Source organism: Paenibacillus sp. S150 (assembly GCF_019352175.1).
Lineage (GTDB): Bacteria > Bacillota > Bacilli > Paenibacillales > Paenibacillaceae > Paenibacillus_AQ.
In genome coordinates this window covers 1-57,671 of record NZ_JACBYI010000020.1, presented here as the reverse complement: position 1 = coordinate 57,671, position 57,671 = coordinate 1, and the positions used below count along the sequence as shown (strand labels likewise).

General features: G+C 51.7%; 61 protein-coding genes (1 of these 61 running past the window's edge). 1 reads left to right on the top strand and 60 read right to left on the bottom strand.

Going from position 1 to position 57,671, the window contains the following annotated elements:
- The 54 genes from proS to HYD27_RS17910 form a co-directional block, all read right to left on the bottom strand.
- A protein-coding gene (gene proS, locus HYD27_RS18175; RefSeq protein ID WP_219217497.1) for a proline--tRNA ligase crosses the window boundary here: on the bottom strand, positions 1-802 show its 5' portion. 647 nt of this gene lie to the left of the window's left edge; the window shows 802 of its 1,449 coding nt (coding positions 1-802); the start codon lies at positions 800-802; the stop codon falls past the left edge of the window.
- A gap of 141 nt (positions 803-943) precedes the next feature.
- Positions 944-2,218 (bottom strand): RIP metalloprotease RseP, encoded by a 1,275-nt coding sequence (gene rseP / locus HYD27_RS18170; RefSeq protein ID WP_219217496.1) that lies wholly within the window; start codon positions 2,216-2,218, stop codon positions 944-946.
- 148 nt (positions 2,219-2,366) lie between these two features.
- Positions 2,367-3,506 (bottom strand): 1-deoxy-D-xylulose-5-phosphate reductoisomerase, encoded by a 1,140-nt coding sequence (locus HYD27_RS18165; protein ID WP_219217495.1) that lies wholly within the window; start codon positions 3,504-3,506, stop codon positions 2,367-2,369.
- A 21-nt stretch (positions 3,507-3,527) separates the two neighbouring features.
- Positions 3,528-4,331 carry a phosphatidate cytidylyltransferase gene (locus tag HYD27_RS18160; RefSeq protein ID WP_219217494.1) on the bottom strand — a complete coding sequence of 268 codons (804 nt, stop codon included), beginning with the start codon at positions 4,329-4,331 and terminating at the stop codon, positions 3,528-3,530.
- Between the two features lie 21 nt (positions 4,332-4,352).
- Positions 4,353-5,120 carry an undecaprenyl pyrophosphate synthase gene (locus HYD27_RS18155; protein WP_219217493.1) on the bottom strand — a complete coding sequence of 256 codons (768 nt, stop codon included), beginning with the start codon at positions 5,118-5,120 and terminating at the stop codon, positions 4,353-4,355.
- A gap of 78 nt (positions 5,121-5,198) precedes the next feature.
- Positions 5,199-5,753, bottom strand: a complete 555-nt coding sequence (frr, locus tag HYD27_RS18150) for a ribosome recycling factor (protein WP_219217492.1) — start codon at positions 5,751-5,753, stop codon at positions 5,199-5,201.
- Positions 5,753-6,481 (bottom strand): UMP kinase, encoded by a 729-nt coding sequence (gene pyrH / locus HYD27_RS18145; RefSeq protein WP_066362084.1) that lies wholly within the window; start codon positions 6,479-6,481, stop codon positions 5,753-5,755. Before pyrH ends, frr begins: the two co-directional genes overlap by 1 nt.
- Before the next feature lie 105 nt (positions 6,482-6,586).
- The gene (gene tsf / locus HYD27_RS18140) at positions 6,587-7,237 is read right to left on the bottom strand and encodes a translation elongation factor Ts (protein WP_219217490.1); all 651 of its coding nucleotides are present in this window, start codon (positions 7,235-7,237) and stop codon (positions 6,587-6,589) included.
- Positions 7,238-7,369: 132 nt separating this feature from the next.
- A complete protein-coding gene (rpsB, locus tag HYD27_RS18135; RefSeq protein ID WP_219217488.1) occupies positions 7,370-8,077 on the bottom strand; it encodes a 30S ribosomal protein S2 in 708 nt (235 codons plus the stop codon).
- A gap of 200 nt (positions 8,078-8,277) precedes the next feature.
- On the bottom strand, positions 8,278-8,910 hold the full coding sequence (locus HYD27_RS18130; protein WP_219217486.1) for a hypothetical protein: 633 nt from the start codon (positions 8,908-8,910) through the stop codon (positions 8,278-8,280).
- Complete coding sequence (locus tag HYD27_RS18125) at positions 8,907-9,479, bottom strand: hypothetical protein (protein WP_219217484.1); 573 nt, start codon at positions 9,477-9,479, stop codon at positions 8,907-8,909. The genes HYD27_RS18130 and HYD27_RS18125 overlap by 4 nt, the downstream gene beginning before the upstream one ends.
- A gap of 45 nt (positions 9,480-9,524) precedes the next feature.
- Positions 9,525-9,833: a hypothetical protein gene (locus HYD27_RS18120; RefSeq protein ID WP_219217481.1), complete on the bottom strand. Its 309-nt coding sequence runs from the start codon at positions 9,831-9,833 to the stop codon at positions 9,525-9,527.
- Positions 9,834-10,127: 294 nt separating this feature from the next.
- Positions 10,128-11,531 carry a flagellar assembly protein A gene (locus HYD27_RS18115; RefSeq protein WP_219217479.1) on the bottom strand — a complete coding sequence of 468 codons (1,404 nt, stop codon included), beginning with the start codon at positions 11,529-11,531 and terminating at the stop codon, positions 10,128-10,130.
- A gap of 30 nt (positions 11,532-11,561) precedes the next feature.
- Positions 11,562-12,350, bottom strand: a complete 789-nt coding sequence (locus tag HYD27_RS18110) for a FliA/WhiG family RNA polymerase sigma factor (protein WP_219217477.1) — start codon at positions 12,348-12,350, stop codon at positions 11,562-11,564.
- A 74-nt stretch (positions 12,351-12,424) separates the two neighbouring features.
- Complete coding sequence (locus HYD27_RS18105; RefSeq protein ID WP_219217476.1) at positions 12,425-12,841, bottom strand: hypothetical protein; 417 nt, start codon at positions 12,839-12,841, stop codon at positions 12,425-12,427.
- 2 nt (positions 12,842-12,843) lie between these two features.
- On the bottom strand, positions 12,844-13,341 hold the full coding sequence (locus HYD27_RS18100) for a chemotaxis protein CheD (RefSeq protein WP_219217475.1): 498 nt from the start codon (positions 13,339-13,341) through the stop codon (positions 12,844-12,846).
- The gene (locus HYD27_RS18095; protein ID WP_220101669.1) at positions 13,334-13,927 is read right to left on the bottom strand and encodes a chemotaxis protein CheC; all 594 of its coding nucleotides are present in this window, start codon (positions 13,925-13,927) and stop codon (positions 13,334-13,336) included. The genes HYD27_RS18100 and HYD27_RS18095 overlap by 8 nt, the downstream gene beginning before the upstream one ends.
- 36 nt (positions 13,928-13,963) lie before the next feature.
- Positions 13,964-14,425, bottom strand: a complete 462-nt coding sequence (locus HYD27_RS18090; protein ID WP_219217473.1) for a chemotaxis protein CheW — start codon at positions 14,423-14,425, stop codon at positions 13,964-13,966.
- A gap of 27 nt (positions 14,426-14,452) precedes the next feature.
- The gene (locus HYD27_RS18085; RefSeq protein WP_219217472.1) at positions 14,453-16,525 is read right to left on the bottom strand and encodes a chemotaxis protein CheA; all 2,073 of its coding nucleotides are present in this window, start codon (positions 16,523-16,525) and stop codon (positions 14,453-14,455) included.
- A 32-nt stretch (positions 16,526-16,557) separates the two neighbouring features.
- Positions 16,558-17,955, bottom strand: a complete 1,398-nt coding sequence (locus HYD27_RS18080; protein WP_219217470.1) for a protein-glutamate methylesterase/protein-glutamine glutaminase — start codon at positions 17,953-17,955, stop codon at positions 16,558-16,560.
- 36 nt (positions 17,956-17,991) lie between these two features.
- Positions 17,992-18,873 carry a MinD/ParA family protein gene (locus HYD27_RS18075; RefSeq protein WP_219217468.1) on the bottom strand — a complete coding sequence of 294 codons (882 nt, stop codon included), beginning with the start codon at positions 18,871-18,873 and terminating at the stop codon, positions 17,992-17,994.
- Positions 18,870-20,288: a flagellar biosynthesis GTPase FlhF gene (gene flhF / locus HYD27_RS18070; protein WP_219217466.1), complete on the bottom strand. Its 1,419-nt coding sequence runs from the start codon at positions 20,286-20,288 to the stop codon at positions 18,870-18,872. The genes HYD27_RS18075 and flhF overlap by 4 nt, the downstream gene beginning before the upstream one ends.
- Entirely contained in the window at positions 20,285-22,318 is a 2,034-nt protein-coding gene (flhA, locus tag HYD27_RS18065) for a flagellar biosynthesis protein FlhA (protein ID WP_219217464.1), read from the bottom strand. Before flhA ends, flhF begins: the two co-directional genes overlap by 4 nt.
- A 21-nt stretch (positions 22,319-22,339) precedes the next feature.
- Complete coding sequence (gene flhB, locus HYD27_RS18060) at positions 22,340-23,434, bottom strand: flagellar biosynthesis protein FlhB (protein WP_219217462.1); 1,095 nt, start codon at positions 23,432-23,434, stop codon at positions 22,340-22,342.
- A gap of 21 nt (positions 23,435-23,455) precedes the next feature.
- Positions 23,456-24,241, bottom strand: a complete 786-nt coding sequence (gene fliR / locus HYD27_RS18055) for a flagellar biosynthetic protein FliR (protein WP_219217577.1) — start codon at positions 24,239-24,241, stop codon at positions 23,456-23,458.
- 10 nt (positions 24,242-24,251) lie between these two features.
- Complete coding sequence (gene fliQ, locus HYD27_RS18050; protein WP_219217459.1) at positions 24,252-24,521, bottom strand: flagellar biosynthesis protein FliQ; 270 nt, start codon at positions 24,519-24,521, stop codon at positions 24,252-24,254.
- Between the two features lie 22 nt (positions 24,522-24,543).
- Complete coding sequence (gene fliP / locus HYD27_RS18045) at positions 24,544-25,308, bottom strand: flagellar type III secretion system pore protein FliP (protein ID WP_219217457.1); 765 nt, start codon at positions 25,306-25,308, stop codon at positions 24,544-24,546.
- Positions 25,305-25,832 (bottom strand): flagellar biosynthetic protein FliO, encoded by a 528-nt coding sequence (locus HYD27_RS18040; RefSeq protein WP_219217455.1) that lies wholly within the window; start codon positions 25,830-25,832, stop codon positions 25,305-25,307. Before HYD27_RS18040 ends, fliP begins: the two co-directional genes overlap by 4 nt.
- Before the next feature lie 9 nt (positions 25,833-25,841).
- Positions 25,842-26,207 carry a response regulator gene (locus HYD27_RS18035; RefSeq protein ID WP_019910416.1) on the bottom strand — a complete coding sequence of 122 codons (366 nt, stop codon included), beginning with the start codon at positions 26,205-26,207 and terminating at the stop codon, positions 25,842-25,844.
- A gap of 27 nt (positions 26,208-26,234) precedes the next feature.
- A complete protein-coding gene (fliY, locus tag HYD27_RS18030) occupies positions 26,235-27,530 on the bottom strand; it encodes a flagellar motor switch phosphatase FliY (protein ID WP_219217453.1) in 1,296 nt (431 codons plus the stop codon).
- Positions 27,520-28,518 carry a flagellar motor switch protein FliM gene (fliM, locus tag HYD27_RS18025; RefSeq protein ID WP_219217452.1) on the bottom strand — a complete coding sequence of 333 codons (999 nt, stop codon included), beginning with the start codon at positions 28,516-28,518 and terminating at the stop codon, positions 27,520-27,522. The genes fliY and fliM overlap by 11 nt, the downstream gene beginning before the upstream one ends.
- A gap of 39 nt (positions 28,519-28,557) precedes the next feature.
- Positions 28,558-29,025: a flagellar basal body-associated FliL family protein gene (locus tag HYD27_RS18020; RefSeq protein ID WP_219217449.1), complete on the bottom strand. Its 468-nt coding sequence runs from the start codon at positions 29,023-29,025 to the stop codon at positions 28,558-28,560.
- Positions 29,022-29,246 (bottom strand): flagellar FlbD family protein, encoded by a 225-nt coding sequence (locus HYD27_RS18015; RefSeq protein WP_219217447.1) that lies wholly within the window; start codon positions 29,244-29,246, stop codon positions 29,022-29,024. The genes HYD27_RS18020 and HYD27_RS18015 overlap by 4 nt, the downstream gene beginning before the upstream one ends.
- A 119-nt stretch (positions 29,247-29,365) precedes the next feature.
- Positions 29,366-30,184, bottom strand: coding sequence for a flagellar basal body rod protein FlgG (flgG, locus tag HYD27_RS18010; RefSeq protein WP_219217445.1), 819 nt, complete (start codon positions 30,182-30,184; stop codon positions 29,366-29,368).
- Positions 30,185-30,307: 123 nt separating this feature from the next.
- Positions 30,308-30,691 (bottom strand): TIGR02530 family flagellar biosynthesis protein, encoded by a 384-nt coding sequence (locus HYD27_RS18005; RefSeq protein WP_219217442.1) that lies wholly within the window; start codon positions 30,689-30,691, stop codon positions 30,308-30,310.
- Positions 30,688-31,167: a flagellar hook capping FlgD N-terminal domain-containing protein gene (locus HYD27_RS18000; RefSeq protein ID WP_219217440.1), complete on the bottom strand. Its 480-nt coding sequence runs from the start codon at positions 31,165-31,167 to the stop codon at positions 30,688-30,690. The genes HYD27_RS18005 and HYD27_RS18000 overlap by 4 nt, the downstream gene beginning before the upstream one ends.
- Positions 31,168-31,194: 27 nt before the next feature.
- Positions 31,195-32,682 carry a flagellar hook-length control protein FliK gene (locus HYD27_RS17995; RefSeq protein ID WP_219217437.1) on the bottom strand — a complete coding sequence of 496 codons (1,488 nt, stop codon included), beginning with the start codon at positions 32,680-32,682 and terminating at the stop codon, positions 31,195-31,197.
- Between the two features lie 22 nt (positions 32,683-32,704).
- A complete protein-coding gene (locus tag HYD27_RS17990) occupies positions 32,705-33,652 on the bottom strand; it encodes a MotE family protein (RefSeq protein WP_309242088.1) in 948 nt (315 codons plus the stop codon).
- 18 nt (positions 33,653-33,670) lie between these two features.
- Positions 33,671-34,114, bottom strand: coding sequence for a flagellar export protein FliJ (gene fliJ / locus HYD27_RS17985; protein ID WP_219217434.1), 444 nt, complete (start codon positions 34,112-34,114; stop codon positions 33,671-33,673).
- Between the two features lie 6 nt (positions 34,115-34,120).
- Positions 34,121-35,446 carry a flagellar protein export ATPase FliI gene (gene fliI, locus HYD27_RS17980; RefSeq protein WP_219217432.1) on the bottom strand — a complete coding sequence of 442 codons (1,326 nt, stop codon included), beginning with the start codon at positions 35,444-35,446 and terminating at the stop codon, positions 34,121-34,123.
- The gene (locus HYD27_RS17975) at positions 35,427-36,281 is read right to left on the bottom strand and encodes a FliH/SctL family protein (RefSeq protein ID WP_219217430.1); all 855 of its coding nucleotides are present in this window, start codon (positions 36,279-36,281) and stop codon (positions 35,427-35,429) included. The genes fliI and HYD27_RS17975 overlap by 20 nt, the downstream gene beginning before the upstream one ends.
- On the bottom strand, positions 36,274-37,290 hold the full coding sequence (gene fliG / locus HYD27_RS17970; protein WP_219217428.1) for a flagellar motor switch protein FliG: 1,017 nt from the start codon (positions 37,288-37,290) through the stop codon (positions 36,274-36,276). The genes HYD27_RS17975 and fliG overlap by 8 nt, the downstream gene beginning before the upstream one ends.
- Positions 37,291-37,294: 4 nt before the next feature.
- Complete coding sequence (gene fliF / locus HYD27_RS17965; RefSeq protein ID WP_219217426.1) at positions 37,295-38,881, bottom strand: flagellar basal-body MS-ring/collar protein FliF; 1,587 nt, start codon at positions 38,879-38,881, stop codon at positions 37,295-37,297.
- Positions 38,882-38,915: 34 nt separating this feature from the next.
- Entirely contained in the window at positions 38,916-39,224 is a 309-nt protein-coding gene (gene fliE, locus HYD27_RS17960; RefSeq protein WP_375373928.1) for a flagellar hook-basal body complex protein FliE, read from the bottom strand.
- Between the two features lie 27 nt (positions 39,225-39,251).
- Positions 39,252-39,701 (bottom strand): flagellar basal body rod protein FlgC, encoded by a 450-nt coding sequence (gene flgC / locus HYD27_RS17955; RefSeq protein ID WP_219217424.1) that lies wholly within the window; start codon positions 39,699-39,701, stop codon positions 39,252-39,254.
- A gap of 6 nt (positions 39,702-39,707) precedes the next feature.
- Positions 39,708-40,115, bottom strand: coding sequence for a flagellar basal body rod protein FlgB (gene flgB / locus HYD27_RS17950; RefSeq protein ID WP_219217422.1), 408 nt, complete (start codon positions 40,113-40,115; stop codon positions 39,708-39,710).
- 379 nt (positions 40,116-40,494) lie between these two features.
- Complete coding sequence (gene hslU / locus HYD27_RS17945) at positions 40,495-41,895, bottom strand: ATP-dependent protease ATPase subunit HslU (RefSeq protein ID WP_219217419.1); 1,401 nt, start codon at positions 41,893-41,895, stop codon at positions 40,495-40,497.
- A 33-nt stretch (positions 41,896-41,928) separates the two neighbouring features.
- Complete coding sequence (gene hslV, locus HYD27_RS17940; protein WP_219217417.1) at positions 41,929-42,471, bottom strand: ATP-dependent protease subunit HslV; 543 nt, start codon at positions 42,469-42,471, stop codon at positions 41,929-41,931.
- 86 nt (positions 42,472-42,557) lie between these two features.
- Positions 42,558-43,937 carry an FADH(2)-oxidizing methylenetetrahydrofolate--tRNA-(uracil(54)-C(5))-methyltransferase TrmFO gene (trmFO, locus tag HYD27_RS17935; RefSeq protein ID WP_375373927.1) on the bottom strand — a complete coding sequence of 460 codons (1,380 nt, stop codon included), beginning with the start codon at positions 43,935-43,937 and terminating at the stop codon, positions 42,558-42,560.
- A 20-nt stretch (positions 43,938-43,957) separates the two neighbouring features.
- Entirely contained in the window at positions 43,958-46,054 is a 2,097-nt protein-coding gene (topA, locus tag HYD27_RS17930; protein WP_219217412.1) for a type I DNA topoisomerase, read from the bottom strand.
- Positions 46,055-46,088: 34 nt separating this feature from the next.
- Complete coding sequence (gene dprA, locus HYD27_RS17925; RefSeq protein WP_219217411.1) at positions 46,089-47,207, bottom strand: DNA-processing protein DprA; 1,119 nt, start codon at positions 47,205-47,207, stop codon at positions 46,089-46,091.
- A gap of 205 nt (positions 47,208-47,412) precedes the next feature.
- Complete coding sequence (gene sucD / locus HYD27_RS17920; protein ID WP_219217409.1) at positions 47,413-48,342, bottom strand: succinate--CoA ligase subunit alpha; 930 nt, start codon at positions 48,340-48,342, stop codon at positions 47,413-47,415.
- Between the two features lie 31 nt (positions 48,343-48,373).
- Positions 48,374-49,531: an ADP-forming succinate--CoA ligase subunit beta gene (sucC, locus tag HYD27_RS17915; protein ID WP_219217407.1), complete on the bottom strand. Its 1,158-nt coding sequence runs from the start codon at positions 49,529-49,531 to the stop codon at positions 48,374-48,376.
- 350 nt (positions 49,532-49,881) lie between these two features.
- The gene (locus tag HYD27_RS17910; RefSeq protein ID WP_219217406.1) at positions 49,882-50,346 is read right to left on the bottom strand and encodes a MarR family winged helix-turn-helix transcriptional regulator; all 465 of its coding nucleotides are present in this window, start codon (positions 50,344-50,346) and stop codon (positions 49,882-49,884) included.
- 150 nt (positions 50,347-50,496) lie between these two features.
- Between HYD27_RS17910 and HYD27_RS17905 the strand changes: the two genes are divergently transcribed.
- Positions 50,497-50,922 (top strand): organic hydroperoxide resistance protein, encoded by a 426-nt coding sequence (locus tag HYD27_RS17905; protein ID WP_219217574.1) that lies wholly within the window; start codon positions 50,497-50,499, stop codon positions 50,920-50,922.
- 151 nt (positions 50,923-51,073) lie between these two features.
- On the opposite strand, the gene HYD27_RS17900 is transcribed toward HYD27_RS17905, so the two are convergent.
- From HYD27_RS17900 to HYD27_RS17875, 6 genes are all read right to left on the bottom strand, one after another.
- A complete protein-coding gene (locus HYD27_RS17900) occupies positions 51,074-52,843 on the bottom strand; it encodes a YifB family Mg chelatase-like AAA ATPase (protein ID WP_219217405.1) in 1,770 nt (589 codons plus the stop codon).
- Positions 52,844-53,043: 200 nt separating this feature from the next.
- Complete coding sequence (locus HYD27_RS17895; RefSeq protein ID WP_219217404.1) at positions 53,044-53,553, bottom strand: metallophosphoesterase; 510 nt, start codon at positions 53,551-53,553, stop codon at positions 53,044-53,046.
- Between the two features lie 85 nt (positions 53,554-53,638).
- The gene (locus tag HYD27_RS17890) at positions 53,639-54,055 is read right to left on the bottom strand and encodes a hypothetical protein (RefSeq protein ID WP_219217403.1); all 417 of its coding nucleotides are present in this window, start codon (positions 54,053-54,055) and stop codon (positions 53,639-53,641) included.
- A 307-nt stretch (positions 54,056-54,362) separates the two neighbouring features.
- Positions 54,363-54,746, bottom strand: coding sequence for a YraN family protein (locus tag HYD27_RS17885; RefSeq protein ID WP_219217402.1), 384 nt, complete (start codon positions 54,744-54,746; stop codon positions 54,363-54,365).
- A complete protein-coding gene (locus tag HYD27_RS17880) occupies positions 54,743-55,045 on the bottom strand; it encodes an EscU/YscU/HrcU family type III secretion system export apparatus switch protein (protein WP_219217401.1) in 303 nt (100 codons plus the stop codon). The genes HYD27_RS17885 and HYD27_RS17880 overlap by 4 nt, the downstream gene beginning before the upstream one ends.
- Positions 55,042-57,009 (bottom strand): hypothetical protein, encoded by a 1,968-nt coding sequence (locus HYD27_RS17875; protein WP_219217399.1) that lies wholly within the window; start codon positions 57,007-57,009, stop codon positions 55,042-55,044. The genes HYD27_RS17880 and HYD27_RS17875 overlap by 4 nt, the downstream gene beginning before the upstream one ends.
- Positions 57,010-57,671 lie beyond the last annotated feature (662 nt).

The following is a 57,671-nucleotide window of genomic DNA, read 5'->3' as shown; positions in this document are numbered from 1 at the left end:
GTGTGCTTGTTCCCCATGAAGTGGTATGTACATACTCAAGCACGTTGTCCCGGCTCAAATACTGGATATCAAAAGCAACCGCAAATTTGGTGCCCAAATAATGCGAGGTTCCCGCCTGCACTGCCCGTCCATCCTTCATCATTGCTTCAATGGAATACGTATCCACCGCCCCGGCAAAACGCTCCGATGGAGTCTTCTCGCCCGTAATTACCGGAATCGCCAGATAGCCTTCCACAAAATCACGGTAAATCTCCAGCATCCGCATTGTTTCCTCGCGTGCTTCCGCTTCATTCTCATGTGCCGTGTGACCTTCCTGCCAGAGGAACTCACTGGTGCGGATGAAGGGCAGTGTACGCTTCTCCCAGCGGACCACGTTGGCCCATTGATTGATTAGAACCGGGAGATCACGGTAAGACTGAATCCATTTGGAGTACATGTGGCCAAACATAGTTTCCGAGGTAGGACGGATCGCCAGACGTTCTTCCAATTTATCGCCCCCCGCTTCCGTTACCCAGGGCAGCTCCGGATTGAAGCCCTCAATATGATCCTTTTCCTTCTGGAAAAAGCTCTCCGGAATGAACAGCGGAAAATAAGCGTTGCGATGTCCGGTTTCCTTGAAGCGGCGGTTCATTTCCTCCTGGATATGCTCCCAGATTTCAAAGCCGTCCGGTTTGAACACAATACAGCCGCGGACCGGAGAGTAGTCCATTAAATCCGCTTTTTTAATTACATCAATGTACCAGCGTGAGAAATCCTCGCCCTGCGGCGTGATCTCTGTAACGAATTGCTTATCTTTGGCCATGTAGTGAAACTCCTCCTAATAATAGCCCCACAAAGTGCCGAATTGTCAACGAAGCGGATTCAAGTACTTTGCGGGGACCCCAAAAGATGTAAAATCAAGCGAAAAATATAAGGATAAAGATTGTGTATGGAAACCCGGCAATCAACCGCTTATAAGGCGCAATATATCGTTGTAGGTAACAGCGATCATCACCAGGAACAGCAGCGCAAAGCCCACAAAATGGACCATGCCCTCACTGCTAGGGTCAACAGGCTTGCCGCGCAGCGCCTCTACGCCAAGGAAAACGAGACGGCTTCCGTCCAGCGCCGGAATCGGCAGCAGATTAAATATCCCCAAATAAAGGCTGAGAATAGCCGCCCAATAGGTTAAATACTGAATTCCCTGCTGCGCAATCTGGCCGGTCATCTGGAATGTACCCACAGGACCAGAGATGTCGTTCATGTTGAACTTGTTGATCAGCTGCTTAAAGCCGATGAAGATCAGCTTGGTTGTATCCACCATGGCTGTTCCCGATTGGGTTATAGTCTCGCCAAAACCGGCTTGACGCGTCGGCAGCTCAGGCGTGATGCCCACTTTGCCGCCTTCTTCTCCCTCCATGCTGCGGGGAATCATAGTCACATTATACATTTCATCGCCGCGCTGCAGAGTCCACTGCATTTCTTTGCCTTTGGAGACCGAGGTCAGCGAAATCATCTTCTGATAATCCCCGCCGATCGCCTCCCCGTTTACCGATACAACGATGTCGCCTTTCTGCAGTCCGGCTTCTTCTGCCGGCATATTCGCGCTGACATCACCGATCTTCACATAGGCAGGGTTCTCAATAGGAATGCCCGCCATTTGCAGATGAAGAGCAAACAGCACAAAGGCCAGCAGGAAATTCATCACCGGCCCGGCAAAAATTGCCACTGCGCGCTGACCCACGGTTTTGCTCCCGAATTGACGGTCCTTGGGCGCAATCTGCGTCTGCTGGGTGCCTTTGATCAGCATGGCCTGCGGATGAACATCATAGACCGTTACTTCCCCGTCCACATCCAGACGGATTTTCAATTCATTCTCCAGATCCGTGTATTGCGCTTCCCCGCGGATGACATTTCGGCGGGTGTCGAGGGAATCCAGATAGATGTTCTTGACCTTATTGTCTTGTCCCAGCCTCACGGCGATGGTTTGTCCGGGACCGATCTCTATAATCTCCGGATCTTCACCGGCCATCCTCGCATATCCCCCGAAGGGCAGCAGACGAAGCGTGAACTGGGTTTCATTGCGTTTATAAGAAAACAGTTTCGGGCCGAAACCGATAGCAAATTCGCGTACAAGTATGCCGGCGCGTTTGGCAAAATAATAATGTCCCCATTCATGCACTGTCACCAGCACAAAGAACATGAGCACCGTTAGAAAAACGACTCTTACCATTTCCATGCGTAACTTTCCCCCTTAATGGTGTAAGACCGAAGTATGTCCTCTTAATTTATCATTATTCCAAGACCTTGCACAAGAGAATCACCAGCTCCAGCCTATTTTTCAGGGTAAAGCAAAAATTTCCGGTAAAAACCTTGATTCCCATGGATTATAGCATGCTTGCAAGCTTACGGCTCATACGGTCACAGTGCTCAATCTGCTCCAGATCCGGGTAAGCTACGGTTTCATGGCGCTGCAGCACTTCTTCTATAATCTCTTCAATCCGCAAAAAAGAAATTTCACGGCGCAGGAAACGGGCTACCGCGATTTCGTTCGCGGCATTAAACGCAGTGGTATTCGTTCCGCCGGCCTTGCCGCATTCGATGGCAAGCTTCAGCGCCGGAAAACGCACGTAGTCCATTTCCCGGAAGGTCAGGCTGCCCGCTTCAGCCAATGACAGCCGCCTGGCCGGCGAAGCCCATCGGTCCGGATAGGTGAGCGCATACTGGATAGGAACACGCATATCCGGGTTGCCAAGCTGCGCGATAATGCTGCTGTCCCGGAATTCGACATAGGAGTGGACAATGCTCTCCGGATGGAGCAGCACTTGAACCTGTTCATACGGCAAGGCGAACAGCCAGTGGGCTTCAATAACTTCCAGCCCCTTATTAACCATCGTTGCCGAGTCAATCGTGATTTTGGCCCCCATGCTCCAGTTCGGATGGCGGAGCGCGTCTTCAACCGTAACATCCTTCAGCTGATTCCGGTTTAAGTCCCGAAAAGAGCCGCCCGAAGCCGTAATCGTAATACAAGCGACATCTTCACGGTTCTCACCGTTCAGACACTGGAATATAGCGGAATGCTCGCTGTCAATCGGCAGCAGCTGAACGCCCTTGCGTCCGGCCAGCTCTGTCACCAGATGTCCGGCCGTTACAAGTGTTTCCTTATTCGCCAGTCCGATATGTCTCCCGGCGTCAATGGCCGCAAGCGTGGACCTCAGGCCCACACTGCCCATTACCGCTGTTACAACGGTATCTGCATCTCCGCCCGCAGCTATCTCTACCAGCCCTTCGTTTCCGCTGAACAGCTCAACTCCTTCCGGGAGATTCGCTTTGAGCTCCTCGGCCAGCGCTCTGGTGGAGACAGAAACACGGCGCGGCTTGAAACGCCGGACCTGCTCCAGCAGCAGGGCAGTATTGCCGCCTGCCGCCAATCCGTCCACTTCAAAGGCGTCCGGGTGCATGTCGATGACATCCAGTGTCTGTGTCCCGATTGAGCCTGTGGAGCCGAGAATACTTATTCTTTTCACAGTTGAACCTTCTCCCTGGCGTTAATAGTAAGGCATAAGCATTACGATATGTACGAAAGGAAATACGATAATCCAGCTGTCGCAGCGGTCAAGAATCCCTCCATGACCAGGCAGCAGCGAGCCTGAATCCTTAATACCGTACACCCGTTTATAGGCAGATTGTACAAGATCTCCAAGCTGACCCAGAACCGCGCAGGAAAGCCCGATAAGCAGCGCGCGCCCGATAGTCAGCAGATCAGGAACAAATATAGCAAATCCAATTGCAATCAGAATAGAGATCAACACCCCGCCAAGGGCTCCCTCCACCGTTTTGTTGGGGCTGATAGCCGGCCACAGCTTCCTCTTGCCAAAGCTTCTCCCCACAAAATAAGCGCCTGCATCGCTGCCCCAAATACAGCATAGCAGCAGGAAGGTCCAGAGCAATCCGTTCCCGTCGCCCGCACCGCGGGCAACAGCCATATAGGAAAAGCCCATTCCTATGTAAACAATCCCGGTAAACATCAAAGCCGTAATTTTAATATCCAGCTTATTCTTGCTGAATACTGTAACCAGCAGGAACAGCAGCAGCAGCAGCCAAATCCCTTGCTCCCAGGACAGCCATTCCGGTACGCCGAGCAATTTCCAAGGGATCATAAAGCACATTACGGACAGGTAACCCAGCATGGCAGCAGCGCCGAAGGTCTGTATACCCGTCATTTTTACAAATTCATAATAGCCGATGAGCGCCATAGCTGTCAGCAGCAGCTGATACGGCCAGCCCCCCAACAAACACAAACCCAAAAATACCGCTCCGGCAACAACTCCGGTAATCAATCGCTGCTTCAAAGGTTCCCATCTCCCATCAGGCTACTTCAGTCCACCATAACGGCGTGTGCGGCGCTGATACTCCGCCACAGCCTGCAGCAAATGCGTCTTGTCAAACTCAGGCCAGTAAGCATCCGTAAACCAGAATTCACTGTAGGCAACCTGCCAGAGCATAAAGTTGCTGAGCCGCATCTCTCCGCTCGTTCGGATCAGAAGATCAGGGTCCGGCAGACCCGAAGTCAGCAGCCTGTTGTCAATCAGCTCAGATGTAATGTCATCCGGCGACAGCACTCCCGCCTGAATGTCCCGGCCCAGTCCGCGCATACAATCCTCGATTTCCTTGCGCGATCCATAATTCAATGCAAAATTCAATATAAGGCCGTTATTATGCTTGGTCCGTTCCACTGCTTCCTCCATGGCCCTGCGGGTATGGGACGGCAGGGCATCGGCATCCCCCATTACACGTACTTGCACATTTTTTTCGATCAGCTCGTCCAGCTCAAGAGCCAGAAACTCCACTGGCAAACGCATCAAAAAGTCTACTTCTTCCTTCGGCCGTTTCCAGTTCTCGGTAGAGAAAGCGTACATGGTCAAGATTTCCACTCCCAGATCATTCGCGGCAATCGTGGTACGTTTGACCGCCTTCATCCCGTTCTTGTGGCCCACGATGCGCGGCAACCCGCGCCGCTTAGCCCAGCGCCCGTTGCCGTCCATAATGACTGCCACATGCCGGGGAATGTTATCCGGTGAAATCTCGACTGGCTGGGGCCTGTCTTTACGGCTCAGCCACGCTTGAATCCGTTTGATCATTTCCGTTTCCTCCAAGCTCTTATCAGAAAGAGACAAACCCCACCATAAACGGAGGGGCCTGAAGTCTCATGAATTTCATTATACTTCCATAATTTCTTTTTCTTTAGCCAAGAGCACTTTATCAACTTCAGCTATGAACTTATCCGTTGACTTCTGAATGTCTTCCTGGTGCCCGTGGGATTCATCCTCCGAGATTCCGTTTTTCTCCATCTTCTTGATGTCATCATTGGCATCACGGCGGATGTTGCGGATGGCCACCTTGGCTTCTTCGCCAAATTTCTTGGTGAACTTCACAAGCTCGCTGCGGCGTTCTTGGGTCAGCGGCGGAATGGAAAGACGGATAATTGTACCGTCGTTGGCTGGAGTAATCCCAATATCCGATTTCTGGATCGCCCGTTCGATGTCGGACATTGAGGTTTTGTCCCAAGGCTGAATGAGCAGTGTCCGGGAATCCGGCGTGCTGATGTTGGCCAACTGATTGATAGGCGTTGGCGCTCCGTAATATTCAACTTGAATGCGGTCCAGAAGCGACGTAGAAGCGCGTCCTGCCCGCAGTGTCGCCAAGTCGCGTTTTAGGGATAAAATCGCTTTTTCCATACGCTCTTCGGCATTTTTCTTAACCGATTGTGGCATTAATCTACACTCCCTTTAACAATCGTCCCGATTTTCTCACCGAGAACGACACGTTTGATATTGCCTTGCTCTGTAATAGCAAACACAATGAGCGGTATATTATTATCCATGCACAGAGAGGAAGCGGTGGAATCCATAACTCCAAGGTTTTTGTTGAGCACATCCATATAGGTGAGCTGCTCGTATTTCTCGGCAGTACTGTCTTTGAACGGGTCAGCGGAATAGACACCATCCACTTTATTCTTCGCCATCAGAATGACTTCCGCTTCAATTTCGGCTGCCCTTAGTGCTGCCGTCGTATCTGTCGAGAAGAAAGGATTCCCTGTACCCGCAGCAAAAATAACCACACGGCCCTTCTCCAAATGCCGGATGGCACGGCGGCGAATGTAAGGCTCAGCGATCTGCTGCATGGAAATGGAGGTCTGCACCCGTGTCGGCACATCAATCTGTTCCAGGGCATCCTGCAGGGCGAGCGAGTTCATCACCGTTGCCAGCATTCCCATATAATCGGCTGTAGCCCGGTCAATGCCGCTTGCGCTGCCTGCAATTCCGCGCCAGATATTGCCTCCGCCGCACACGATGGCAACCTGAACCCCTAGCTCAACGACTTCCTTAACCTGTTCCGCGATGGAAATAATCGTATCGGCATCGATGCCGTATCCGTTTTGTCCTGCAAGTGATTCACCGCTAACCTTAAGGACTACTCTCTTAAATACAGGCTGTTCCAATTGTACACCCTCACTTTCTTACAAAAGACGGAACACTACGTGTACGTGTTCCGCTCTTCTGATGCTTGCCTTTATTCAATTCTGTAAGCCGAACACAGCATGCTATTATTGATTCACTTGTGCCATAACTTCTTCTACAAAGTTGTCGACTTTCTTTTCCAGGCCTTCGCCCAGCTCGTAACGCACAAAACGGCGGATGGAGATGTTTTCGCCGATCGTGCTGATCTTTTCGTTCAGCAATTGGGAGATTGTCTTGTCCGGGTCTTTAACAAAGGATTGCTCAAGCAGACAGTGTTCTTCGTAGAATTTGCTGATGCGTCCTTCTACCATTTTTTCAACGATTTTCTCAGGCTTGCCTTCGTTCAGCGCTTGAGCCTTGAGAATTTCTTTTTCTTTTTCCACAGCTTCGGTTGGAACTTCCTCGCGGCGAACATACAGCGGATTTGCTGCGGCGATTTGCATTGCGATATCGCGCGCGAATTCTTTGAAGGAATCCGTTTTGCCTACGAAGTCGGTTTCGCAGTTGATTTCCACGAGTACGCCAATGCGTCCGCCGGCGTGGATATAAGATTCAACAACACCTTCTGTTGCAATACGTCCAGCTTTGTTAGCAGCTGCGGAAAGACCTTTTTCACGAAGCAATTCTGCCGCTTTGGTGATGTCGTTATTAGCTTCTTCCAGCGCTTTTTTGCAATCCAGCATCCCTGCGCCTGTTCTTTCGCGAAGTTCTTTTACTGCTTTTGCATCTACTGCCATTGTTAATTCCCTCCAGATAATTGTCGTTAGGTCGCACGTTACAGTCTTTTATCCTAAAAAAAGGGCAGTGAGAGGTTATCCACCTGCCAACCACCCTTTTCATTTAAGTTCTTGTTAAGTTCCGGATACTGCTTAAGCCGTAGTTGTAGTTGTATCTTCGCCCTGGTGGGCTTCCACAACAGCATCAGCCATTTTGCCCGTAAGCAATTTCACGGCGCGGATAGCGTCGTCGTTGCCCGGAATCACGTAGTCGATTTCATCCGGATCACAGTTGGTATCAACGATAGCCACGATAGGAATGCCCAGTTTGCGAGCTTCCGCAACAGCGATGCGCTCTTTACGCGGGTCAATGATGAACAGCGCGCTAGGCAGGCCCTTCATGTTCTTGATGCCGCCCAGGAATTTTTCAAGGCGATCTTTCTCTTTGCGGAGAAGGATAACTTCTTTCTTAGGCAGAACTGCGAAGGTACCGTCTTCTTCCCAAAGTTCCAATTTCTTCAGACGGTCAATCCGTTTCTGAATCGTTTGGAAGTTAGTCAGGGTACCGCCCAGCCAGCGTTGGTTAATGAAGAACATGCCTGAACGCTCAGCTTCTTCTTTTACGGAATCCTGTGCTTGTTTCTTTGTTCCTACGAATAGGATTGTGCCGTTGTCGCCAGCGACGCTCTTTACAAAGTTATAAGCTTCCTCTACCTTCTTGACCGTCTTTTGCAGGTCAATAATGTAAATTCCGTTTCTTTCAGTGAAGATATAACGATCCATCTTTGGATTCCAACGACGAGTCTGATGACCGAAGTGAACCCCAGCTTCGAGAAGCTGCTTCATGGAGATTACTGCCATCTTCACACACCTCCTAGTTTTGGTTTATTGTGTGTCTCCTCCGCCGCGCGTCATTTTTCTACAAGACTTTCTTCAGAAGAAAGCACCCCTTGTCGAAATCAACCGGCGTGTGTTTTAACACCGTTTATTACTATAGCATAATAAAATAATGTATGCAACGATCCATGAGATATTTATGTTGTCCTGCGAAGAGCATAGCTTCATCTCACCGTAATCAGCTTGTCAATGATAGAATCGAGGCTCTCGTCCCCAGTAAAGCTGTAGCCGCCATATTGAATTCTCGTATTGGCTTTGCGGCTGTTGGCGATCTTCAGAAACTCAGCTTTGTCCCGGATCACTCCGGCTTCTGCCAATAGATCAGCGGTTTCTGAGAGCGTGGCACCTGTAGGAATCCGTACCGAGAGCGTTCCAGCAGCAGCTTCTGGCGTAGACGGAGCACTTACCGGCGGAGCCGTCAACGGTGGAAGCACCGCTGCTGAAGCGCCGGGGGCAGACGGCTGCTCCGGCCCAGCTGCTGCAGACGGCTCCGCAGCAGCGGCAGGTGAAGGGACGCCAGACGCTTCAGGAGATGCAGGCGGCTGTGAAGATGCGGCCGGGAGCTCCGTCTCAGAAGCCTGCGGATCTTCTTGGCTGCTCTGGCCGGAATTGACTTCCTCCGGCTCCGTACCGCCCTCCGCTGTCTCGGCTACTGTCAGATTAAGCCTGGCCGCTTCCTTGATCAGCTGTTCCTTAGTGAGCGGGGATGCGCCTCCTGAGATCATCAGCTGAAGCAGCAAAGCGCCGAGAATCAAGCCTGCGCCAAGACCGAGCATAAAGGAACGGTTCTTAATCATACCGACTCCTCCTGCTTGGCAAGCTGAAGGATCAGCTGCACTTCCCCGCGCTGGAGTCCTGCCGTCTTGGCAATAGAGTCGATAGATTTCCCTTGCTCATGCAGCTCAAACAATCGGGGATACCGCTGCTTGATCGAACTGGCCGGCTTTGGTTTGGGCTCGGCTACCGCAGTCTGCTCCCCGGAAGCCGCTTCACCCGCCGCAGCCTTTCCGGCGGCTGCCTCCTTCCCGTAAGCAGCGGACAGCTGCAGCAGGCTTTTCTCTTCCGCCGTCAGCCGGGCGTCAAGCAGAAGAGAGCTTTTTTGCAATTCGGCCACCTGCGTCCGCAGTCCGGCAATCTCTTCCTGCAGCGCAGCCCTATTATTCTGGGACTGCTGCTTAATGCTGCTGACCAGCTGCAGCATTTTTTCATTGTCTCGCTCAATGTCCGCCATATACAGCTCAAGTGCGGCTTCTGTTTCCTTCAGGCTCTGTTTGTCCGCTGTATCGTCTTTTGCGCGCGACGGCAGTCTCAGGGCATAAACGATAGCGACAGCGCCTACCAGGACGATATATACCCATGGTTGCAAGTGCCTTATCTCCTTTTGCAGTTCAATTCAAAATCAAAACACAGTCTAAAGACTAAGGTCAATGCGGTGACCCTTGTAAGGATGCTCGGCTTCATGGACAGTCTCCGTTTTTTTCTGTTTATAAGAGGCGGAATGCCCTCCGCCATGATCTCCCCTGCTGCCGTCTTCACGCAGTGATTCGGCAGATTCATCCACCTCACTGCTCCGCTGTGCCAGGTGCTCGCTTTGCTTCACACTCTGACCGGCCAGCTGCTGCTGGTCCAGAGCGGGGCGGTGCTGCAGCCCATTCTGAATCTTGCCCGCCTCCGTTGTCCGTGGCAGCGCAATTTGGAGTTCCACCGGTTTCAGACTCACACTAATCCTCTCCTCACTGAAGCGGCTGAAGAGCCACGCTTTTCCAAACCAGTACCATGAGAAACGGCTTCGGCCTTTAAATACGGCATTCTTTCGTTTCTGCGAGAAATAGAAGGATGCTTTTTTTGCGCGCAGCATGTCTTATCTAGAGCAAACTCCTGTTGGAATAGGACGTAGATGCTGCCAAATCCCTGTTTAACGGTAGATTTTCTTGCAAGCTCAGGAGGCTTAAGACGCTAAAGGTTACTGTCCGATCACTTAAGGAATGGCCGGCCGCCGCAGCTGCCCGCCATTCTACATGTAAGGCGACAGCGTAATATCGCCTTCACTATAAATAAACACAACGCGTTCCGTTGGATCTTTGACGAACCGGGTATATCTCCCAATAACAATTTTGGAGCCTCCATAGATGGTTTTAATAACCTCTACTCTCGCTCTTCCTGTATCCTCCAGCAGCTTTTCAATCTCCAGTACACGTTCCTTGATTTTCTTTTCTTCACGCATATGGGATTGCTTGGTAGCATTCAGCTTCACGCGAAGCGCCATCTTATCGGGAGAGAGCTGACCATTGTTCGCAAGCTGATTCAGCAAGTACAACGCTTTGTTGGTCTTGTCCTCATTCTCAAGCAGATGGCGAAGCTCTACCCGCAGCTCGTTGATTTCGTTGCGAAGCTCAGGGACGACCCCCACCTCAATAGCCGTCGCCGTCGACATCGTATTGCCGATGGTCCGCGCCACTACCCTCTCGCCGGCTTGAACAATTCCGCCGACAATTAAGCCTTTGGCGCCGTTGCACAGCACATCATGGCCTGCCCGGATATTGGAATGCATCACGCTCTGGGATACGATAATATCCTCTCCGGCCACTACATTCCCATCCTGGATGAAGGAGACTTTCACATTTTTACCGGCGCTTACAAGTCCTTTGTTGTAGCCGATAATCCCGCCGGTGATTTCAATGGAGCCTCCGGATATCAGCTCGGCCCCTTCCACACCGCCAACTACACGGATATCCCCTGCCGATTTGACCGAAAAGCCTGTCAGCACATTGCCGCGGATTACCACTGTACCTACGAAATCAATATTGCCCGTGCTGTAATCAACATCCCCGTTCACCTCGAAGACGGGAAAGACATTGATTTTGCCTTTGTCAGTCAAGGTGACCAGTCCATCGATTGCCGCATACATTGCGGTTTCTTCCTGATCGACAAGCACATTTTTACCGACCTTGAAGTGCGCTTCTTTACCCGGTTTGAACGGAAGCTCTTCCCCGGTAACCATGATGCCGGGTTTCCCCGGCTCAGGCGGAATGATTTTGGCAATCAGCTGACCTTTCCGCACATTGTGGAGACGGACCAGGTCCTTGTAGTCCACTTTACCATCCGCCATCTCCTGCGGCTTGCGGTCCTCCTCCAGATCGACAGTGAACATAACTCTCCCGTCCGTTCCATTCACAGAGGGCTGTCCTATGGCAATAGGCACTCTGTTGAAAAAATATTCCTCAGGATTGCTGCTGATGCGTTGAAGAATGTCCCGCTGAATTCCGTAGCGAATATTGTGACTGTGCAGGAAGCTTTCCAGATCTTCAATGGTACAGGAGAAATTCTCATCCTTTTTAGAAAACTGCAGGTAAGCAATCCCCTTATCCTCCGAAAAAGTGATATTCAGATACTGGCTCAAAGCATAATTACCGATCATTTTCCGCTCCCCCTTGTCACCGTCGCCCGGTTAATCGTTTTGCATGAGAAGATCCCGGTTTTTCTCAAGTGTTCCTCTCAGCCGCAAAATAGCTTTCGAATGAAGCTGCGAAATCCGTGAAGGCGACAGTGACATCACCTCGGCGATCTCGCTCAGAGATAAATCTTCATAATATAAAAGGGACACTACTGTCCGTTCTTTCACTGTTAGTTTCTCGATGCCTTTAGTCAGGGTGTCTCGCAAATAAAATTCATTCACTTTAAGTTCCGGATTCTTGGCCTTGTCGTCCACCAATATGGACATGCGCGTCTCTGATTCTTCTTCCCGGATAGGGTCTTCGAGCGAGCAGAGCGACATGACGGCTACGTCCTGCAGCATATTTTGAAATTCCGGTTCGGTAATGTTCAGATATTGGCTCATTTCCTCATCACTGACAGATCTTAAGTACTTCTGTTCCAGCTGCTGGTAGGCATCCTCGATTTTTTTTGCTTTTTCACGTACCGATCTGGGAACCCAATCACTTTGCCGCAAAGAATCAAGAATTGCTCCGCGTACCCGCCAGGAGGCATAGGTCTGAAATTGCAGCCCGCGCTTATAATCAAATTTCTCAATGGCATCGATCAAACCCATTATACCATTGCTGGCCAGATCATCTTTGGATACATTTTTGGGTAATCCTACTGCCAAACGGCTGGACACATAATCAACAATATGGAGGTAACTCTCAATCAGTTTTTTTTTGGCTTCAGGATTTCCGCGCTCTTTCCACTCTTCCCAGAGACCGTCGGTTTCTGATTGAGAAGCTTTATGCTCGTTCAACGGCTTTCACCCTTCCCAAAGTTTAGTCAGCGGGCATAATGCGGTCAGAACTGCCGCTTCGCCACAGGACCCGCTTATTCTTCTTTCAGGTGACGAACGGCCTTGGCCAATTCTTCAGGATCTTTCATAGAGACCAGCTTGGGAGGCTGCAGCGGAGTAAATCCGCCTTCATCCCCACTGCCTTCTTTCGGCTTCTGCTTCAGAAGATTTATTAATTCTTCATCTTCGTCAGGGGTGACTATGTCAAGCTGAGCGCCAAGCGCCTCAGCGCTGTCAGCAGAATTTGTCTCAATGATGTCCGTAGACCCTGATTGCTTGAGAATAAAATCCAATACCCATCTTAAGAGAAGAGCAAGCAGAAACCAGACAATAAATCCGATTATTCCTCGAAGCAGACTGGTTACTAGTAAATTATGACCGTAATTCGTAAGAAAAGTAAATACAAAGCCTATCAATCCGACCAACAAGTTCAATAAAATTTTACCACTCATCGTTATATTTCCTTCGTGCCTTTTTGAACACTGCGGATATACAAAACTCCGGTGCTGCAGGCAATTTCTATCGTACGGCCATAATTGCCGCCTGTGTCCTCCGCAATCAGCGGGATGTTCAAGACCTCAAGAGCAAGCTTGCAGGATTCCACATTACGAGGCCCGATCCTCATGGTGTCACTCCCTCCGGCAAAAGCAAACATCTGGGACCCTCCGGCCATTTTGGCCACGATACGGCTCCGGACGGCCCCAAGCGCCAGCAAGCGGGATAAAAGCTCCGGCACTGCGGTATCCGCAAATTTGGCGATATTCATCTGTCCCTCCCGGGCAATATCGGACGAGGGCAGCATGACATGGGCCATCCCCGCCAGTCTTTTCCCGGGATCAAACAGTGTAAGCCCAACACAGGAGCCAAGGCCCGTTGTACGAACCAGACTATCCTGGCTGCCTACATTAAGATCCGCCATGCCTACTTTGATAATGCTTTGCTCTTCAATCATTTTCGAACGGTACTCCTAATGATTTGAAAATTTTCGGGAAAGATTCAGGATCGGGAATAAGGAAAAATTGCCCTTCGATTTCATTTTGCCCTTCAAGAAAAGTCGTGTCAATCAGCAATGCATCATCCCCCATTTGTCCAAACTGCAGCAGACCGTAGCCGAGGATGGCACCGGCCATATCCATGGCCAATGCCGGTACGGTCGGGTACATCGAAAGCGAAGTGAAGTCCGCGAGGGAAGACAAATATGATCCGGCCAAAATATTGCCGATTTCGCTTAATGCGGACAGCTCCATTTCGCCCAGCTCATCATTGCCGGAGAGCTCGATGCCTGCAACGCGGCTGAGCAGATTCATCGCCGCCTCCGGGGTAAGAATGAAAAACAGGTTGCCCGGTGCCTCACCCTCCACCCGGAGGAACACGGCATACACCAGTTCCTCCGCACCGCCAACCTTGTCGGTGATTTCTTCAAAGCTAAGCAGTTGTACCTTGGGGACTGCCATGTCAATCGGTTTGTTCAGAAGCTGTGATAACGCGGTGGCTGCGTTGCCGGCTCCGATGTTCCCGACTTCCTTGAGCACATCCATTTTGAAATCCTTGAAGTTCTTGAACAGCTCCACAGGCTAGCCCTCAAGACTTTCCAATTGCACAATTTCATTTTTGTTCAGAACCTCGGTAAGGTTAAGCATAATCAGCAGACGGTCTTCTCCGATTTTGGCCACCCCGTCCAAGTATTTCGCCTTGATGCCGCCCACAACATCCGGAGGCGTATCGATGGAATCCCGGTTCAGGTCAATGACATCATTGGCGGAATCAACAATAAAGCCTACTTCCATTTCATTTACGGATACGATGATGACACGGGTCTGATCGGTGTGTTCTGCCTCTGCAATCCCAAAACGGCCGCGCAGATCAATGACCGGAATAACCACGCCGCGCAAGTTGATCACCCCTTTGATAAAGGAATACGTCTTGGGCACGCGGGTGATCGGCATCATGCGCTCGATCGTCTGCACTTTTTCCACTTCAATGCCATATTCTTCAGTTCCCAGTTTAAACACAATCACCTTGATGTCTTCAGCCATGGAATGAACCTCCCTGTTCTATCCTAATTATTTAATAAAAGCATTCGGATCAATAATGAGTGCGACCTGCCCGTCACCAAGAATGGTAGCGCCGGAAATGCCTTGAACCTCCGGCAAGTACTTGCCGAGATTCTTAATCACAATTTCGCTCTGTCCGATAAAATCCTGAACTGCCATGGCTACAAGACGTTCTCCCTTGCGCACGACTACGATTTCCGTTTCTTCTTCTGTGCTTTCATCATAATCCGGTATTGAAAAAATCCTGCTGAGTGAAACCAGGGGAATATGACTGTTGCGGAATTCCAGCATTTTGTTGCCATGGATGGTCCGGATCTGGGATTGTTTCACAATTCCCGTCTCAACAATGGACGAGAGCGGAATCGCATATTTCTCGGAGCCCAGCCGTACAAGCATTGCCGCGATAATGGACAAGGTCAGCGGAAGCTGTACCGAGAAATTGGTGCCTTTGCCCTGAGTGGAATAGACGACCACATTCCCGCCCAGCGAGGTGATTTTTGATTTGACGACATCCAGTCCAACACCGCGCCCCGATACATCGGAGATAACCTCAGCGGTACTGAATCCCGGAGCGAACAAGAGCTGTATTGCCTCATCGTCAGAGTAATTGGAGGCTTGTTCCTGGGTGAGAATCCCTTTTTTTATCGCCGACTGCAGAATTTTTTGCGGATTGATTCCGGCACCGTCATCTTCGATTTCGATAAAGACGTGATTGCCGCTGTGGAATGCCCGGAGGTTGACTGTACCGGTATCGGACTTGCCGGCTGCCAGGCGCTCCTGAATACCTTCGACACCATGGTCTACAGCATTGCGCAGCAAATGGACAAGCGGATCACCAATCTCATCGATAACCGTGCGGTCAAGCTCTGTCTCGGCACCGGTAACCACCAGATCGATTTTCTTGTCCAAGGATTTCGCAAGATCACGGACCATACGCGGAAACCGGTTAAATACGGTATCCACCGGAACCATCCGCAGCTTCATGACAATGTTCTGCAGGTCTCCGCTGACCCGGCCCATGTGCTCGACCGTTTCTGTCAGGTCCCCGTTCTGCACTTCTGAGGCAAGCTGCTCCAGACGGACCCGGTCAATCAGCAGCTCGCTGAAAAGATTCATCAGCACATCCAGACGTTCAATATCGACACGGATTGTGCGGGAAGGCGCTCCGCCGGTTCTGGCCGGAGCTGCTTTGGCTTCTTCTTTGGCATGCGCCGCCGCCGCAGGAGAAGCGTTGCCGCCGGCAGGAGGGGCAGCTTCCTTGGCGGGCGCCGGTGCTTCTGCAGTAGCGGCAACGGTGTCCTGTCCCATTTGACGCAGCGACTCCTGATCAAGCGCAACCGCGGTAACCTTGTCAATCTCTGACAGATTCAGAATCATCGCCTGAATTTCACTGGCTTCCTTCTGGGTTATGTAATAGAGCGAAAAGCTATGATCAAATTTCTCCTGCTCTATGTCCTGGACCGAAGGGAAGGATTTGATAACCTCTCCGGAACGTTCCAGGAGATCAAAGACCATATAAGCACGCACAGCCTTAAGCTGGCAATCCTTGCGGATGGCCACATCCACATAGAGAACTTTATGTCCTTCCTGCAATGACTGTTCCAGGACAGAATATTGGAATTCGTCTAGGAATACTGGAACATCTGCGGCAGTTTGGGCGGCGGCTGCTACTTCGCCGGCAGCCCCGGCTGCAGCAGGAATTTCGCCGCGGACAATGGCCTGCAGCGAAGAGACAATAGCCGAGACATCGGCCTTGCCTTCCCCGCCGCCGGTTATATCCTCAACCATGGATTCCAGAGCGTCCAGACTTTTGAACAGCGTGTCAAAAATGAAATCCTGCATCCGCAGCTTGTTGTTGCGCACCAAGTCCAGAACATTCTCCATTTGGTGCGTAAGTGAAGCCAAATCCTCAAATCCCATTGTAGCCGCCATACCCTTCAAGGTATGTGCGGAGCGGAAAATGACCTGCACAATACTCAGATCTTCAGGATTTGCTTCCAGCCCCATCATACTTTCGTTCAATGATTGCAGATGATCATTTGACTCATCAATAAACATGGATAGATATTGGTTCATGTCCATGAGCGGGCACCCCCTTCAAGTTCGCTTTTCCATTATTTTACGGCTTGCACCAGCCTTGGAGCAATTTCATGCAACGGCAGGACATGTCTGACACACTTCAATTCCACCGCAGATCGCGGCATCCCGTAAACCACACAGGTCTCTTCACTTTCAGCAAAGGTCGATGTCACGCCCGAATCATAGAGTGATTTCATCATTCTGGCACCATCGCTGCCCATCCCTGTCATAAGCACTGCGTGCCGTTCCAGTGAAGTCAATGGCAAAATGGATTCGAACAATGTATCGACGGAAGGGCGGTGCCCATTGCGCGCTTCCTCCAATGTCAGCTCAACAGCATACTGACCGCCGGCAGCCGGCACAACCCGCAGATGATAGCCGCCCGGGGCGATATAGGCTGATCCCTGACGCAGAATCATTCCCTGCTCCGCTTCCGCCACTTCAAGCGGGCTGAAGGTGTTCAGCCGCTGGGCCAGAGATTTCGTGAAATTGGGCGGCATATGCTGCACAATAACAATGGGAGCCGGGAAATCGGCGGGGATATCCTCAAGAAACGCCTTCAGGGCACGGGGACCGCCTGTAGAGCAGCCTACTGCTACCAATTTACGCAAGCCGGCGGCTGCATTCTTTCGCTCTGCAAGTGCGGCTGGCGGGCTATTAAATGAAGCAGCCGGGGCTTGTGGCGAACGTATACCCGGTAATGCAGCTTTGGCTTCTTCCCCGGGATGATCCCTGAATATTTCGGAAGCCGGTTTCTGCGTGGCAGACGGCGGTTTGGCCGTTCCCGGCAACAGAGCTTTGGCTGCAGGGGCCTGCTCCGTCTTTCTGCCCGTCTCTTTCACCTGGGTACGCCCTGTTTCCAGCTTGGACTGGGGCTTGTCGGCAGTCAGCTTGCGCGGAAGCTCCGGTGCTTTCTTGGGCGGCTCCAGCGTCCGCTTGGCAGGCCCGCGGACAGGCTTCGGAGGCAATACTTCCTGTGCAGGCAGAAGCTCAGGCGCCTGATCTGCAGATGCTCTGGCTTCACGCTGCCGGCGGGCCAGCATAGCCTCCTTCATTTGCTCCCTCAGCGCGTCTCCCACAGACCGGATATCCTGGGAGTTCGAAATGGAAGGCTTGCGTATGAAGTCAAAGGCCCCCCATTCCAAAGCCAGAATGGTTTCCTTCATCCCCTCTTCGTTGATGCCCGAGAGCATAATTACCGGCAGCGGACGCTGTGCCATTATTATTTTCAGCGCCTCCAGGCCATTCATTTCCGGCATTTCAACATCCATGGTCACCAGATCCGGAGCAAGCTCATTCACTTTCTCAATGGCTTCACGGCCGTTTGCAGCCGTCGCCGCTACCTGGAAGTTAGCGTCTTTTTCTATTAAATCGGAAATGATTTTACGCATGAACGCAGAATCATCAACAACTAAAACCCGATATGGCTTCATACCCTTTTCCACCTCTGTTCCTCAAGTTCAGAACAATTAATGCTTTCGCTTCAACCACTTGCTGATAAACCCCTTGATGCCTTGAACTTTAGTGGTGTCCGCCGAATCAGCGGCCAAATAGCTTAGCGCAAGCCGGTGCACATCTTTGGCTGCCGCACTGTTCGGAAAAGCCACCGAGAATGGAATTTGCCTTTTTACTGCCTGTACTACATGAGTGTCGCTGCTGATAAATCCCAGAAAAGAAACCTCCAGCTGCAAAAAACGGCTGGCCGCCATACGAATTTTATCGCTGGTGCCAGTTGCCTCTTTCTCATCCCCTGCCTGATTGACAATGAGCTTGAATGAAACCTCCGGGTACGAGTTGTTCACTACCTTCATCAGGGCATACGCATCGGTAATCGCGGTAGGTTCAGGCGTTGTCACCACCAGGCAATCATCCGCCGAAGCAATGAATTTCATTGTTTCTTTGGAAAGACCCGCCCCCGTATCGAACAGGATAAAATCCATCGTGTCGGCAATCCCGGCAATCTCGTCTGTAAAGTAGCTCAAGTCCGCCTCGGATAGCGAAAAGAGCTCATCCATACCGGAACCGCCGGCAATAAAAGGAAGTCCGTTTGGGCCTTTCTGAATGATGTCCCCGATCAGCGCTTCCCGCTTTAGCAAATGATAGAGATTATATTTTGCCGACACACCCATAAGCACGTCTATATTTGCCATTCCGATATCGGCATCGAACAACAGTACTCTTTTGCCCATTGATTTGAGCGCAAGCGCAAAGTTCAAAGTGAAATTAGATTTGCCGACACCGCCCTTCCCGCTGCAAACGGTGATAATCCTGGCTGATGCTCCGGTGCCGGCTGCGCGTATGGGATCTTGGCTCGATACAAGCCGCCTTAAGGATTGCGCTTGATCCATCATGCGCCTCCTGTTCCCAAAATCATCCCGCACAACTGTTCTTTGGTGGCCGTCAGCAAATCATCAGGAACATTCTGGCCGTTGGTGATATATGAAAGCTTCAGCGGATAATCATTCAGAACATTAAAGAGCGGGCCGTAGCTCCCCGTCTCGTCCAATTTCGTAAAAATCACTTTATCCAGCTGATAGCGGCCAAAATGGTCGGCGATCAGCTTCATGTCCCGGCTTTTGGAGGTCAGGCTGAGCACCAGGAAGGTTTCGCTCTTAAGCTCCTTGGCCAGCAGGCTCTGGAGTTCGGCAACCAGCAGCTCATTGCGGTAATTGCGGCCTGCCGTATCCATCAGGACCAGATCACAGCTCTCCAGGCGGAACAGGGCTCTCTGCAAATCTCCCGGCGACTGGACCACCTCCAGAGGCATGTTCAGTATAGCCGCATAGGTGCGGAGCTGCTCGACCGCCGAGATGCGGTAGGTATCCGAGGTAATCAGCCCTACCTTGCGTCCCTGCTTGAACAGCTGCTCCGCAGCCAGCTTGGCTATGGTCGTCGTTTTGCCTACCCCGGTAGGGCCTGCAATATAAACAATTCTTGTATCCGGCGCAATGCCATTTGCGATCCGGCCCGACAAGAAGCTGTCCACTTGAGCCTTCAGCATGTCAGCGAACCGGCCGGGAGCCCAAGTCCGCCCCTCATCTCTCCATTGTTCGAAAACATTGCTGATCCATTCGTCCACCAGCACAGCGTCCGTCTCCTGCTCGGTTAGCCTGCTTTTGAGTTCTTCGAGCGGCTCCGGCAGTTCTGCTGCCTCTGCCGAGTAACGGGCTATCCGCTCCATCCAATGCTTCATATCGCGGATTTCCCGGAGCACATCGCTTTCAGGAGCCGGCCCTTCTGCAGGAGCAGCCTCCCTTCTCCGTGCCTCATCGATCTCCGCCATGCCAGCGGATTTCAAATACTGCGCAGCATCATGCTCTCCGGTAAAGCCTGCTGCCCCGTCCTCTTGGTCAACGACCGGCATAACCGCAACAGCTGTCTTATTCTCGGCAGCCTCGGACAGAGCAGCGGCAATTTCGGCAAAAGCCTGCTTAGCCGCTGCATCACCTGCGGAGCTTCCCCGGTCTGATGGAGCTATAGCGTCCGTGCCTGAAGCCGCGGGCGCTGAAGCCGCCTTCCGGTAAGCTTGTGGAACCGCGCTGCGCGGAATGTTCTGCGGAGCCGGCGGTGCCTTGTCCGGTGCACCGGGCTTTTGAGCATTTTCAACTGCGGCGACCACCTCTATTTTTTTCTTCTTGAACATGCCCATGAAACCGCCGACACGTATCTCCTTGGTGCTCAAAATTACGGCATCGCTTCCCAGCTCGTTGCGGATAGAATACATGGCGTCAGGCATCGAGTCGACTACATAACGCTTCACTCTCATAAGTTCACCACCCCGACGCTTTGAATTTCAATATTAGGCTCCAGCTCACTGTAGGACAACACTGGAATATCCTGCATTGTCCGTTCAATGACCTGCCGCAAATACATCCGGATCGTAGGGGATGTCAATACAATCGGCTGCTGCCCTGATTGAAGCAGGCGGTTAATCTGCTCGGTAAGCCGCTGGTATACCGTCTGCGTGGATACAGGATCAAGAGCCAGATAGCTGCCCTGCTCTGTCTGCTGCACACTTTCGCTGATTTTCTTTTCCAGATTGGGTCCAACTGTAATTACCCGCAAGGTCTCTCCGGTCTGTGAGAATTGCTGCGTGATCTGCCTGGACAGCGACTGGCGGACATACTCGGTCAGAATATCAGGGTCCTTGGTATAGGTACCGTAATCAGCCAGCGTTTCAAAAATAGTCACCAAATCGCGGATCGAGATTTTTTCACGCAGCAGCTTGCCAAGCACCTTCTGGACATCCCCGATAGCCAATACTGAAGGAATAAGCTCGTCCACCAATACAGGATAATTCTCGCGGAGATTGTCGACCAGTTGTTTGGTTTCCTGACGTCCAAGCAGTTCATGCCCATAACGTTTGATAAGCTCCGTCAAATGAGTGGCTACTACGGAAGGGGGATCAACTACGGTATAACCCGATAATTCCGCCCGTTCCTTTACCGATTCGTCAATCCATAACGCCGGCAGGCCAAAGGATGGTTCTACAGTCTCAATTCCATTAATCGACTCATCATCATACCCGGGACTCATGGCAAGATAGTGATTAAGTAATAATTCACCGCCGCCAACGTTATTTCCTTTAATTTTTATGACATATTCATTCGGTTTTAGTTGAATATTGTCGCGAATACGGATGACAGGCACAACCAACCCCATTTCCAGGGCACATTGCCGCCTGATCATGATAATCCGGTCAAGCAGATCGCCGCCCTGGCCTGTATCCGCAAGAGGGATGAGTCCGTATCCAAACTCGAATTCAATAGGATCGACAGTCAGCAGGTTGATTACACTTTCCGGACTGCGCACTTCCTCAATCTGCTGTTCTTCGACAAGCTGTTCCTCGGCAATTTGCTTTTGACTGGCCTTTTGACCCATGCTATAGGCTGCATAGCCCATTAATCCCGCCAGCGGCAAAGTGGACATTACGGTAATCGGGGTGAAAAATCCGAGAAAAGAAATGGTTATGGCAACGATATACAGCAGCTTGGGATAGGATAACAATTGTCCTGTCAGATCCTCTGCCAGGTTGCCATCCGACGCTGCACGGGTAACAATCAAGCCTGCAGCCGTCGAGATAAGCAATGCCGGAATCTGGCTGACCAATCCATCGCCGATAGTCAGTACAGAATACGTGGAGAGGGCATCTTGAAAAGACATGCCTTTGATCGTCATGCCGATAATAAAACCGCCGATCAGGTTAATCAAGAGGATGATAATGCTGGCAATAGCGTCCCCCTTGACAAATTTGCTCGCACCGTCCATGGAACCGAAAAAGTCGGCTTCGCGTTCGATCTTGCGCCGGCGTTCCCCGGCCTGCTGTTCATTGATCATACCGGCATTCAGGTCGGCATCGATACTCATCTGTTTGCCGGGCATCGCATCCAGGGTAAACCGTGCGCCTACCTCGGCTACGCGTTCCGAGCCTTTGGTAATAACGATAAACTGTACAACTACCAGGATCAGGAAGACAATGAACCCGATAGCGATCTGCCCCCGGGCAATCCAGCTGCCGAATGTGGCTACAACCTCGCCCGCATGACCTTCCGCCAGAATCAATTTGGTGGTGGAAATATTCAATGCGAGGCGAAACAGGGTTGTGATCAGCAGCAGTGAGGGAAAAATCGAGAACTGCAGCGGGTCCTTTGTGTTCATTGCAACTAATATAATTGTTAAGGCTATTGAAATATTGATAATCAGCAGTACATCCAGAAGCCAAGCCGGGATGGGCAGAATCATCATAAGCACAATACCGATAACACCCAGTAGAACTGTTAGATCTCTTGCTTTCAATGTCCTCGAACCTCCCCCGGCTTATCTCCTCTTGCCTTTAAGCTTGTATACATAGGCGAGCACTTCAGCAACCGCCTGGAACAGGTCGGCAGGGACAACGTCGCCGATTTCTGCCCTTTGGAATAACGCCCTTGCGAGCGGCTTGTTCTCCATAGTTATAACACCATGCTCCTTGGCCAGTTCACGAATACGGAGTGCCACAAAGTCCTGGCCCTTGGCTATAATTTGCGGAGCCTCCATTTGAGAGCCGTCATATTTCAGGGCAACCGCGAAGTGAGTCGGGTTAGTGATGATCACATCCGCGTTAGGAACCTCCTGCATCATGCGCTGCATGGCCATTCTTCGCTGCCGTTCCCTGATTTTCCCTTTTATGACCGGATCGCCTTCCATTTTTTTGTATTCATCCTTAATATCCTGCTTGGACATTTTCAGGCTCTTCTCATGCTCGTACTTTTGATAAATGTAATCCAATACAGCCATTGCCAAGAGTGCCGCCCCGATTTTGATGCCCAGATTCATCGTCATTTTTGCAGCAAACTTGAAAGCCCCTTCTGCACTGACATGGGCCAGGGAAGCAAAGCTTTCCTTCTCTCCCCAAAGGGTACTGTAGACCAGGTAGCTAATAACCAGCAGCTTGAAGATGGATTTCAAAAACTCTACAAAAGACCGCATGGAGAAAATGTTTTTGAAGCCCTTGACCGGATTGATTTTACTGAATTTTGGAGTCAGGCCTTCAGTGACTATCATAAAACCGACCTCAGCCAGATTCACCGCAAGAGCCATCACGAAGGTAATAATGAACAGCGGGGCCAGGAGCATCAATATCTGCACACCATAGTGGTTAAACATCTCGGTAACATTCTCCGGTGTCACCTGCATCATCATGCGATTCTGAAAAACGTCCGTGTACAGTGTAATAACCCGTTCCTTTATATAGCCCCCAAACATCATCAAGGTTAAAAGCGCCGATAACAGCACAACCGCACCCGATAGCTCGGCACTTTTGGCCACCTGGCCTTTTTTGCGCGCCTCCTGCCGTTTCTTCGGGGTTGCCTTCTCTGTCTTGTCTCCCCCAAAATGCTGAAGATTGAGTTTATAGCGTTTCGTCTTCGGCATAACTCTCTCTCCTTAAGTCACCTAAGGACTCTTCCCCATGAGGCCCAGCAGATTGTGCATGGACTCAAACATAATGTCGAACAGATTCTGGAACAGTACGGCCAGACTCGGCATTAGCAGCAGAAGCAGTATAAGTCCTACAATGATTTTGAGCGGAACCCCAATGACGAACACGTTATATTGCGGAGCCGTTCTTGCCAGAAAGGCCAGGCCGACATCCGTAAGAAAAAGTGCGGTAACCAGCGGGGCCGACATTTGAAAAGCCAGCATGAATGACTGGGCAAATGAACGGACCAGAAACTCCGACAGGCTTCCGTCTATCATTTTGATCAACAGATCGTTATCAATCGGAACCCATTTATAGCTGTATACGATAGCATCCAATAAATAATGGTGTCCATTCATGCTCAGAAACAGCAACACGGCAATCATGTACTTGAAGTTCCCGATCACAGGAGCGGAAGTTCCGGTCATAGGATCAATGACGTTGGCGATCCCGAAGCCGATTTGGATATCAATGAAGGAACCGGCAGTCTGGATGGCCATAAACATCAGATAAGCGATAAAGCCAAGCAATAAGCCTATTAACGCCTCACGGACAATCAGCAAAATATAGGTCAGATCCTGTGGAACGGTAATTCCTGTCCCTCCAGAGCTGAAAACAACCATTGCCACAAAAAAGGAAAGCCCGATCTTGAACGTCGCCGGAATGCTTCTCGTAGAAAAGAGCGGAACCACAACAAAAAAGGCGGAAATTCGACAAAAAATCAGCAAAAAGACGGGAAAACTTTGCAGCAGGGTCTCCATATTCATCCAATCAACCGATGTACATATTGAGATTGCCCAAAATTTGTGAGGTGAAATCTACCAGCTTTGTAATAATCCACGGTCCGAACAACAGCAAGGCAAGCAGGACTGCAACAATCTTCGGAATAAAGGCCAGGGTCTGCTCCTGAATCTGCGTTGTAGCCTGGAATATACTGACAATCAGTCCTACCACCAGACCAAGAATCAGCATGGGAGCGCTTGTTTCGAGCACTAAATATACGGCTTGGCCTGCCAGACCGATAATGAATTCCGTATTCATCCCTTATGCCTCCTCTTGCATCTCAGGTGTTAAAACTTAACAACAAGGATTTAACGACTAAGTACCACCCGTCTACCAGTACAAAGAGCATTATTTTGAAAGGCAATGAAATCATTACCGGAGGCAGCATCATCATCCCCATAGCCATCAGGGTACTTGCCACCACAATATCGATAATCAGAAATGGAATGAAAATCATGAAGCCCATGGTGAAGGCCTTCTTCATCTCTCCGATGGCAAAAGCCGGCACGATCACCGTTAAGGGAATATCGCTGTAGGTTGCAGGCTTAACCGAAGCGTTGTTGCCGGTATAGTTCATAAACAGCAGCAAATCCTTAGTGCTCGTCTGCTTGAACATAAATTCCTTCATCGGATCTGCGGCCTTGTTAAGAGCCTCGGTCTGGGTAAGCGTTCCTTTCATGTACGGCTGCAGCGCCGTCTCATTCACCGTTGCCAGTGTAGGAGACATAATAAACAGCGTCAGGAACAAGGCCAGACCTACAAGCACCTGATTCGGAGGCATGGACTGCGTTCCAAGCGAGGTTCTGACAAAGCCCAGGACGATGACAATCCGGGTGAAGCTGGTCATTAGCACAAGAAAGGCCGGGGCCACGCTCAGAACCGTTACAAGAAGCAGAATTGAGATAGAACTGGTACCGCTGCCCGAACCGTCGCTGCCTCCTACCTGAATATCAATATTAGGGATAGGATCGGCATGTACAGAATGCATCAGCATGGCGCTGAACAGGGCGAGCAGCAGAAATGAAAGAAGCAGCTTATTTTTCATAAATCCCTCGACTCATCCTTAAGCACATCATCCCGGAGCAGCTCCTCCATCTTCTCCTTACGCTCTGGTGCGAGCGCAAGCTTGGATTGCAGCGTCTCATAAAAAGAAGATGTTTCGTTAAGTTCAATTTCCTGTGATGGCACCTCTCCGCGGAATTTGGCTCTAATCTTGGCGACAAGCGGCGCAAGAAAATTATTCTGTCCTGATGATTGATCCTCAAATGCGGAAATAATCAACGCTACCTCAGCCGGATCGGTGATTTTGTCCATCATGGATATATTCTCACCGACCCCGATCAGATAGAGGCTGCCTCCGAGTTCAATGATCTGTATTGACTTGTTCGGCCCGAGGCCCAAAGCGCCAAGTGTACGGATGGAACGCCCGCTCATCAAGGTTTGATTGCGGCGTCCCAGAAAACGGATGAGCAGCACTATGAGCACGACAATTACCGCAAGGACAAGAATAACGTTAAACAAATTCAGCAGGGTGTTACCTGTTCCTAGCGGTTCTACGCTGACTGGCATAAGTTCTTGTTATACGCCCAGCGTTTTGTTAATGGCTTCAATAACACGGTCTGCCTGGAAAGGCTTCACGATAAAGTCCTTGGCACCCGCTTGGATTGCGTCAATAACCATAGCCTGCTGACCCATGGCAGAACACATGATGACTTTGGCATTGGCATCTACTTTTTTGATTTCTTTCAGCGCTGCAATTCCATCCATCTCAGGCATGGTGATATCCATCGTGATCAAATCGGGACGCAGTTCCTTAAACTTCTCAATAGCCTGGGAACCGTCCTGGGCTTCGCCCACTACCTCAAATCCGTTTTTAGACAAAATATCCCGGATCATCATTCTCATAAATGCTGCATCGTCCACGATTAGAATTCGGTTAGCCATTTTTACAAAATCCTCCCTAAGTATGCATTATTGTAATTTTTGAATTCGGTCCCACTGGCTGACGATATCCGTAACGCGAACTCCGAAGTTTTCGTCGATAACCACGACTTCCCCTTTGGCAATAAGCTTGTTGTTAACCAGAATATCTACGGGCTCACCGGCCAGCTTGTCCAGCTCGATGATTGAGCCTTGCGACATCTCCAGAATATCTTTGATCTGCTTCTGGGTCCTTCCTAATTCTACGGTCACTCTCAGTGGTATGTCCATCAATAAATTCAAATTATTTTCGTCGATATTGCCAAAGGCGCCTGAGCTGAGGTTGGCAAATTGCACCGGCTGCACATTTACATTGCGGCCTGTGGCAGGATTCTGCGGTGGAGCCTGCTGATACGGCATTCCTTGCGGCGGCATACCATAGGGCGGCATTCCATAAGCCGGCATTCCAGCGGGAGGATAATAATACCCGCCTTCCGGCATTCCCGGATAAGGTGGCATTCCCTGCGGCGGATATGGCGGCGGCGCAGCTCCAGGCTGTGCTGGAGGTGTCTGCTGCACAGGAGGCGCTGCAGGCGGTTCCTGTGCTGCCGCCGGCTTAGACGGAGCCTCCATCGCCGCTGCGGCCGCTTCCTGATCCGGCTGGCTGACATCGCCGAGCAGCATGGTCACCATATCTTTGGCGAATTGCACCGGCAGCAGCTGCATAATCGTGGAATCAATCAAATCCCCGATTTTGAGCCGGAAGGAAATTTGAATCAGTGTTTCATCATCCGGGAGACTGCCTACCCCCTCCCCGCTCGACATATTCAGAATATCGATGCCCGGGGGCGAAATATTCACGAAGCGGTTGAAAATAGTGGACATGGACGTGGCCGAGGACCCCATCATTTGGTTCATGGCTTCCTGGACGGCGCTGATATGTATCTCATTCAGCTCTTCATCCTTCGGCTCACCTTCACCGCCGAGCATCAGATCAGCGATCACCTGTGCATCCCTGATTTTGATAACCAGTGAGTTGATGCCCTGAAATCCATCCACATATTGTACATGTACCGCAACATGAGGTTTCGGAAAAGCTTCTTCGAACTCTCCGCGTGTGATGATAGATACCTTAGGGGTAGTTATATCCACCTTCTTGCCCAGCAAGGTGGACAGCGCAGTAGCTGCGCTTCCGAAGGTTATATTCCCGATTTCTCCCAGTGCGTCCTGCTCAAAGGGGGTCAGGTAATCGTCCACCGTCTTGGCCGCAGGAGCAAGCCCGCCTTCCGCAGACTGTCTGAGAAGGGCATCAATTTCTTCTTGGGATAAGTAGTCTTTACTCGTCAAAATCTTCAACTCCTTCGCTGACTATCTCGTCTATTTGCACAGCAACACGCTCTTTGATCATCCCGGGACTTCCGATGAATTTCAGCTTGTCCCCCACCTTGATCGACAGTCCGGAATCCACGGTCTTGTTGAGAGAAATAACGTCGCCGACGTTAAGCCCGAGAAATTCAGCAATGGATAGACTCGATTCGCCCAGTTCTGCTACAATCGGCAGCTGCGCCCGGTGAACTCTGGCCCGGATTGCCTCAAGCTCAACCTCATCCCGCACCTTCTTTTCGGAGACAAACCATTGGTGCACGGACAGCCTGGACATAATCGGCTCCAGAACAACGTGAGGTATGCACAGATTGATCATTCCTGTCGTATCGCCGATTTTGGTGCTTAAGGAAATTAGTGCAATGGTCTCGTTGGGCGATACGATTTGCATGAACTGAGGATTTGTCTCCAAAGCCTCCATGCGGGGATTGATATCCAGCACCGTCTTCCAGGCCTCCTGCAGGCTTTCAAAGCATCTGCTGAAAATTCTTTCCATTATTGTGGTTTCAATTTCAGTCAGTGCATTAATCTTGGAAGGCGCCGTCCCAAAGCCGCCCAGCAGTCTGTCCAGCATGGCAAAGGCGATATTCGGATGCACTTCCATGACCATGCGGCCTTCAAGCGGTTCAGCTTCGAAAATATTCAAGATCGTCATTTTTGGAATGGAGCGGATAAACTCATCATAAGGGAGCTGCTCTACTTGAACGACATTGATCTGCACGAAGGTGCGCAATTGGGCCGAAAAGTACGTCGTAAGATAGCGGGCAAAGTTATCATGAATCCGTGTAAGGCTCCGGATATGGTCCTTTGAGAAACGCACGGCCCGTTTGAAATCATAAGAGCGTATTTTCTTCTGGGTTTCCTCTTTTTTTAGTTCGTCGGCATCCATTTCACCGGATGAAAGCGCGGCAAGCAGAGCGTCAATTTCGTTTTGTGATAGTACATCAACCAATTCAATCACCCCCCTATCAAAGAATTAACCCTCCAGCAGCTAAATGGAAGCCAAAATGAATTTAGTGAATTCGATCTGGGTTATAGTGCCTTCGGTCAAATTCTTATTAATAATATTCACGAGCTTGCTGCTGAATTGATCTTTGCCGCTCGCCCCGTTCAGTTCCTCAGGCTTGGCATCGGCAATCGCCTTGATAATAAGCGGCGTAATCTTAATAGCTTTTATCTTTTCGAATTCTTCCTTGGACTTCGCTGTATCCAACTGGAAAGCGATATCTACTGAAAGGATATAATCGGGATCGGCAAGATTAGTTTTGATGTCAGTGATTTCGGCCGTCAGCTCGACGATTTGATCCGCACTGAGCCTTTTGGTCTCCACATTCTGGACTGCCGTATTCACATCATTCGTATCGTTCGGAAAGATCTTATCCATTAGTAAAAATGCAGCTACTACGATAAGTGTAATTGCTAATAAAATCGTAATGAGCCACGGCAGCATCTTTTTCATGAAAGCTCCTCCATTGACTGGACTTTAATGGTGGCAGCATATGTGCCAATGTCCCTGTTATAATCACGGATCTTAGTTATGACTTCATCGGCTTTCTCCAGCACGATCAGTCTTTTTCCGGTTACGAGCGTAATGTACGTATCCGGGCTTTCTTCAACCATTTCTACCAATAAAGCATTCAAAAACATGGGTGTTCCGTTCAATCTGGTTACCGAAATCATAACAGGCCTCCTAACAAAAAATAGGGGGAGGAGTTTCCCCCCCTGACTTCACAATAACGGATCTGCTGACAAGAGAAACGTTATTATTATACAGCACGTTTATGATTATGGTACAAGCATTAACGCTTGAGGTTAACAACTTCCTGCAGGATTTCATCAGAAGTCGTAATTATACGGGAGTTCGCCTGAAACCCGCGCTGGGAGACAATCATTTCTGTAAATTCGCCGGTAAGATCCACATTGGACATTTCAAGCTGGCCGGCGACAATGGAGCCTGTCCCAAGTTCGGCATCATTGGCTGTAGTGATAACAAGCTCACCGTCCGCGTTGGCATTCATTGTCATACGGTACAGATTGCCGCCGATTTTCTCAAGCCCCTCCGGATTGCTCACTTTGGTTACACCAATCTGAACCCCTGCTTCTGTAGTACCGTCCGCCATTGTCTGCATGATTGTACCATCAGAACTAATAGTGAAGGCTGTAACGTCTTCGCCCAGCTGAATGGCTTCACCATCGGAATCAAGCACATGCAGTCCGTCAGAGGTCAGCAGATTGCGGCTGGAGTCCACATGAAAATCACCTGCGCGGGTCAGGAAGGGGGTTTCCTGATCATCAGAGAGCCTGACCAGGAAAAATCCGTCGCCGTCAATGCGCAAGTCTGTCGGATTGTTGGTTGTCATGGCACTGCCGGCCAAATGCAGGGTGTCGATGGAACCTATGCTCACACCCAGTCCAATCTGTTTGGCATTCACCCCGCCTTGCCCTCCATCAACAGGTGCTGTAACACCGGAGACGGTCTGGCTCATGATATCCTTGAACATTACCCGCCCGGATTTGAAGCCGATTGTATTTACGTTTGCAATGTTGTTGCCGATAACGTCCAGTTTCGTCTGGAAACCGCGCATTCCTGAAACACCTGAGTACATTGATCTTAGCATTGTTTGTCTTCCTCCCGGATATAGAGTACTTGGACTCTGAAATGATGTGGATTGTGAATTCGAGCGCTGGCTGCGTCAGTCGGTCGGCAGCCACTTCCGGCTCTCCAGTTAGGACCGGCCGGGTTAAGAGATGATTACTGCACTGTCAATTTGCGTAAATACATTATCCTTCATTGAACTGCCATCCATGGCAGTTACCACGGTCCGATTGGGCACACTGACAATTAGAGCCATGTCTTTCATTAATATCAGCGATTCCTTGCTTCCCTTGGCCGCTGCCTTGTCCACAGCGGATGAGATCTGGTCCAGCTGGCTGCTGCCAAGCTCTATGCCTCTTTGTTCCAGGCGCTTAGCCGCATGGTTGCTGAACTTCAGCATATTCTTCTGCAGCATGCTTTCGAACGAGGCTTCTGTACTTACAGAATTCTTGGAAGCCTGGGGCCGCTGCAATGCAGCCGGATGCACATTTGCGGGATACAGCTGGCCTATCGTGAGCCTGTCACTCATGACGCCGCCCCGCCATCCTCAGAGTCTGCAGCATCATTCGCATTATCGGCTTGTGGGGCAGCATTCTGAATTTGTGTAATATCGGTTAAAGCGATTCGTTCTTCGCCCACAACGGCATATTGGATACCGTTACTGACGACGATAGAATCCACATTGCCTGATTTGGACTGCAAAGTTACAGCATCTGTCCACGTAACGTCCTTGCCGATCAAGCCGGAGACCGAGCCAAGGGACTGATTCAGCGCTGTCAGCTGCGACGAAATATTCATCAGCTGCTCTACCGATGTGAACTGGGCCATTTGGGCGATAAATTCCTTATCCTCCATTGGCTGCATCGGGTCCTGATTCTGCAGCTGGGTGATCAGTATCTTCAGAAACTGGTCCTTGCCCAGCGTTGAATCGCCTGTTGTTTTTTTGCTGCTGTCCGCAACCGAATAATTCCATTGCTCTGAACTGGAAACAGGAGTTGTTGCCATTTTGATTTCACCTCGCTTTTCATCAATCTATGCTTTGGCAGAAAAGCTTCCGCCTTGTTCGCGGTGGTCCGCTTGGGCGCCTGCCACCCATTCTTTCCATTCTCCATTCAGCTCTGCGGCAAGCACAGCGTCACCGATATCCTCGCTGCGTTCCTTGGAGCGTCTCTCCTGCTGCTGTCCTCCGGACCCGCGGCCCTGCTGTCCGTTATATTGCGCCTGCAGCGGTGTATTGTTCTGTGTGACTTCCAATTTCTCAACCTGGAGCCCATGAGACTGCAGAGCAGATCTCAGCTGGCTCATCTGCTGCTCCAGCATATCCTTCGCTGCTGCATGCTCCGTTAAGAACGAGGCTACCAAATGACCGTTTTGCATTGTGATTTTAACATCAACCTGTCCCAGGTTCTCCGGGAATAGAGTGATTGTAGCTTCAGCCACTCCGCCTTTTTTGACAATATCCAGTTTGCCTGTAATAAAAGATTCCATCTCCTGGGCGAACTGAGGCACCGGAACCGGAGCCGCTTCTGCCTTCAAAGGAGCTGTGATGCCTCCACGCAGCGACAATTGGCCTGCAGTTACAACTTCATGCTCTTCATTTCCTGCCGTTGCTTCAGTTAAGGGCTCGGCTGTAGCTGAAGACGCGGGCGTTTCCGCTTTTCCGGCAGCCCTGGCTGGCGGAGTGCTGACCGCTTCTGAACCGGCATCATCTGCAGGTATTACCTTTGCAGCTGCAGTTTCAGGCTTGACGGCAGAGGATATGCCCAAACGAATGTCCGGCTGGGCCGGCGTCTTCACCTTGGACCCGCTATTTGTCTCAGTGCCAGCCGGTGCTGCCAATGACACAGCCGGCGCCTCTGTGCTTACGGTTGTTTTCCCTTTTGCCCTGCTCTCCGGAACAGCTGTTTCTGCCAGTATAGCCGTGAAATTATTCAAAAGCCGGACGCCTTGCGAAGCTGCTTGCTCATCCCCGCCAGCCGCCGCCTGCTGAATCATATTCACAAGGCTGTTAAGCTCATCCTGGACAGCAAACCGGAGTGTCTCCGGATTCCGGGCCAGGGGAGAAAGCGCAGCGGTGTTGGTTCCAGCTTCTGCTTCAACCGTGCCGTCTGAAGGACTGCTTCCCGGCAATAGAGCCGAAACCTGGACAAGCCAGCCTTGCAGCGCAGCCAGCAGGACAGGATCGCTGCTTATGCTTTCATCCAGCCTTGCAAGATCCTCCGTAAGCTCCTGCACCTGCCCGGTATTCCGGGAGCCGCCTGCACCTTCGGTCTCCTCTCCAGCTGCCTGTACGGCATTCATCAGTCCTTGCAGCAGCGCAGCCAGATTCCCCGGAATGGGTGTCTCCGTCCCCTTGGCTGCAGCTCCTGCAGCTCCTTCCATGCTCTGAACAAGGGTCTGTGCAAACGGCAGGAGCGTTGCCTTCCCGCTGGCGGCAGCCGTTGCCGCATTGGCAGCTGTCGCTGCTCCGCCGGATGCCGCTGTGTTGCCGGCAGCCATGGTTTGAACGACTAAACTCATTATTTTCACCTCCCTTCAAAAGCTATTTGCCGCCCATCAGACGGTTCAAAACCTTGGCAGTCTGGGCGCTGTCCTGCTTCGTCATCTCACCCAGAATTGAAGAGCGCACACTGTCGCTTACGCTGTTCAGAATAGTGATGACTTTGTCCGGGCTGATTGCATACATGGACCCCAGCAGCGTTGCCGCATCGGCTGCAGGCATAGCTGTGAAGGTCTGGTTCAGCTTCTCTTGATCCAGGTTGCCGGATGTTGCTGACGCAGCGGCGGAAGCGGAATCCTGCTTCAGTCTCGATTGAAGGGCTGCAATAGCCATATCGGTCGAATTCGTTGTTTCTTTTAGCTTAATGGAGACATCCGCAGCCTTCTTGGGGTCCATCTTCTCCAAAATGGCCGTTTTGCCGGCATTGTTCATGACACTGAAGATTTGCACCATTTCATCGGTGGTCAGATTCTCCATAATCGGTGCGGCTTTGGAGGCCTTCATTCCCGCGTAGAGCTTGGCTAATTCTGTCACCTGCTTCACGTAGGGATCTTCGGCTTCGCCTGTGCTTGCTTCGGCAGCGGCAGCTTCTTCCCTCATGCTGTCTATCTGCTTCTGCAGCGCCTCCGCCTTCGTTGCCTGGGCGGCCATATCTTCATTGGCCTTGGTCAGCTGCTCCGCCTGCGCAGCCAGTTGGTTCTTCAGTTCCTTGATTGTTGTTTCCGAGCTCGCAGCCTGTTCCTCAATTTTCTTTTGCGGATCATCTTCCGTCTCCTCGCCGGCAGCCGGCGCCGGATCAGGAACCCAACTTTCCACAAAGGGAATCTTGTTCGCAATAGACAGAACATTCTGGCGGATATCCATATTAAAAAGAGTCAACAATACGCCAAGCAGCACAAGAGTAAAGATAATCGGAATCATCAGAAACAGAAACCGCTCAAATTTGCTCGCTGACCCTTCATTTTCAAATTCCATTTCATTATTAGCCACTAACGGAAACCTCCTGGGTTAGAGGGATTTCATCGCGAAGCGGACGGTAGCTATCTCATCCAGTTCGTTTTGTTCCCGCAAAATCATACTTTGCTGAAATGCCGTCTGAGCCTTGTCTCTGGCCTTCAGCCATACTTTCTCATCCAGCACCTTTGTGCTGAGCTGATCCTGCTTGTGCCGGACCTCCAGATGTGCACGGCTGATATCCAAATGCTTGCGGGCGATACAGTGATCCAGATAATCCACATAATCCTGCATTTCACGAAGCTTGGCCATGGGTGTTTTTTGTTCGGCCGCCTGCTGCAATGACTGCATCAGTGTGCTGCGCTGAGCGGTTAATTCTTCAAGGCTTCTTTCCTGGGCCTGCAGTTCTCCGAGTGCGCTTGAGAGCATCCACTCTGCCTGTGTTTTTTCATTCCCCTTCAAGTCCACCACTTTTTGAAAAGTATAATGGAATCTCACTATCAATCAACTCCTTGAGAACTGAGAAATTAATGACTCCTGAACCTCGGCCAGCGTTACCTTTTCATCCACCTTCTGCTTTGTGAAATCCCAAATGCTGTCAATATAGTGCATGGATTCATCAATCTGGGCATTGGAGCCTCTCTGGTAAGCTCCAATATTAATCAAATCCTCGGAATCCTTATATACGGCCATAAGCCGCTTCACATTCTCGGCTGCCGCAATCTGCTCCTCCGGGGCAATATCCTTCATGACACGGCTGATGCTGGCGAGAACATCGATTGCAGGAAAATGCCCTTTGTTGGCGATATTCCGGTTCAGCACGATATGCCCGTCAAGTATTCCGCGCACAGCATCGGCGATCGGCTCGTTCATGTCGTCACCGTCTACCAAAACTGTGTAAAAAGCGGTGATTGAGCCGGCAGGCCCTGTACCGGCCCGTTCGAGCAGCTTGGGCAGGCTGGCGAAGACTGAAGGCGTGTAGCCTCTCATTGCCGGCGGCTCACCTACTGCAAGCCCCACCTCGCGCTGTGCCATTGCATAACGGGTTACCGAGTCCATCATCAGCATGACGTTCAGCCCGCGGTCACGGAAATATTCGGCAATCGTTGTGGCAATCAGCGCCCCTTTGATCCGGATGAGCGCCGGCTGGTCCGAGGTGGCCACAACAACAACAGATCGCTGCAGTCCTTCTGGCCCTAGATCCCGTTCAATGAAATCGAGCACTTCTCTGCCCCGTTCCCCGATCAGTGCGATTACATTCACATCTGCCGAGGTATTGCGGGCGATCATTCCCATTAATGTACTCTTGCCGACCCCGGAGCCGGCGAAAATGCCTACGCGCTGCCCTTTGCCGATGGTCAGCAATCCGTCTATCGCCCTGACCCCGATGCTGATGGGCTCCTGCACGCGGGGACGGTTCAAAGGGTTGGACGGGATGTTGAAGGTTGAGCTGTGCGGCATGCGCGCCGGAATGAGTGAGCCGTCAAGCGGCTGTCCCAGCCCGTCGAGCACCTTGCCCAGCAGCTCCGAGCCAACTTGGACGCTAAGCGGCTTGCCCGTCCCTACAACATCGCAGCCGGGACCAATCGCCTGCAGCTCTCCAAGCGGCATCAGCAGCACCTTGTTGTCGCGGAAGCCGACGACTTCGGCCTGCAGCGGCTTATTGCCTTTGGCGGGATAGATGAAGCATACATCGCCAATGCTGGCATCCGGCCCTTCGGACTCAACCATCAGCCCGATGACTTGGGTAACCTTCCCGTTAATTCTAACCGGGTCGAAGTTACGCAGCTGTTCTTTATAGCGTCTGCTGTCAAGCATCCTCTTCCCCATTTCTGTGCTCATCCGTGTCCAGTGCAATTCTTACCAGCTCTTTCTTGATTTCGGCCAGCTGCGTATCGATGCGTGCATCGATGCTTCCAAACGAAGAACGGATAACGCAGCCAAGATCACGGACCGCCCCATCAGGCAGAATCTGAAGCTCGGCCTGCGAATCCACCGCCAGCGCCAGTTCCTCTCTGGCAGCATTGACAAAAGCGAACTGTGCCGGAGATACGCATAAGGAGATCAGCCCCTGCTCGCGTTTGCGGGCAAGATTCTTGCGGATCAAATCCATCGCGAACTGCGGCTCCACCGTCAGCTGCTTGTCCACAATTTTCTCGGCGATGTCACAGCTCAGCTCCACCAGAAAAGGTTCGGCCTCCTGAATAATCACATCTCTGGCACGGTAGGCTTCCTTAAGCACCTGTCTCGCTTCATCCATCAGCTCGTCAAGCTTCTGTGCCATTTCCTGTTCAGCCTGTGCAAGACCTTCCTGATATCCCTGCTGGTAGGCTTCGGATTTGACAGCCTCCACAAGATGCTCATCCTGCTCCCGGCGCTGCCGCCACCATTCTTCAGCCTCTGTCTTCGCCGAATCCACAATATTCTCAGCTTCCTGCGCTGCGTTTCTGACCTGTCCTTCGGCAAACTCCTGTGCATCCTTCAGCATTTGCTTGCGGGCCTGCTCCGCCGCTTCGCGGGCGGGGTCCTGATAGTGCACCTCACCTGCAGCTTCATCATCAGCAGCAGGAGGTTCCCCGGTCAGACCGGCATGCTGTCTGGCTTGCTCCAGCCGCTTAAGAACATCTACCGGAACATATTGAGAATGTTTGATCAGCCTAGACAATAATGTCATCTCCTCCGCCACGGGCGATGATTATTTCACCTGATTCTTCAAGTCTGCGGATCGTTCCTACGATGCGGGTCTGTGCTTCTTCAACGTCACGCAGCCGCACCGGACCCATATACTCCATTTCTTCGCGGAAGGTTTCCGCCATCCGCTTTGACATGTTGCGGAAGATAACATCCCGCACTTCCTCGCTGGCAACCTTGAGCGCCAGCTGCAGATCGGCATTCTCGATATCGCGGATAATCCGCTGTATCGAGCGGTTGTCCACATTGACAATATCCTCGAATACGAACATCCGTTTTTTGATTTCTTCGGCCAGCTCGGGGTCCTGAATTTCCAGGGAATCCAGAATTGTGCGTTCCGTCCCGCGGTCTACACCGTTCAGAATCTGCACAATGGATTCAATGCCCCCGGCGTTCGTATAATCCTGAGTAACCGTAGCCGACAGCTTCTGCTCCAGCACCCGTTCGATTTGGGTAACAACCTCGGGAGAAGTGCTGTCCATAATTGCGATTCTCCGGGCAACCTCTGCCTGCTTCTCCTGTGGAAGCGAGGACAGTATGGAAGCCGCTTGTTCAAATTGCAGATATGATAATACAAGAGCGATGGTCTGAACATTTTCGTTCTGGATAAAGTTCAGGATCTGGTTAGGATCAGCCTTGCGTGCGAAATCGAAAGGCCGTACCTGCAGCGTTGCCGTCAGGCGGTTGATAACCTCCATTGCCTTGGTCGAGCCAAGCGCTTTTTCCAGTATCTCTTTGGCGTAATTGATACCGCCTTGCGATATATATTCCTGGGCAAGACAGATTTGATGGAATTCGGACATAATTGACTCTTTTTCCGAGCTGTCCACTTTTCGGACATTGGCGATTTCCAGAGTCAGCTGCTCGATTTCCTCGTCCCTCAGATGTTTGAATATTTGCGCCGATACCTCGGGCCCTAGTGTGATAAGCAGGATCGCCGCCTTTTGACGGCCGCTAAGCACCTGCTGGGTGGCTTTTGCCATTAGTTCACCTCTGTTCGTCTGCAAGCCATGTGCGCAGCAGATTTACGAATTCATCCGGCTTCTTCTTCGCCAGACTTTCCAATTGCTTGCGGACCTGGCTTTCGTTCGTCACGCTATCCATATTAATGGATGGAAACTCGGTAGGAACCTGAAGCGGGATGTCTTCTTCCACTTCTTCCTCTTTATTTTTGCGGCTGCGGTAAATCAAATATCCGCCTCCTGCACCGGCCAGCAATGCAGCTGCCGCAATCGCCCAAATCATCCACGCTGCAAGTCCGCCTGAAGCCGCGTTAACATCCGTACTTCCGAATTGTTGGGAGTAAACCGAAACTTTTTTAGTTAATTCTGCGTCTGTATAATCAGAACCTGAATCCGCCAGGGATGCGCGTACGATATTCACCAAAATATTCTGTATTGCTGCGGATGTGGTGTCGTCTAAAGTTGTTTGGCCGGAGGGTGGTTCAACAGCAACATTTATGGTTAAATCTTTAACAGAATATGGACTAGCGATTATATCCTTGGTGATTCGATTCACTTCATAGTTCCTGGTCTCCGAAGACTCCTCAGAAGAAGAAGTGCCCGAACCGGTATCCGAAGGATAACCCGAAACATCTTGCGAGCCTGTGCCTGCAACCCCTCCGGTAGTATTACCCTGACCCGAATAGGTGTTGCTGATAATTTGCGAGCTGATCTCAATCCCTTTCATATTCTCCGTGTCAACCGGCGCCACCAGATCCTCCTTTCGGTTCTCCTTGTCAAAATTCAATTTGGAGAGCACCAGAACATCCACTTTATCCGGACCCATGAGCGTGCTAAGGAATTGCTTCACATCTTTTTTGACATCATCTTCAAATTTCTTCTGGAGGGCAAAGTTTTCTTCAACCTGGCTGGAGACGCCCGCTTGACCGCCTTTGGCCGTTGGCATCAATTCAACTTCATTGTTGGCAATCGTAATGTTGTCAATCGGCAGGTTCGGAACAGCTGTTTTTACCAGATTAAAATAGCCGTCAATGTTATCCTGTGTGGGCCTAAAACCCGGATCAAAACTAAGCACCACTGAAGCGGAAGCCTGCTCCTGATTTTCCTGGGCGGCAAAGACCGTTTCCTTGGGGAGGTTGATCAGAACCTTGGCATCCTTGATGCCCTGCATCCGCCTCATCAGCTGTTCTATTTCACCGTTTAGAGCATTGTTGTATTTAACATTGAATTCGCTGTCCGTGGTGCCGATCATCGACGAGGACTCGTCAAAAATTTTATAGCCGATCGAACCCCCTTGTACAATTCCCTGCGAACCAATGTCCACTTTGATGCGGGCGGCCTCCGTACTTGGCACGGAAATGCTTTTGCCGTCCGGACTTAAACGGTAAGAAACTCCGGCTGAATCCAGGTAGCCCATTACTCCGGCCGAATCAGTGCTGTCCAAATCCTGAAAGGCCACTTCGTATTCCGTCTTCGATAATTGCATCGCTAATACTACGATTATGATTATGATGATAAACAGTGTAGAGAAAAACAATATTTTCTGTTTACCGCTGAATCTGTTCCAATACTGGTTAGCTTTCTCCCGGTACTGGGCAAATCTTTCATTCACAGTGTCACCCCATCCGAAACCAAGCTTGGATTATTTAGATTTGAGTTCTCATAATTTCCTGATAGGCTTCAATCACTTTGTTCCGGACTTGTGTAGTCAACTGCAAACTCAGCAACGCCTGTTGGGAAGAAATCATAGCCTCATCGATATTGACCTCTCCCAGGATAAATTTATTACTCATATCCTTTGCCTGCTGCTCTTGTTCAGCTACTTGATTCAAGGCATTCTCCAAGTATGAACCAAAGCTTTGTCCTGAGCCTTCAACGGTTGAAGCTTCAGCGGCTGTTGTCTTCATGGCGAGCGGCTTAATGGCCTGTGCTCCAATGCTCAAATTCTGTATCAACTGTTTCCCTCCCGGTATCTATTAATTCTATTTTCCAATTTCCAGCGCCTTGGTTACCATGGCCTTACTTGCATTCAGCATAGTAACATTCGCTTCATATGAACGGGACGTTGAGAGCATGTCCACCATTTCCTTGGTAATGTCCACATTTGGCATATATACATATCCACTCTCGTCCGCATCCGGATGGCTGGGATTGTATACCGGCTTGAGCGGGGAGGAATCTTCGATAATGGACTGCACCTTAACGCCTTGGCTGCCGCCGCTGTTCATCTTGGAATTCAGGATATTGGAGAAGCTGTTGTTCTGGGCCGTTTCCAATACGACAAGCTTGCGCCGGTAAGGCACTGCCTTGCCATCCACCACGGAGGCTCTTGTTGTCTCCGCATTGGCGATATTGGAGGAAATCACATCCATCCTGAGCCGCTGGGCGGTCAATGCTGAAGCGCTTATCCCAAAGCTGCTGCCAAAATTCATTGCTGGTTACCTCCCTTCAATTACCGTTCGCATCATTGTAATTTGGCTGTTTAGCTGTGATACATATGAGTTGTATCTAAGCTGGTTCTCAGCGCTTAGCGCCTGCTCCCGGTCCATGTCCACATTATTGTTGTTATTGTTCATTGAAGTGGTTTCATCCGTACTGACTACTGCTGTTGGTACAATAGTCCCTGTCCCGAATTGGAAGTGGCGGGAATCTGTCACCTTCGCATTAAGTGTTGACTTGATCCCGCTCTCTTGCTGCTGTAAAAAACTCTCAAAATTAACATCAGAGCGCTTGAAATTCGGAGTGTCGGCATTGGCCACATTATTCGCCAGAACACTTTGTCGTTTCGTGGCGGCGTCAAGGCCGCCTTGCAATCTTTGAAAACTAATGCTGTTCAATAAACCCAACGGAAATCCCCCTTCCAAAAGCTATGGTGATGAAAAGAATTCCACAAACTTCTTACGAATTCCTGCTTGATTCGACAAAAAGAACTAAAAATCTTCCTGGATTGCCGAATTTAGGTCGAAAGATGTCGATGGACGAATAAATTGTCAATCTCACATACATTGATTCTCTTAGAATTTGTATATTATTACAATAAGAAATAAGCCCTATCTTTTCAGAAAAGAGAGGGCTTAAAGCATACTTTTTCAATTATTTACCTTTTTTATTCCAAAATATGCTTTAATCTAACATATAATAACACGAAATCCCCCGATTTGGGGGATTTTTTGTAAAGACCTAATTCCAAATGCCTAAATTTAAATTGTTTTAAGCTTTGTCGCATCAAAGGATATATTGACTTAAATCGCGGTCCTGTGCGATTCCTGCCAATTTCTCCCGGACATACTCCGGAGTGATGACCATCGTATCCAAAGTTAACTCGGGAGCTTCAAAAGATAGGTCTTCCAGCAGTTTCTCCAAAATAGTATGCAGTCTACGCGCACCTATATTCTCCATATTCTGGTTCACAGAGGCCGCTATCCGGGCAATTTCATATATGGCCTCTTTTTGGAACTGCACTTCGATATTTTCAGTCTGCAGCAGATTGACATATTGCTTGGTCAGCGCGTTCTCCGGCTCTGTCAGAATGGAGACGAAATCCTCCAGCGTAAGGCTGCTCAGCTCCACACGGATCGGAAACCGCCCCTGCAGCTCGGGAATAAGATCCGAAGGCTTTGCCACATGAAAAGCTCCAGCGGCCATAAACAGCACGTAATCTGTCTTGACAGGGCCATACTTCGTCATTACCGTAGAACCTTCGACGATAGGCAAAATATCACGCTGGACCCCTTCCCGGGATACATCCGGACCCGAGCCTTTGCCTTGACTGGCTACCTTATCAATCTCATCGATGAAAATAATGCCGGACTGCTCGGCACGGGCCACCGATTCCTGAATGACATCATCCATATCGATCAGCTTCGCCGCTTCATCCTGAATCAGCACTTTACGGGCTTCCTTGATCGGAAGCTTGCGCTTCTTGGTCCGCTTGGGCAGCAGGCTGCCGAACATTTCCTGCATGTTCATCCCCATCTGGTCATTCCCCTGGCCTGCGAACATATCCAGCATAGTAGGCGTAGTATCTTCAACATCAACCTCTATAATGTCTTCCTCCAGCTGTCCCGCCAGCAGCTTGAACTTCACACCGCGTCGGCGCTCGCTAAGGCTTCCGTCTTCCGTTTCCTCTTTGGCATCCTCCGCTCCGCCGTTGTTCCCGCCAAAGATCATTTCAAACGGATTACGCTGCGATTTACTCTTCGAGCTGCCAGGCACCAAAATGGAAACGATGCGGTCATTGGCCAGTTCTTCAGCGCGGTCCTTTACCTTTTCGGTCCGTTCCAGCTTCACCATGCGAATGGAGGTTTCAACCAAATCACGGACCATCGACTCTACATCACGGCCCACATAACCAACCTCTGTAAACTTGGTGGCCTCTACCTTAATGAACGGAGCATTGACCAGCTTGGCCAGACGCCGCGCAATTTCGGTCTTGCCGACACCGGTGGGTCCGATCATCAGAATGTTCTTCGGTACAACCTCATCCCGCAGCTCCTCAGACAGCAGGCTGCGGCGGTACCGGTTGCGGAGCGCAACCGCCACCGATTTCTTGGCCTGCTTCTGGCCTACAATATACTTATCAAGTTCTGCTACGATTTGCCGGGGTGTAAGCGATTGATTCAGCATTGTGACTTCCTCCCTCTTTCTGTGGCACCGTGCCTATAGTTCTTCAACAATAATATTGGAATTGGTATACACGCATATCTCGGAAGCAATCTGCAGCGCTTCTTTGGCAATCTCCGCCGCGCTCAAATTAGAGGCATGGCGCTTCAGCGCCCGTCCTGACGCAAGGGCAAAATTGCCGCCTGAGCCAATGGCAAGCACATCATCATCCGGCTCGATAATTTCCCCGTTGCCGGAAATCAGCAGCATGCCCTCCTTATCCATCACAATCATCAGCGCTTCCAGCTTGCGCAGGATGCGGTCTTGGCGCCAATCCTTGGCCAGTTCAACAGCCGCACGCTGCAGGTTGCCGTGATGCTCCTCCAGCTTGCCCTCGAACTTCTCGAACAATGTAATCGCATCAGCCACTGATCCCGCAAAGCCGGCGATAACCTGTCCCCTGTATAGGCGGCGGACCTTTCTGGCTGTGGTCTTCATGATGACGCTCTCGCCAAACGTAACCTGGCCATCGCCGGCTATTGCCGCATGCCCGTTATGTCTCACTGCACAAATTGTAGTCGCATGAAAGCTCGGTAACATAATTTACGCAACCTCCTAAAAGTTTTGTGAGCGTTACTTCCTGATTTGTCTACGTACAAAACTCACTTCGTAAGCATATGCCTTGCTCACGCTTCCATTTCCGGCGTGGCCCCGGCCTCTGTAATCTCCGGCTCTGCATAAGCAAGGCCGGTGCGGGCGGCATATTCAGCGAGACTGTCCAGGGCACGGTGTGCAAGCAGCTCGTTCTTCTCTTTTTTACTGCGGATTCTACGCTCCAGCTTCGGCAGCAAGCCGAAATTGGCATTCATCGGCTGGAAATGTTCCGGATCGGCGGAGGTGATATACGCCGGCATGCTGCCCAGCACTGTATCCGGCGGAAAGATCAGCCCTTCTTCCCCAAGCGCCGCTCTCGCCGCATTCAAACCGGCGATCAGCCCCGAGGCTGCAGATTCGACGTAGCCTTCAACCCCGGTCATTTGGCCGGCAAAAAAAAGTCCTTCCCGGCCTTTCATTTGATAGGTAGGGTGAAGAAGCTTCGGTGAATTAATAAATGTATTGCGGTGCATTACGCCATAGCGTACATATTCGGCATTCTCAAGTCCCGGAATCAGGGAAAACACACGCTTCTGTTCGCCCCATTTCAGATGGGTCTGGAAGCCAACCAGATTATAAAGCGTCCCCGCAGCGTTATCCTGCCGGAGTTGGACAACCGCGTAAGGCAGCTTGCCTGTATGAGGATTCATAAGTCCCACCGGTTTCATCGGCCCGAACAAGGCGGTCTGCTTGCCGCGCTTCATCATAATTTCAATCGGCATGCAGCCTTCAAAGTAGATCTCTTTCTCAAAATCTTTGAGTGCAGCCGTTTCAGCCGAAATCAGCGCATCATAAAAAAGATTGAATTCCTCTTCCGTCATCGGACAATTCAGATAGGCGGCTTCACCCTTGTCATAACGTGAGGCCAGGTACACCTTGCCCATGTCGATGGTGTCTTTCTCCACGATCGGAGCCGCAGCGTCATAGAAGTAAAAATACTCTTCACCGAGCAGCCCTCTGATCTCGGCGGACAATGCGGGAGAAGTCAGCGGGCCGGTGGCTATTACAACAATCCCTTCCTCCGGTATATGCGTGAGTTCTTCATTTATGACTTCCACCAGGGGATGATTGTGCAGCTTGGAAGTAATTTCTCCCGAGAAGCCGTCACGGTCTACGGCAAGCGCGCCGCCTGCAGGAACTGCGTGACGGTCGGCTGCACCCAGCACCAGCGAATCCAGACGCCGCATTTCTTCCTTCAGCACGCCTACCGCATTGCCAAGTCCGTTGGCGCGCAGCGAGTTGCTGCATACCAGTTCGGCAAATTGACCGGTATGATGCGCAAGCGTCTTCACGACGGGCCTCATTTCATATAATCTGACCGGCACCCCGCGCGAGACAATCTGCCAGGCGGCTTCGCTGCCTGCGAGGCCGGCTCCTATTACGGTAACCCTAGCTGTATCAGTCAATTTCATTTCCTCCTGTAGAGACACGTTTATTCTGCCAGTTCTTCGCCTTCAAGCACAGCCTCTGTATGATCGCAAGAGGTGCACTGCAGCTTCGTGCCCTGCTTGTTGCGCTTCTCAACCATCCAGGAGCCGCAGACAGGGCATGGTTTGGCGGAGGGTCTGTCCCACGATACGAAATCGCAGCCAGGGTACTGGTCGCAGCCGTAGAAGACACGGCCCTTCTTGCTTCGCCGTTCCACCACCTTGCCTTCGCGGCACTTAGGACAGCTTACCCCGATGTCCTTGATGATCGGCTTGGTATTCCGGCATTCCGGAAACCCGGAGCAGGCCAGGAATTTACCGAACCGCCCAAGCTTATACACCATCGGCTTCCCGCATTTCTCACACAGCTCATCCGAGACTTCATCTTCAATTTCGATCTCTTTCATTTCTTCCTCCGCGAACACCAGACGCTTCTCAAAGGATGTATAGAATTCGGCCAATACCTTTACCCAATCCTCGGCGCCTTCCTCAACATGGTCAAGGTCGCCTTCCATATGCGCCGTAAACTCAACATCCAGAATTTCCGGAAAAAACTGCTCCATCTGCTCGATGATCAGTTCACCAAGCTCTGTCGGCATAAATTTCTTTTCTTCAATCGCCACGTAGCCGCGTTTCTGAATGGTTTCCAGCGTCGGCGCATACGTGCTTGGACGCCCTATACCCAGCTCCTCCAATGTCTTCACCAGACGCGCTTCTGTATAGCGTGGAGGCGGCTGTGTGAAATGCTGCTTGGGCTCTATTTCCTGTTTGGCGAGATCATCTCCCGCCTGGAGCGGCGGCAAATACTTCTCCTCATCCGTGGTGCCGTCATCATTGCCTTCCACATATACCTTCATGAAGCCGGGAAAAGACACCTTGGAGCCTACGGCTCTGAACACGGCAGCACCCGCAGTGATATCCACCGAGAGTGTATCCAGAACCGCAGAGGACATCTGGCTGGATACAAAACGCTCCCAGATCAGCTTATACAGCCGGAACTGGTCACGGCTCATAAATTCCTTGACCGTTTCAGGCTCCCGAAGCGCGGAGGTGGGGCGGATTGCCTCATGCGCATCCTGCGCCCCTGCAGCTTTTTTGGAATACTGGCGCGGCGTCTCGGGGGCAAATTTCTCACCATACTTGGCCAATATCAGTTCTTTGGCTTCTTCCTGTGCAGTTGCGGATAGACGGGTGGAGTCGGTACGCATATAAGTGATCAGACCCACAGTTCCCTCTTTGCCCAGCTCCACACCTTCGTACAGCTGCTGCGCAACGGACATGGTTTTGGCTGCCCGGAAGCCCAGCTTGCGTGCAGCCTCCTGCTGCAGGGAGCTTGTCGTAAACGGCGCCGACGGATGCCGCTGTCTTTCCTTCTCTTTGACCTCACTCACCTTGAACGCAGCATCCTTGATCGCTTCCAGCACTTCCTGAACATCGCTTTCCTGGCCGAGCTCTTTCTTTTCGCCGTTCAGCTTATGGAACTTGGCTTCGAAGAGGGAATCACGGATGCCCAGCTTCGCGGTAATACTCCAATATTCCGTAGGAACAAAGGCAGAGATTTCGTTCTCGCGGTCCATAATAATCTTCACAGCAACAGACTGCACCCGGCCGGCGGACAAGCCTTTTTTGACTTTCTTCCATAATAGGGGGCTGATTTTGTAACCGACCAGGCGATCCAGAATCCGCCGGGCCTGCTGCGCATTCACAAGATCCATATTAATCTTGCGCGGTGTCTTGAAGGCATCCTTTACGGCCTGTTTGGTAATTTCATTAAAAACGACCCGGCATTCCTGTGTGTTGTCCAGATCCAGCGCATGCGCCAGATGCCAGGCAATCGCTTCACCTTCGCGGTCCGGGTCAGCCGCCAGATAGACTTTTTTCACTTTTTTGCTGGCATCCTTGAGTTCCTTCAGAATGGAGCCCTTGCCGCGGATCGTGATGTATTTGGGATTGAAATCATTCTCCACTTCCACACCGATCTGACTCTTCGGCAAATCCCTGATATGCCCCATTGAAGCCTTCACAATATATTTACTGCCTAAATATTTACCAATTGTCTTCGCTTTTGCCGGCGATTCGACAATGACTAACGCATCCGCCATAGGTTGTTCCTCCCAAAGTTTTCCTTCTATATTATTAAATCACCTTATAAATTGCCCCTGGTAATTGTGATACCGCTTTTTTTATGATTAAAGATAACAGAACTGAATGCAAATGTCCAAAATCCCATCCCGTCCTGAGCAGCAACTCATCCAGTGTAAAAGGGCCTTGATGCAGTATATGGTATAGGTGAGACTCCTCACTTGTCAATTTCTTTTCCCTGAGCCTGTCTTCTCCCACTGTTAATAAAGAAGCTTTTTCCGCTTGCTCCGCAGCCCTTGCAGGCAGATATGACCGGTATTCTTCAATAATATCCGCAGCCCCGGTTACAAGCTTTGCCCCCTGCTTAATCAGGTCAAGCGTTCCCCGGCTTTTGGGTGAAGTGACCGGTCCCGGCACGGCAAATACATCCCTTCCGGCTTCAAGTGCGGCATCGGCGGTGATGAGCGATCCGCTGCGGATATCCGCCTCAACGACAAGCGTGCCCAGAGTGAGCCCGGCAATAATCCGGTTGCGCTGAGGGAACAGCCCCGGATGGCTTTTGGTCCCGAGCGGGTATTCGCTGATAACTAGCCCCTCGCTCGAAATTTGCCGCTCCAGCCCACTGTTCTCAGGAGGGTATACTTTGTCGAGTCCTGTAGCAACTATCGCTATTGTGCCGCCTGCGCTTCCGAGTGCAGCTTCATGGCAGACACTGTCTATCCCCCTGGCAAGGCCGCTCACCACTGTAAAGCCTGCCGCTCCCAGCTCCCTGGCCAGCATCTCACCCACCTTACGCCCATAGGCAGTCGGAACCCTGGTGCCAACCATGGCGACGGCAGGACGGGAAGCCAGCTCCAGACGGCCCCGGTAATACAGCACCCAGGGAGGCTCCGGTGTTTCTTTTAACAGCTCAGGGTACTCCTCGTCAAGCCAGGTTACCGCCGCTATACCGCGTTCCTTCATTAAAATGCGGCGCTTGTAAATCCAATCCGCATTAAAATCAGCAGCCAACTGCTCTGCGGTTTTCGCATTTAATCCTGCCTTCCCCCAATCCTCAAAACTACAGGAAAATGCTTTTTCCGTCAAAAGTCCGGCCCGGCGTATTTTGTCGATTGTTTTCCAGCCGATCCCCTCTATTTCATTGAATCCGATCAGCAGCTCACGTGCTTCCATATGTACTCTCTCTCCCTTATGGGGAAGGCGTTGCTTCCCAAGTTAAGATAGCCGTCCGCCCGCAGCGGACCGGACAAGCAGCTTCTCCAGTGCGAATCAGGTGAACGCCAAAAAAACAACCTTTTATCCCCATGAAAGAGAACAAAAGGTTGCTTACCTTTAATCCGATTATACCTAAAATTACCGGAAAAGTATCCTAATAATATCAATGGGCCGTAAAGGCATTCAGAATGCCGCGCTCTTCCAGGACGCTTACCAGGGTAGAGCCCATTTCGGCAGGAGTAGGCGCTACTTTGATTCCGCAGGCTTCCAGCACAGCGATCTTCTCGCTCGCCGTACCTTTGCCTCCGGAAATAATGGCTCCGGCATGACCCATGCGTTTGCCCGGAGGCGCAGTTACCCCGCCAATGAAGCCGACCACCGGCTTCGTCATATGCTCTTTGATCCATTCAGCCGCTTCTTCCTCGGCCGTACCGCCGATCTCTCCGATCATAATGACGGCCTTGGTTCCCGGATCTTCATTGAACAGCTTCAGAATATCGATAAACTCCGAGCCTTTGACCGGGTCACCGCCGATCCCTACCGCCGAGGATTGACCGATTCCGCGCTCTGTCAGCTGATGGACTGCCTCATACGTCAATGTTCCGCTGCGGGAGACCACGCCCACATAACCTGGCATATGAATGTATCCCGGCATGATGCCGATTTTGCATTCCCCCGGGGTTATGACACCAGGACAGTTGGGGCCAATCAGCACGGTGGAGCGCCCTTCCATATAACGCGAGACCTTTACCATATCCAGCACAGGAATCCCTTCGGTAATGCAGATGACCAGCTCCAGGCCGGCATCCACCGCTTCCATAATGGAGTCGGCGGCAAAAGCCGGCGGCACATAGATCACACTTGCCGTCGCACCCGTTGCAGCCTTGGCGGCAACCACTGTATCAAATACCGGCAGACTGACCTCACTGCCATTCTCCAAAATAATATTTACAGAGGTACCGCCCTTGCCCGGGGTAACCCCGCCGACCATCTGCGTACCGTAATCCAGAGCTCCTTTGGTGTGGAACAATCCGGTTGAGCCCGTAATCCCTTGCGTGATGACCTTCGTATTTTTATCAACAAGAATGCTCATGCTTCAGTCACATCCCCTGCTCAAATTGTCGTTACACAAGCGATACAATCTTACGGGCCCCGTCGGCCATCGAATCCGCAGCCACGATATTCAGTCCCGATCCGGCAAGGATCTGTTTGCCCAGCGCCACATTGGTGCCTTCCAGGCGGACAACCAGCGGTTTGGTCAGACCCAGTTGCCTTGCAGCTTCCACGACTCCGCTGGCAATCACATCGCAGCGCATAATCCCGCCGAAAATATTAACGAATATCCCGTTGACTTTGTCGTCGGACAAAATAATTTTGAATGCTTCGGTGACCTTTTCGGTTGTCGCGCCGCCCCCTACGTCCAGGAAGTTGGCCGGCTCGCCGCCGTAATACTTGATAATATCCATCGTAGCCATGGCCAGACCGGCACCGTTCACCATACAGCCGATATTGCCGTCAAGTGCGATGTAGCTGAGATCAAATTTGGAAGCTTCAATCTCCTTTGCATCCTCTTCGTCAAGATCGCGCAGCTCCTGAATCTCCTTGTGCCGGAATAAGGCATTGGAATCAAAATTCAGCTTGGCATCCAGGGCCATGACATTTCCATCCCCTGTAACCACCAGTGGATTGATCTCTGCAATAGAGCAATCCTTATCCACAAAAGCCAAATACAGCGCTTGCATGAACTTGACCGCTTTGTTGACAAGTTCAGCAGGAATGCCTATGCTGTACGCTAATTTACGGGCCTGGAAGGTTTGAAGCCCTACCGCAGGATCGATGCTTTCCTTGAAAATCTTCTCGGGATGCGCAGCCGCAACCTCTTCAATTTCTGTTCCGCCTTCCTCAGATGCCATCATCACCACACGGCCGGAGCCACGGTCAACCACAAGTCCAATATAGTATTCTTTGACAATCTGGCAGCCCTCTTCAATGAGCAGCCGCTTCACTGCCTTGCCTTCCGGCCCGGTCTGATGGGTAATCAGCGTCTTTCCGAGAATCTCTTCTGCATATGCGCGAACCTCTTCGCTTGTTTTGGCTACCTTTACGCCTCCGGCTTTGCCGCGCCCGCCTGCATGAATCTGCGCCTTAACCACTACCACCGGGGTACCCAGTGACGCTGCGGCTTCCACCGCTTCCTCCACTGTATAAGCTACTTTTCCGTTCGGTACGGCAACGCCGTACTTCTTAAGCACTTCTTTTCCCTGATACTCGTGGATATTCATACCGGAAGCCTCCTAAAGTTTGCGGTGGCCAAGCAGGCAGCCTGCTGCCATTCCGCTTTCCGTTTTGATTGTCCAAAGCCGGGTCCAGACCGGTGCAATACAGCAATATCCCGGTACATACAGAATACCCATGCCGCAGTAATATGAAAACGGCACAGGTTTCTGTCCATGGCATACGGGGCAAAATTCAGCTTTGCATCGATTTCTGCCCAGAGGCCATAATATGAAACCCAGAATATTGTAACATGTTTTAAAAACGCTTTCCTTAAAAACTTTCACCATTTATACATACATTTTCGCTTAATTTCATGCCGAAATGCGAACGATTGCATTGACACCGTAGAAACAAGCTATTTTGAAGTGCTGGTATTGGCTTGGTGGACACGGGCCAGCAGATCCTTGAATTGACCAAGCAGACCGGCAAATTCATCGGCTGACAGCATCGTTCCTTCCGCCATTTTACCGGGAATGCATGCCGCTTCACTCCGGAGAGCCCAGCCCTGCTCAGTCAGCGAGATCAGCACCTTCCGTTCATCCTGAAGCGACCGTTCCCGCAGAATGAGTCCGGCAGCCTGCAGCCGCTTCAGCAGCGGTGTCAATGTACCCGAATCCAGAAAAAGCGCTTCTCCCAGCTCCTTAACGGTACACTCACGTCTTTCCCACAATACAAGCATTACGAGATACTGGGAATAGGTTAAACCGATCTTGTCCAGATGAGGCTGATACAGCTTGGTAAACTCACGTGAACAGGCATAAATGGTGAAACACAGTTGATTCTCAAGCAGCAGCTCGGGGGTTGTAGTTGTCTCTTGCATATCTTTTCACCTGCCTTTATGACGTTATTTTATCACAATTCCTAATCAATATCATGTTAATAGCAAAAAATATATTGACTATTATATTATTTGTGTTAAATTAAATTGTGTACAATATATTATTGAACGAAGAGGAGCGGGTTCCAAGTGATGACTATCCAACAGAAAATGTACGAAACCACAGTTAAAGCGGTGGGCGGAAGAAACGGTTATATTGAATCGGAGAGTCCCAAGCTGAATCTGACCATCAGCACTCCACGGGAAATGGGCGGCGCAGGCGGTGAAGGCACCAACCCTGAACAGCTGTTAGCAGCCGGTTATTCCGCTTGCTTCGACAGCGCACTTAATATGGTTGCCCGTATGGGTAAAGTAAAGCTTGAAGGCAGTGAGGTTACGGCTACCGTAAGCTTCGGCAAGGTTGAGGACGGCGGGTTCGGCATCGCCGTGAAGCTCGATGTCCTGGTCAAGGGTGTCGACAAAGAAACCGCAGCACAGCTGGTGGAAGCGGCCCACGGCGCATGTCCTTACTCCCGCGCAACCCGCGGCAACATTGCAGTCGAGCTGAATGTGCTGTAAGCAAGCTCTGCACATCCCGTTAACCTAGCACAGGCCGTCCCGCTTCCCGGGCGGCTTGTTTGGGTGTAACGACACTGCATGTCCGCTCAGTTGCCGCATTATCATCCATAAAAAATATTTGAGCGTGTCCATATTTGCTGCGGGATGCTCCTTACTCCTCTGCCAGAACCTGACGGTCCAGATTCCGGTATTGCACAGCCTCTGCCAGATGAGCAGAGGTAATGTCGGGCGCCGATTCAAGATCGGCGATGGTACGGGCCAGCTTGATGATCCGGTCATGGGCCCGCATGCTCAGGCCTAGGCTTTCCAGAATATCGCCCAGCAGCTCTCTGCCGTCTTTCCGCAGTCCTGCGTAGCGGCGGAGAGCAGCGCCCGAAAGCTCGCTGTTCCAGGAGATCGGCAGGTTCTTGTAGCGTTCCGCCTGAAGGGCCTGGACCTTCAGCACCTCTGCGCGCATCTCGGCCGAAGATAAGGAAGCCTCCTGCTCATTCCAGTCTCTTGGACGGGGAACATCCACCTGCATATCAATCCGGTCCAGCAGCGGGCCGGAGATTTTGCCGCGGTACTGCGCGATTTTTGCCGGACTGCAGGTACATCTCTGCTGCAATCCTCCGCTCCCCAAATACCCGCAGCTGCACGGATTCATCGAACATGCAAGCAAAAATTGCGCCGGGAACGTAAATGCGGCCCGGGCGCGGCTGATCGTGACTGCGCCGTCCTCAAGCGGCTGGCGCAGTACCTCAAGGACATTGCGGGAGAACTCGGGCAGCTCATCCAGAAAGAGAATGCCGCGGTGTGCCAGGCTTACCTCCCCCGGCCTCGGAATCCCTCCGCCTCCAAGCAACCCTGCCGCAGAGATAGTATGATGCGGGGAGCGAAAGGGACGGCTGCGCAGCAAACCGCTGCGGGCATCCTTCAGCTTGCCCGCAGCGCTGAAGATTTGGGTCACCTCCAGCGACTCACTGTCGCTAAGCTCCGGAAGTATTCCTGGGAGCCGCTTAATCAGCATGGTCTTCCCGGTTCCCGGCGGACCCATCAGAATAATATTGTGCATGCCTGCGGCTGCAATCACCAGTGCCCGCTTCACATGATTCTGCCCCAGCACATCGCTGTAATCCTCCATCATCGTATTTTCTGCAGAGCCGCCTGTATTCTTATCCTGATATTCAGGCATGTACCTCAGATGCTCCAAAGAAAGCAGAATAACCGGAGGACGTTCCTGCACTGGCGGTCCGGTGCTGACAGTCACAGGAAAAGCCAGCTCTTCCGGCTGCGCGGAGGGTGACTGTATAGAAAATGGCGGAGCCGCTGCCTTCCGGGCTTCTTCCGGAAAAGGCCCAATTTCTTCCAGGTCAGCCCGATCCGGGTCTGCCCTTGGCCGCTTTCGTCTGCCGACAGCCGCCAAAGCCCCCCCTTCTTCTTCCTGCTGCGGCAGCTGCCGCAAATGCTCCGCGGCATACACAGCCATCCCGCTGATCAACGCCGCTTCAGCAGCATTGCCCGCCGGTACCAGCACAGCCTTCAGGCCGGCCCGGCGGGCCGCTTCAACCATCGGCAGCACTCCTGTAACCGGCCGCAGACTCCCATCCAGCGCCAGCTCGCCGATTAATAGCAGCTTATCCGCTTCAGGCATGACCAGTTGTCCGCTTGTGGTCAGAATACCAAGGGCAATCGCCAGATCGAAAGCAGAACCCTCTTTGCGCAAATCAGCCGGAGCCAGATTAATCGTGACCCGTTGCTGCGGGTAACGGTAGCCGCAATTCTTGACGGCAGCACGCACCCTTTCCACGGCTTCCCTTATGGCTGAATCAGGCAGCCCGATGATGTTTGTCTGGGGAAGGCCGTTGGCCAGGTCGATCTCCACACCAATCATAACGCCCTCAATGCCGTACAGGCAGGCGCTGTTCATTTTTCCGTACATAACAAAAAACACCTCTTCTCCTGAAATGCGCCCTCGCCGGGCGGACTTGCTTCAAGAAAAAGGGTGCTTCCTCAATTTCCAGCGGTTCTATTATCCTAAGTATACCTAGTTCACCGGACTATAATCAAGAACTTTAGATTTAGAAGCGGCAGCTTCTTCACACCTTCACATATAGGCAAGCCTGCAGTGATGAAAATCCGTTATCCTTCCTCATCCGCCGCAACCAAATCACGGATCTGAGTAAAAGCTAAAGGCATATAGTCCCAGTGCTCTACGCAAATGTTAAAATGATTTTTCCCCTCGTACTTTTGCCCATGGATATGGCCGTGCACATTTATGTATGGCATATGCCTGTTCATATACATCGGTTCATGGGACAGAAAAAAGAAATCCTTATAGACCAGAGGATACTCACTCACCTCATCAAAACCGGCTTCCAGCCACCAGCTCCGGCCGCGGCTGCGGTCATGATTGCCGAGAATCAGAATTTTATAGCCATTCAGGGCGGACACGATCTGCCGTGTGCTGTCCAGCTTCAAGAAAGAAAAATCCCCCAAATGAAACACGGTGTCCTCCTTCCCGACCACGGAATTCCACTTTTCGGCCATTACCCTGTCCATCTCTTCCGCACTGCTGAAAGGGCGGGATTCAAAATCAATAATCAGCTTATGCCCAAAATGGTGATCCGAGGTAAAAAATACATTTGACATGTCCTTCCCCCCTCTCATAACCTGTAAAAAGACCCCGGAGCGTCCGCTGACGGACCCCAGGAGTCTGGTTGACCAGCATCATCCTTTAACCGTCCCATTTCCGTTTCACGGAGCGCTGATTATTGGCATCCAGCTTGATCAGCTCAGCCAGCGGAGGCACTTCCTCATGCTCTACCAGCCATTGGCGCATCTCCTTGATCGCTTCCACTTGTCCGTTGCCTTTGTCACGCCAGGTCAGCAGCTCAATCACCCGGACCACAAGCGACAACAGGCTGCTATTGCTGCTTTGGGTTTTTTCGGCACGGATTTTTTGAAATAACGCTTCATTTTCCCAGTCAATCAATATTTCCTCCGCTATGGCTGGCCGCATAACGGTAAAGGTCTTGTTACACTTGTCGCAGCATACAACGGATACAGGCTCTCCGCCCAGTTCCACTATGATTTTGTGATCGCAATATTGGCAACTAAAACTAACCTGTATATCGAACGGTTGATTTCTCACTCGGACAGCCCTCCTTATGGTGGCATTAAAAAGTTACAATAATGTTTACCCATTTCCTTGGAGAAATGACCCATAGTGGGGAGGGTATGCCAAGACTGAATGTCGGATAAGGCCATAAAATGTACAAGATAACCCCACAAAGTGGAGCCTTGGCTTCGAAGATGACTCTGGTACTTTGCGGGGACCCCAAAACATATAAATTCTGATCTTTCAAGTGGAAACGGCTTCGCCGTCCTGATAAGGACGGTATCCGCTTCACCAAAAACAGAAGGATGATTGATGGTGTAAACCTACAGACTCCTATATTCTAAAAAGCCTCCTGGATATGTGCAAGAGACGCAATAGTCATGTCCTCATTCAGCATCACCGAAATGACGTCAAAAGAAACCCTCCGCTCATGCTGGCCCTTCATGTGCATATACACCTGGGCTGTGGCCCGCACCTGACGGATTTTTCGCCCATCCACAGATTCCTCCGGGGTTCCCTGGAGCGGACTTCCACTGCGGCTGCGGACTTCCACAAAAATAAGCACTTCACCATACTCGGCAATAATGTCCAGTTCCCCGCTGCGGCAGCGCCAGTTGCAGTCCACAATCCGGTAGCCCCGGGCAGACAAATATTGGAGCGCGGCTTTTTCGCCGGCAGCCCCTTTTTGCCTGCGGGTATATATTTCTTCGGGCCCGGAGCTCATTTCTGCCTCCGTTCACCGGCAGCGCGGTCACTCTGATACACAAAGCTCAGAATCTCCGCCACCAGCTGATACAGCTGCGGGGGAATCTGCTGGTCAAGGTCAAGCTTGGACAGCACTTCGACCAGCGCAGCGTCCTCTTGAACCGCAACTCCGCTGTCCTTGGCCAGCTGCAGGATTTTATCGGCTACGTCACCTTGCCCCTTGGCTACAACGACCGGAGCTTCGCTCTGTGCCGGTGAATACTTAAGGGCTACCGCTTTTTTGAGGTTCAGCGAAATTTCACGGTCCGGCTCGCTCATATGCGGTAATCCACTCCTTTGTAGGAATCCGGAACATAATCCGCCAGCTTGCCCGCACTGCCCGCAATGGAAGCAGAAGCCGCGTTTGGCTGCGGCAGGGGTTCGGTTCTCAGGCTGAGCAGCTGATAGCCTATCGATTCCACTGCCGCTTCAATCTCATCCTTGCGTTCCTCCAGCAGCTCCAGAACCCACGGCGTATCGTTATGCAGCTTCAGGCTGACTATCCGGTCGACCACCTGCACATCTACCAGCGTCTGTCCCAGCTGCTTCATATCCAGGTCAAACCATAAGCGGCAGTTCGCCGCGTCCAGCTCTCCTTTGCGGCCCCGCCTCGACTGGATATGGACGGAAGCCGTCTCCTGTCCATCCGGCCCCCGGAGCGGCAGGAACAAGGTCACCTGGGCGAACGGAGCGGTGCGGTCCGTGTTCAGGAGCAGCTGCTGCCCCGTCAGCTGCTGCACCAGCTGGCCCGCGGCTTCCCTGACCGCGGGCGGCGCCTCGCTGCTGCCCAGCACCTGCAGCAGCACGCCTTTGAGCGTATCGGCGGCCGCATCCCCGCCGCCAGCCGCACCCGCCTGCGGCAGCGCTGAGGCCCGGGCCTCAGCGGCGGCATTCCCGCCGCCGCGAACCGCCTGCTGCTCGTGCTCCGCACCGAGCAGCTTCAGCAGCCGCCCCACCCACGACTCCGTGTCGGGGGCGGCTGCTGCACCCGTCTGCTGCGCCGCAGCCGCAGACGGCTTGTCCCCGCGCTGCCCGGCAGGCGCGGGGGCCGGCTCTGCCCCCGCCGCGTCAGCGGGCGGGGACGCGGTAAGCTGCGGCAGCGTGCCGCGCAGCTCGGTGAGCACGCCCTGCAGCTTCGCCAGCAGGGCGGTCCCGGCAGGAGCCGCCGGCGGAGTGGCGGCTCCTTGGCCGGCGGCAGCGCCTTCTGCAGCCGGCCCTGTGCTGCGTTCCGGCTGCGCGCCGGGACGCCCTGCCGCGCCTTCATGCGCCGGCAGCGGCGAGGCAGCCGGCACAGCCTTGCCTGCTGAAGCGGCCTCCGGTCCCTCTGCTTCGGCAGCTGCATTGCCGGCCATGGCTGCAGGCGCATTCCCCGCAGGCTGCTCTGCCTTCCCCGTGCCGGCAGGACGCATTGTTCCGGGCGGTTCAGCACTGCCGCCGCCAGCCGGGGACCCGGCCTGCGCTGACGTCAACCGCGCTGCGTTCGTGCTGTCTGCACCAGGAGCATTCTCTTGGCCTGCCGCCGGAGCTGCGGGAGCCGAAGCATTCCCGTTCACAGCGCCTCCTCCCGGAGCCAAAGCTCCCGGTGCCGCAGCAGCAGGCTGACCCGAAGCCTTAGGCACAGAATTGCCGCCTGCCGCTTCATTCTCCTGTTGCGCCCAAAGACCGATTGCCGTCTCCAGCTCGGCCACCAGCTGATGCAGCTTAGGACCAAACACCGCCTGCTGCAAGCCCTTCACACTCTCTGCCGTGACCGGCAAGCCCCGTTTTACCGAGATTACAGCCGCCTCCAGCCATTCCGCTGCAGAAACATTCGGCGGTTTGGCATTCATCACGGCATCCAGCTTTGCCGCAGTCTCTTTGGTGAGCGCTACACCGCCGGACACCATGGCCTGAAGAATTTCCTTGCCTGCCTTGGAATCTGTAAGCCCCAATGCTTTCAGCGCTTCAGCCATACTTTGCGGCGAACCCAATGCCGCTTCACCGGAGGGGACCGCCTTCAATACAGGCAGGCCGTTTTCTCCCGGAGGAGCAACCTGCAGATTCAGCGTTTGCCCGGGCTGCAACGGCGTTTCCAGCTCCGCACGGACCGGTGTGCCTTGAATTTGCACCACCGCCTCCTTGCCCGAATCCGATACGCTAAGCACCACACCACGGACAACCTGGCCTTCCTTGAGTTCCACAGCCTTGGGCTCGCCCGGCTTGTTGTCCCCAAGCAATCCACGAATCAGAGATCCTATATTCATCCCGTTCCCCTCCTTCGTGTCCATCTTTCTATTTATATCGGCAATTTAGGGGGATTCTTAAGAAAAGTCCCTATCAATGCCCCTGCACAGATCCCGCTGAATCTTTCCTTAAGGGTCGCTTTTCTTGCGCTGCCATGATGCGTTACCGATATCTATAAAGCTCATACTTTTTGACATCTCAAGAAAACACTCAAGCAATGCTCCTGCACAGATAGAGTCAGGTTCTTCTTCAGCGGATGCTTATCTTGTATTCAAAAGAGTATAACCGGCCCCCTCTAAAAGGGTGGTGATTTTGTCGTTTCCTACGGCAGGGTAGGGGATTCCACCCGCTGTTGTAGCCGGATTTTTTGGATTTTGCAACCCCACTGTAGGGGGAAATCAGGCTACAAAGGCGACGCTATCGCTGTTTGGGTTCCCTACCGGCTCTCCGGACACCTTTTCACCACGCTTCTAAATCACACTGCAGCCCCTCTTGCTTCAAAACAAGTGGAAAAAGTACAATTAAATAGGTTGAATATCCCGCTCTCGATAAGCTAAGTTATGATGAACGAAAGGCAGCCCCTGTTCGCACACCGTAGGTTAAAATGGAAGTGGAAACCATTTCAGAGCTACATGCGAAAGGAGCTGTTACTATGAAGAATACCATAAAATACGTCGGTTTG

Coding starts and splice junctions, on each gene's coding strand:
- rseP (WP_219217496.1), bottom strand. CDS start 2,218: ATGGAAATGGTAAGAGTCGTTTTTCTAACGGTGCTCATGTTCTTTGTG.
- HYD27_RS18155 (WP_219217493.1), bottom strand. CDS start 5,120: ATGATCAAACGGATTCAAGCGTGGCTGAGCCGTAAAGACAGGCCCCAG.
- frr (WP_219217492.1), bottom strand. CDS start 5,753: ATGCCACAATCGGTTAAGAAAAATGCCGAAGAGCGTATGGAAAAAGCG.
- tsf (WP_219217490.1), bottom strand. CDS start 7,237: ATGGCAGTAGATGCAAAAGCAGTAAAAGAACTTCGCGAAAGAACAGGC.
- rpsB (WP_219217488.1), bottom strand. CDS start 8,077: ATGGCAGTAATCTCCATGAAGCAGCTTCTCGAAGCTGGGGTTCACTTC.
- HYD27_RS18130 (WP_219217486.1), bottom strand. CDS start 8,910: ATGATTAAGAACCGTTCCTTTATGCTCGGTCTTGGCGCAGGCTTGATT.
- HYD27_RS18115 (WP_219217479.1), bottom strand. CDS start 11,531: ATGATCGGTAATTATGCTTTGAGCCAGTATCTGAATATCACTTTTTCG.
- HYD27_RS18105 (WP_219217476.1), bottom strand. CDS start 12,841: ATGAGTGGTAAAATTTTATTGAACTTGTTGGTCGGATTGATAGGCTTT.
- HYD27_RS18100 (WP_219217475.1), bottom strand. CDS start 13,341: ATGATTGAAGAGCAAAGCATTATCAAAGTAGGCATGGCGGATCTTAAT.
- HYD27_RS18095 (WP_220101669.1), bottom strand. CDS start 13,927: ATGGATGTGCTCAAGGAAGTCGGGAACATCGGAGCCGGCAACGCAGCC.
- HYD27_RS18090 (WP_219217473.1), bottom strand. CDS start 14,425: ATGGCTGAAGACATCAAGGTGATTGTGTTTAAACTGGGAACTGAAGAA.
- HYD27_RS18085 (WP_219217472.1), bottom strand. CDS start 16,525: ATGGACATGAACCAATATCTATCCATGTTTATTGATGAGTCAAATGAT.
- HYD27_RS18080 (WP_219217470.1), bottom strand. CDS start 17,955: ATGAAGCCATATCGGGTTTTAGTTGTTGATGATTCTGCGTTCATGCGT.
- HYD27_RS18075 (WP_219217468.1), bottom strand. CDS start 18,873: ATGATGGATCAAGCGCAATCCTTAAGGCGGCTTGTATCGAGCCAAGAT.
- flhF (WP_219217466.1), bottom strand. CDS start 20,288: ATGAGAGTGAAGCGTTATGTAGTCGACTCGATGCCTGACGCCATGTAT.
- flhB (WP_219217462.1), bottom strand. CDS start 23,434: ATGCCGAAGACGAAACGCTATAAACTCAATCTTCAGCATTTTGGGGGA.
- fliR (WP_219217577.1), bottom strand. CDS start 24,241: ATGGAGACCCTGCTGCAAAGTTTTCCCGTCTTTTTGCTGATTTTTTGT.
- fliQ (WP_219217459.1), bottom strand. CDS start 24,521: ATGAATACGGAATTCATTATCGGTCTGGCAGGCCAAGCCGTATATTTA.
- fliP (WP_219217457.1), bottom strand. CDS start 25,308: ATGAAAAATAAGCTGCTTCTTTCATTTCTGCTGCTCGCCCTGTTCAGC.
- HYD27_RS18040 (WP_219217455.1), bottom strand. CDS start 25,832: ATGCCAGTCAGCGTAGAACCGCTAGGAACAGGTAACACCCTGCTGAAT.
- HYD27_RS18035 (WP_019910416.1), bottom strand. CDS start 26,207: ATGGCTAACCGAATTCTAATCGTGGACGATGCAGCATTTATGAGAATG.
- HYD27_RS18020 (WP_219217449.1), bottom strand. CDS start 29,025: ATGAAAAAGATGCTGCCGTGGCTCATTACGATTTTATTAGCAATTACA.
- HYD27_RS18015 (WP_219217447.1), bottom strand. CDS start 29,246: ATGATTTCGGTAACCAGATTGAACGGAACACCCATGTTTTTGAATGCT.
- flgG (WP_219217445.1), bottom strand. CDS start 30,184: ATGCTAAGATCAATGTACTCAGGTGTTTCAGGAATGCGCGGTTTCCAG.
- HYD27_RS18005 (WP_219217442.1), bottom strand. CDS start 30,691: ATGAGTGACAGGCTCACGATAGGCCAGCTGTATCCCGCAAATGTGCAT.
- HYD27_RS18000 (WP_219217440.1), bottom strand. CDS start 31,167: ATGGCAACAACTCCTGTTTCCAGTTCAGAGCAATGGAATTATTCGGTT.
- HYD27_RS17995 (WP_219217437.1), bottom strand. CDS start 32,682: ATGAGTTTAGTCGTTCAAACCATGGCTGCCGGCAACACAGCGGCATCC.
- fliI (WP_219217432.1), bottom strand. CDS start 35,446: ATGGGGAAGAGGATGCTTGACAGCAGACGCTATAAAGAACAGCTGCGT.
- fliG (WP_219217428.1), bottom strand. CDS start 37,290: ATGGCAAAAGCCACCCAGCAGGTGCTTAGCGGCCGTCAAAAGGCGGCG.
- flgC (WP_219217424.1), bottom strand. CDS start 39,701: ATGAATTTTGGCAGCAGCTTTGGGATAAGCGCTTCAGCATTGACCGCC.
- hslU (WP_219217419.1), bottom strand. CDS start 41,895: ATGCTGAATCAATCGCTTACACCCCGGCAAATCGTAGCAGAACTTGAT.
- hslV (WP_219217417.1), bottom strand. CDS start 42,471: ATGTTACCGAGCTTTCATGCGACTACAATTTGTGCAGTGAGACATAAC.
- trmFO (WP_375373927.1), bottom strand. CDS start 43,937: ATGAAATTGACTGATACAGCTAGGGTTACCGTAATAGGAGCCGGCCTC.
- topA (WP_219217412.1), bottom strand. CDS start 46,054: ATGGCGGATGCGTTAGTCATTGTCGAATCGCCGGCAAAAGCGAAGACA.
- dprA (WP_219217411.1), bottom strand. CDS start 47,207: ATGGAAGCACGTGAGCTGCTGATCGGATTCAATGAAATAGAGGGGATC.
- sucD (WP_219217409.1), bottom strand. CDS start 48,342: ATGAGCATTCTTGTTGATAAAAATACGAAGGTCATCACGCAAGGGATT.
- sucC (WP_219217407.1), bottom strand. CDS start 49,531: ATGAATATCCACGAGTATCAGGGAAAAGAAGTGCTTAAGAAGTACGGC.
- HYD27_RS17910 (WP_219217406.1), bottom strand. CDS start 50,346: ATGCAAGAGACAACTACAACCCCCGAGCTGCTGCTTGAGAATCAACTG.
- HYD27_RS17905 (WP_219217574.1), top strand. CDS start 50,497: ATGACTATCCAACAGAAAATGTACGAAACCACAGTTAAAGCGGTGGGC.
- HYD27_RS17900 (WP_219217405.1), bottom strand. CDS start 52,843: ATGTACGGAAAAATGAACAGCGCCTGCCTGTACGGCATTGAGGGCGTT.
- HYD27_RS17895 (WP_219217404.1), bottom strand. CDS start 53,553: ATGTCAAATGTATTTTTTACCTCGGATCACCATTTTGGGCATAAGCTG.
- HYD27_RS17885 (WP_219217402.1), bottom strand. CDS start 54,746: ATGAGCTCCGGGCCCGAAGAAATATATACCCGCAGGCAAAAAGGGGCT.
- HYD27_RS17880 (WP_219217401.1), bottom strand. CDS start 55,045: ATGAGCGAGCCGGACCGTGAAATTTCGCTGAACCTCAAAAAAGCGGTA.
- HYD27_RS17875 (WP_219217399.1), bottom strand. CDS start 57,009: ATGAATATAGGATCTCTGATTCGTGGATTGCTTGGGGACAACAAGCCG.